The following is a 57,671-nucleotide window of genomic DNA, read 5'->3' on the forward strand; positions in this document are numbered from 1 at the left end:
GCGCCCCGCGGGCGCGGCCCCTCCCCCCCCCGCGACCGCCCCACGACCGTCGTCGTGCTCGCCGCCGAACGGAAGGCGCGAGTCCTCAGAACTCCAGTCGTGGCGCGGACCGGCTCAGCATCGCGGTCTTCGGCGCGACCGGCCAGAGGCCGCTCAGCTCGTCCGCGACCGTGGTCGTGAGCTCCTGGACGTCCGTGGCCGCCGACTCGTGCAACGCCTCCGCGACGATCAGGACCGCGGCCGTGCTGTCTCGGACGGCCGAGAGGCCGCTCTGCCGGTTCGTCCACCGCCGGGCGTGCGCCCGGCCCTCGGCGTCGGCGAAGATCACCTCGTGCGGTTCGGGGTTCTCCGTCTCGCCGGAGAAGGTCAGATAGGTCTCCTGCCCGCTCGCGTACCGGACCTCCAGACCCTCGGAGACCCTGGCGACGTCGAACACGGCCACCGGGGTCGCGAACGCGAGCGAGATCGCGTTGCAGAGGTCGATCAGGGGATGCAGCCGGGGGAGGGCTCGCTCCTTCTTGAAGCGCCGCAGCAGTGCCTCCGAGGCGCACCGGTACTGGGTCGGCTTGAGTCCCATCTTGGAGAAGGTGCGCCGCCAGGCCTGGATCTCGGGGAACTCGGCCTCCGAACTCGTCGCAAGCCGGGCCTCGGCGATGGCGCCGAACCTGGCGATCTGGTCGTCGACGGACACCTCCCGGGTGATTCCCGTGGCGAGGACCACCCCGGCGGCGAGATCGGGATAGTCGGACCAGATGTCGCTCGAGTGCTGGAAGTACATGAGGCGGGCCCCTGTCGCGAACTGGATCGGATCTACCGGGTAATCAAGGTCTACCAGTGATGAAGGTCCACTGGGCGCTGAAGGCGAGTCTCGCACTGCGCCAAGGCGTGCTTCCCGAACCAGTCAGTGATCGTCGTTCAGGTCGTAGGCCAACCCCGGTGGGACTGTTTTTCGGCTCGGGCGCGCCGGTGTCCGATGGAGGCCGCGCGCCGACCGGTGCTCGCCTCAGTGCTCGCGAAACTGCAGGACACGGCACTGCACGTCACCGCCGGGCACCATGACAAACTCGGCCTCACCGTCCCGCGCGAGAAGATCCCCGCTCTGATCACGCTCTACGGGGGGACGCTGTTCACCCTGGTCAGCGCGCCGCCGGGAAGTGTCGACAGGGACGTCGTCCGGAACGTGGTTCAGGTCATCGTGTACGGCTGCGCCGGACACATCCAGCGGCGGCTCTGACCCTGCCGCAATCCCGGAGGCTGTTGAGCGCCGCCTCTAACTGCCCGAACTTCCCTGGCGCGGATTCCGGCCGCGACCAGCCGGCGTTTTCAGCTCGTACACACATCGAAGCCCTACCGGTACGAGCCCGCCGTCACGGAGATCTCGGTGGCCCGCCGGCTGTCGCTGCCGCGCTATCCCGACATGACCACACAGGAGGTGGAGCAAGTCGTCGTCGCAGTGCACGCCGACCGCTACACAGTGTGCGGCAGGGGCTGCTCTTGGTGGTCGTTTGAGTGGGCGGTGACCAAAGCGGCGCTACGGTGAGTCCGCAAGACGACGAATGCATGGCGTTGGAAAGAACAAAAAGTGACAAGGTTGCCTTGCTTGGCCTCCAGCAGGTGGCACCGCCAGGCGCTGAGCACTTCGTGTTGAGGGAGACGCGATGACCGGCTCGAAGGCCACGATCGACGTGGTGGTCCTCACCATGAACGACCGGCCCGCCGCCTTCCCGCAAGCTGTCGCCTCCCTCCTCGCCCAGCAGGACGTCGACCTGCGGGTGGTCATCGTCGGTAACGGTGTCGAGCCCGACCACGTGCCCCCGGGGGTGCGCGCCGTCACCCTGCCCGCCAATGTCGGTATCCCCGAGGGGCGCAATGTCGGCGCCGACACCCTGGCAGGGCCGCACAGCGGGGAGTTCGTCTTCTTCTTCGACAACGACGCCGTGCTGCCCGCCCCCGACACGCTCGCCCGGCTCGTCGCCGAAGCCCGCCGTCACCCCGAGGCCGCCTACATCCAGCCCCGCATCGCCGATCCCGACACCGGCGCCACCCTGCGCCGCTGGGTCCCTCGGCTGCGCGCCGACCGTGCCACCCGGCCCGGAACCGTCACCGTCATGGCCGAAGGCGTCGTCCTCATCCGCCGCGCCGACTACGAGAAAGCCGGAGGCTGGCCCGGTGACTTCTTCCTCTTCCACGAAGGCATCGACCTGTCATGGCGGCTGTGGGACCTCGGACGTACGGGCTGGTACGCGCCCGGCATCGTCATCCACCACCCCGCAACCAACCCCGCCCGGCACGCCGCCTTCCACCGTCTCGTCGCCCGCAACCGCGTCTGGATCGCCTACCGCCGTCTGCCTGCCCTTCTGATCCCCATCTACCTGGCGGTCTGGACGCTGCTCAGCGTCATCCGGATCCGATCCCGCGCCAACCTCGCCATCTGGGCACGCGGCCTACGAGAGGGCCTTCAGGGAGGACACGGAAAGCGCCGGCCGATGTCCTGGGGCACCGTGCTGCGGCTGACTCTCGCCGGTCGCCCCCCGATCGTTTGAGCTCTACGGAGCTGCTGTACCTGTGCTGGTGCCGCGTCAGGCGACGTTTGCCCGGCGAGGTCTGCGTGATATCTTCGGCAGCGCCGTGCAGTGGTGCGACGACTGGAGGAGGTGAGACCGATCAACGCTGTGATGACAGGTCGGGGCTCCCTCCCGTGCATGGTCTAGGGAGCGCCCGCACAAGGCACCCCCGAAAGGCTTTGAAACGCTATGCGCTTCAGCTTGACCTCTCAGACGTCGGCCGACGGCGTCACCGAACAGTCCTTCGCCCTCGGCGAGATCACCGGTGTGCTGTTCACGCCGCAAGGCGCCACCGGCCCCCGCCCGCTGATCCTGATAGGACACGGCGGCGGCCAGCACAAGAAGGCCCCCGGCGTCCTGGCCGGCGCGCACCGGTTCGCCGCCGAGGGGGGTTTCGCCGTCGCCGCGATTGATGCCCCTAACCACGGCGACCGGCCGAAAGATGAACAGTTCATCCAGCTCGCGGGCGACATGCGGGCCCGTATGGCCGCAGGAGAGGATCCGGCCGGGCTGGTCACGGCCATGCACGACCTGCTGGCCGGGCGGGCCGTCGCCGACTGGCAGGCCGTTCTGACCGCGGTCCAGGAGCTCGACCACGTGGGCGTCGGCCCGGTCGGCTATTGGGGCGTGTCGATGGGCTGCGGGCTCGGTGTGCCGCTGCTCGCCGCCGAACCCCGGATCCGCGCCGCGGTGCTGGGCCTGCTCGGCGTGCACGGGCTGGCCGCACCCGCCGCCCAGGTCAGCGTGCCGGTGCAGTTCCTGCTCCAATGGGACGATACGCGGGTGCCCAGGGACCAGGCCCTGGCGCTGTTCGACGCCCTGGGCTCGACCGAAAAGACGTTGCATGCCAACCCCGGCGACCACGGGGGAATCCCCGCGTTCGAGACCGACAATGCGCTGCAGTTCTTCGCCCGGCACCTCGGATAAGGCCGCTGCCCTGTAGCGCGTGACGCGCCGGCCGGGGTCCGTTTCCGGCCGGCGCATCACGAACCAGACCGTTTAGCACGGAACCACGGGATGGGTGGGCATCAGGTGCCCCCCGCAGCGCGAACCAATCCAGCGCGAACCAGTCGTCATGCACGCGATGGCGTCCCCGTGCCGTCCCAGCCACGGGCCGCGTGATCCATTTCCCGTCCCCATCCGGTCGGCAGGTTTCGATCGACGGTTCCGAACCTAGAACCTTGACTTGAGGTCAAGCGGGTGGGGTGCAGGAAGGGGACACGCCTGCCCGACGGCGATCACTCCGCGGTTGACGGCTCCCGGGTGAGGCCGGGGTTGAACACGTGGTTGAACTCCTCGTCGGGGAGCATGAACACGTGCGCGGCGATCCGGTTCACGTGCTCGCGGGCGAGACGCTCGGCCGAGGTGGCGTCGCCGGCGAGGATGGCCCAGGCGATCTTCGCGTGCTCCTCGATGGAGACGCGGAAGTCCTCGCCCCGGTACCGCTGGAAGTAGTTGAGCCGTTGGACCGGCAGGTGCAGGCTGTCCCAGATCCGGATCAAGAGCCGGTTCTCGCCGGATGAGACGACCAGCCGGTGGAACTCCTGGCTGTGCCGGGCGTACTCCTCGGCCGAGCAGTGATGGCCTTCCTCCATCCAGTGACGTAGCACGCCTGCCTGGCCGCTCAGCCCCTCGAGCGGCCCGTCACACCTGGGGTCGCCGGTCGTGGCGGCGGCCGCGGCCGCGGCGGACGCGGCAGCGCCACCGCCTTCGAGCAGGGCGCGGACCCGGAAGAATTCGGTGATGTCCCGCCGGGTGATCACCCGGATCACCGCGCCACGGTGCCGCTGAAGCTCGATGATGCCGTCCCGCTCGAGGCGTTGCAGCGCCTCGCGGACCGGCACCCTGCTGATGCCCAGGTCGCCGGTGAGGCGGGCCTCGGTGAGGCGTTCCCCGGCACGGTAGGAGCCGGTCAGCGCGTTGTGGAGGATCGAGGAGTAGGCGCGGTCGGTGACCGACTCCTCTACCGGCGTGTCTTCCACCGTTTTCGTGTGCCCGACGCCCTGGCGCTCGTTCACCTCTGCTCCCATCCGTAGGCCGCCCGGCGGTTGGCCGTCCGTGCGTTAAGGATTGTAGTACAGCTTTCCCCTCCGGTGTTCGCCGAGGGGAGGAGAGGGGCGGTCCGGTGTTCGCCAGGGGGAGGAGAGTGCTCGTCCACGGGGGAGACACCGGTTTCGGAGGGCCGGAAACCTGTCCGTAACTTGTGCGTCTTCCTGTATTGACAGAACTGGCCAGCGTGAATGAGTGTTGTCTAACGATTTACGGCACAGCAAACCGCCGATGCAGTCCTGGACTGCCAGGTGGGAGAGGGAAGGGCTGCACATGGGTCTCAGGAGCGGCAAAGAGTACGTCGAGAGCCTGCGAGACGGACGGAAGTTGTTCATCAATGGCTCGATAGTGTCCGATATTGCGAGCTATGCCCCTTTTCAGGGGGCCGTGCAGACCCTCGCCGGGTTGTATGACACTCAGGCCGACCCTCAGTACATCGACACCCTGACCCGGGTGGGCGAGAACGGCGAGCGCTTCAGCACCACGCTGCTGGAGGCCAGGACCCTGGAGGACATGGAGGCGCGGCTGCGCTGCGAGTACGTCCGCACCGACCTGACGTACGGCCTGATGGGACGGCTGCCCGACTTCATGGCGGCCTTCGTCCTGGACACCGCCGCCTCGCTGCGGCACATGGGCAAGACCGAGGCCGCGGACCGGGCCGACGCCTACCTCGCGCACCTGCGCGCCAACGACCTCGCGGTCACCCACACGCTGATCGACCCGCAGAGCGACCGGTCCAAGGCGGGCGCGCCGAACGAGGCCGTGCGTATCGTCGCCGAGAACGAGGAGGGCATCACGGTCCGCGGCGCCCGGCTGCTGTCCACGCTGGCCCCGCTCGCCAACGAGATCTTCGTCGGCCCCTACGTCCCGCGCCGCCCCGGCGAGGAGGACTTCGCGCTCATCTTCTCGACCCCGGCCGCGACCGAGGGACTGAAGATCGTCTGCCGCGAGCCGTACGACCTCGGGCGCGCGGAGTTCGACCGGCCGCTCTCGGGGCGGTTCGACGAGGGCGACGCGATCCTGATCTTCGACGACGTCTTCGTGCCGTGGGACCGGGTGATCGTCGCCAGGGACCTTGAGGCGTACAACGGGGTGATCCCCAACTTCCCCGGCTACGCCGGAATCCAGGGCGCCGCCCGCAGCACCGCCAAGCTCCGGTTCCTGACCGGGCTCGCCGGTCTGCTCGCCAGGACCAACGGCAGGGCCAAGGCCCCCCGCTACCAGGAGGAGATCGGCGAGCTGGTCGGCCTCCTCAACGTCGCGGAGGGACTGCTCAAGGGCGCCGTCGTCGACACCTTCCAGCGGGTGAACGCCCGTGGCCAGGGACTGGACGCCCACCGGCCGTCCGGACCCGGCGAGCCGCGGGAGCAGTCCTACGTCGGCCTGGCGAGCATCATGTTCTTCTTCCCCGGAGTGCTGGCCAAGGCCATCGAGACCGTCAGGATCGTGGCCGGCAGCGGCGCCATCGCGATGACCAAGGCGGACTTCGACCACCCCGAGCTGCACGACCTGGTCGAGAAGTTCCTGCACGGCCCGGACACCCCGGCCGAGAAGCGGCTGCAGATCATGAAGCTCGCCTGGGACATCACCGGCGACCAGTTCGGCGGGCGGCAGGCGCTCTACGAGCGGTACTACACCGGCGACCCGATCACCAACCGGCTCATCTTCTTCGGCATGCCCAAGCGGGCGGAGGCCGAAGACCTCGTCAGCCGCCTGCTGGGCTGGTGAGACGGGGATGAGTATGACGGACGAGGAGAGGACCTCCACCGTGAACGGCGCGTTCACCGCTCTGCCCGCCGTACGGCATGTGGAGACCCTTGGGTACCGCACGGCCTTCTATGAGGCGGGCGCGGGTGAGACCGTGATCCTGCTGCACGGCGGTGGGGCGGGCGCCGACAGCCGGTCCAACTGGGAGGGATGCTTCGACCTCTTCGCCGCCAGGGCACGGACCTTCGCGGTCGACCTGGTCGGGTTCGGCGAGACCGACAAGCCAGACCCCGAGCGGTTCGCCTACACCCAGGACGCCCGCAACGCGCAGCTCGTCGCGTTCATCGAGGCACTGGGCCTGGAGCGGGTCACCATCATCGGCAACTCGATGGGTGGCGCGACCGCCCTCGGTGTCGCCATGACCCGCCCAGACCTGGTCGCGAACCTGGTCCTGATGGGCAGCGGCGGCCTGACGACCCATATCTCGCACGAGCTCGGGGCCGTGGTCGACTACGACTTCACCGAGGCCGGCATGCGCAGGCTGATCGGCGTGCTCTCCAATCCGGGCTTCGTGCCGACCTCCGGTCAGGTCAGCTACCGCTACGAGCTGTCGGTACGGCCGGACGTCCGGGCCGCCTACCGCGCGACCATGGGCTGGGTGAAGGCCAACGGCCTCGCCTACACCGAGGACCAGTTGCGCGAGGTCAAGGCCAGGACGCTGGTGGTCAACGGCAAGGACGACGTCATCGTCCCGGTGGAGACGGCTTACCGGTTCCTGGAGCTGCTGGAGAACTCCACCGGTTACATCCTGCCGCACTGCAGGCACTGGGCGATGATCGAGTATCCCCGGCTGTTCGCCGAGGTCTGCCTGGACTTCATCGAGGGCCGGGGCGTGCCGAACGGCGGGGGCCCGGGTGGGCCCGCCGGGCAGGGCGAGGACTGACCATGGCCGAGGCGAGCGCGAGGCGTTCAGACATGGCCGAGGCGAGGGCTCCGCGTTCCGGAACGGCTGGAACGGGCGCGTCACTCCAGCCCGCGGCGCCGGATCCGGCGGTGTTCCGCAGGGTTCTGTCCAACTTCTGCTCCGGCGTCGTGATCGTCACGACGATCGACGATGAAGGACCGACCGGGATGACCTGCCAGTCGTTCTCCTCGCTCTCGCTGGACCCGCCGTTGGTGCTGCTCTGTCCCGGTAAGGGCTCGACGACCTGGCCGAGGATCGCCGCGACCGGCACCTTCTGCGTCAACATCCTCGCCGAGCACCAGCAGGCCGACTGCTGGCGCTTCGCGTCCAAGGGGGCCGACAAGTTCGAGGGCACGTCGTGGCACCCCACGTCCGGTGGCTCGCCGGTGCTCGACGGCGTGATCGGATACGTCGACTGCCGCATCGAGGCGGTCCACGACGGCGGCGACCACCACATCGTGGTCGGCCGGGTTCTGGACCTCGCCGTCACGAGCACCGCCCGGCCCCTGCTCTACTTCCGCAACTCCCACCCCCGTGTCGAGGACCCGCACGCCGGTCACATCCCGTTCCTCGGCGCCCCCGACTGGTGACCTCCGGCCGGTGACCCCAGACCGGTGACCCCGCACCGCGGAGTCCCGCCGTCTCCCCCCCACGTTCCTGGACAGAACGGATCATCATGCAGATCGAACAGCTCGGCTACCTCGGCATCAACTCCACCTCTCCGCAGGCCTTCTCCGACTACGCGACCGGGATCCTGGGCCTGCAGGCCGTACGGGGGGAGAGGGGGCGCTCCTACTTCCGGATGGACGACTTCGAGCAGCGAATCATCATCGAGCACGCGGAGACCGACGGCGGGGCCTACTACGGCTGGCAACTCGCCGACCAGGCGGCCGTCGGAGCGCTGGCCGACCGCGTCGAGCGCAGCGGCGTCGCGGTCCACGAGGCCACCCCCGAGGAACTGGCGGTGCGCAAGGTCGGCCACATGGTCCACTTCGCCGACCCGTCCGGGCACCGGGTCGAGCTCTACTGCGATCCGGCGCGCACCGTCGCCTCCTTCGACTCGCCGCGCGGGCTGCCGGGCTTCGTCGCCGGTGAGCTGGGGCTGGGACACGTCGTGCTGCTCAGCGACAAACTGGAGGAGAGCCAGCGGTTCTACACCGACGTCCTCGGGTTCCGGCTCAGCGACTACATGAACGACAAGCCCTTCAGCGCGTCCTTCATGCGGACCAACCCCCGCCACCACAGCCTGGCGATCGCCGACGCGACGTTCTTCGGCGCGCCGAACGCGCTGCACCACTTCATGCTGGAGGTCCACGACCCCGACGAGGTCGGCCGGTCCTGGGACATGGTGCTGGAGAAGAACGTCCCGGTGACGATGTCGATCGGCAAGCACACCAACGACCAGATGTTCTCCTTCTACGTCCAGTCCCCGGCGGGGGTGCACACCGAGTTCGGGGCGGGCGGCGTCCTGGTGAACGAGGACACCTGGCAGGTCTGCGAGATGCCGGGCCCGGACGTCTGGGGCCACCTGCACTGACCGGAGGCGCGAGCGGGCCGTGGAGCCCGGCTCGTGCCACCGGCGTCCATCAGCCCGTCAACGCACGGATCGGCGGCCCGCGCAGGGCCCGCCCATATCCGGATGAGGTGAGAGACCCGATGACCCTCAGGATCGCAGTCGTCGGAGGCGGGCCAGGCGGCCTGTTCTTCGCGAGCCTGGTCAAACAGGCGGACCCGTCGGCCGAGGTCACCGTCTTCGAACGGAACCGTCCCGACGACACCTTCGGCTTCGGCGTGGTCTTCTCCGACGCCACGCTCGCCGGCATTCACGAAGCCGACCCCGTGCTGCTGGCGGGCCTGCGCGAGTACGGCAGGCACTGGGAGCACATCGAGGTCAGGTCGAAGGGACGGCGGATCCGCTGCGCGGGCAACGGAATGGCCGCCATCACCCGCAGGACACTGCTGCTGCTCCTGCGGCGGCGGGCCGCCGAGGTCGGCGTCGACGTACGGTTCCAGAGCGAGATCCGCGACCTGGCCGAACTGGACGGCCACGACGTGGTCGTCGCGGCGGACGGCGCCAACTCCGCGATCCGCGCCCGGCTCGCGGCCGAGCTGGAGCCGTGGGCCGAGACCGCCGCCGCCAGGTTCATCTGGTTCGGCACCACGCACATGTTCGACGGCCTGACCTTCGTGCACGAGCGCGGGCCGCACGGTGTCTTCGCCGCGCACGCCTATCCGATCAGCGACGACGCCAGCACGTTCATCGTGGAGACCGACGAGGAGTCGTGGCGCGCGGCCGGGCTCGACGGGTTCGACGCCGGACGACCTCCCGGGCCCAGCGACGAGAACTCCAGGCTGTACCTGGAGCGGCTCTTCGCCGAGCAGATCGGCGGGGAGCGGCTGCTCGCCAACAACTCCCGCTGGGCGAGCTTCCGGACCCGCCGCACCCGGCGATGGTGGTCGGGGAACGTGGTGCTGCTCGGCGACGCCGCGCACACCGCGCACTTCTCCGTCGGCTCCGGCACCAAGATGGCCATGGAGGACGCCGTGGCGCTCGCCGCCGCGGTGACCGGGAAGCCCGGCGATCCGCAGGCCGCGTTCGCGGACTACGAGGCGGCCCGGCGCCCGCGGGTCGAGCGCATCCAGAACTCCGCCCGTCCCAGCCTGTCCTGGTGGGAGCGGTTCGGCACCTACCACGACGCCTTCGAACCGCTGCCGTTCGCCTTCCACTTCCTGTCGCGGAGCATCGGGCTCGGCAAGCTGGCCCTGCGCGACCCGGCCTTCACCGGTGAGGTCGAACGGGACTGGCGCGCGACGCACGGCACCGAGCCGCTGGCCACACCGCTGCGCCTGGACGGCCACACCTTCTCCGGGAGGCTGGTGGCCGTACGGGAGATCGGGGGGCGGCGGATCGCCCAGGCGGCCGGAGACGTGGCCGGGCTCCCGCTGTACGACACGCCGCCGCCTGCGTCCGCCGGTGCGACGCCGTACGGCGCACCGCACGGGGCCGGTTCCCCACATCTCTCAGACACGGAAGGTACGGCGGCCGCTCCCTGGGGACGATGGCTGGCCGCGCCCGGCGACGAGGGCGGGCTGCCCACGGCGCGGGAGGAACTCGCGGCGGCCGTCGCGTCCGGTGCGGCGCTGGTCGCCGTGCACGGCGGCACGCCGCTGACCCGCGTCCTGCTGGCCGAGGACTCGCGCCTGGTCCACGGTGTCCCGGCGCTGGTCGTCGAGAACGGCGCGAACGAGAACGGCTCCGGAGAGAGCCGGGCGGGCGAGGACCGTGCGAGGGAAAGTCACGCGGGCGAGGAGCGTGCGAAGGAAAGGCGCGCGGACGAGGATCGCGCCGCGACTCTCGTGCTGTCCGGCCGCGCGGACCTGGTCGCCACGGCTCCCGCGGACGCGCCGCCGACGCCGGCCTTTCTCGGTGCCTCTGGCGGCCCGGAGACTCTGCGACCGCTGTTCATGCCTCGCGGGGTCGCCGTGGTCGGCGCGTCCAGGGAGGGCGCCAAGCTCGGGGCCATGATGGCCCGGTCGCTGGCCGGGTACGCCGGGGGACCGGTGCTGGTCAACACCCGCAACCCCGATCCCGCGGCGGGCGTCTACGGCTCGGTCGGCGAGGCCGTCGCGGCGAGGGGAGAGCCGGTCGACCTGGCGGTGCTCTGCGTCCCGGCGGCCGTGTGCGCCGCCGCGCTCGCCGAGGCGGCGGAGGCGGGCGTGCGGGCCGCGCTGGTGTGCGCGGGCGGTTTCGCCGAGGCAGGTGAGGAAGGGGCCCGCCTCCAGCGGGACCTGGCCCGGGTGGCCGCCGAGACCGGCGTCCGGTTGCTCGGGCCGAACACCTCCGGTTTCTTCGTGCCCTCAACGGGGCTGACCGCCAGCTTCGTCCCCGCCGCGGCGCGGGTGCCGTCCGGCGGGGTCGCGGTGGTCGCGGCCAGCGGCGGGGTGAACCACGCGCTCGCGTTCGAGCTGGCCAACGCGGGCACCGGGATCAGCCTCGCCGTTGGCATCGGCGCGGGCCTCGACGTGACGGCCGCCGACGTCCTGGACCATCTGGCGGCCGACCCGCTGACCACGGCGGTCGCACTGCACGTGGAGACCGTGCCCGAAGGGCCGCGCCTGGTCGAGGCGGTGCGGAGGCTGTCCGCGGTGAAACCGGTCGTCGCCCTGGTCGTCGGGCGCAGCGACGTCGGTGACTTCGCGCGCTCGCACACCGGGGCGCTGGCCACCTCCTGGCGCGTCACGCGGGCCGCACTGCGGCAGGCGGGCGCGGTGCTCGCCGACGACGAGCGTGAGGCGGTCGACGCACTCACCGCCCTGTCACGGCTGCGGCTCGCCCCCGCCGCCGATCCCGGGCTGGGAATCGTCACCGCCCAGGCGGGCCCCGGCCTGCTGCTGGTCGACCGGATACGGGCCGACGGGGCCCGCGTGCCGGACCTCACCGAGGAGACCGGGGAGCGGATCGGCGCGCTGCTGCCCCCGCTGACCTACCAGCGCAACCCCGTGGACACCGGCAGGCCCGCCGAGACCTTCCCGCAGGTGCTGCGCGCCGTCGCGGACGACCCCGGAGTCGACCTCCTCGCCGTTTACGCGCTCACCGAGCCCGGCAGCGTGGACCTGGCCGACGCGGTCGAGGCCGCGGGGCTCTCCGCCGCAGTGGCCGCGGTCGGCGGGTTCGAGACCGAGGCGCGCGAGATCCGCGCCCGCCTGCACGAGGCGGGAATCCCCGCGTTCGGCACCGCCGCGGCGGTGGCGAACGCGGTCCGCGCGCTGGTCGCCGACGCCCGCGCCCGCCACACCGTGACCGGCTCCGCCGTGACGTCCCCGGTCACGGTGGCCGGGACGGGGCCGATGGACGAGGCGGAGGCCAAGGACCTCCTGGACCGCCTGGGCGTGCGCACCCCCGAACGCCGGGTCTGCGCAGGCCACGCCGAGGCGCGCGAGGCACTGCGCGAGCTGGGCGGGCCGGTGGCGGTCAAGCTCCTCGACGCGGAGGTGACGCACAAGACCGAGGTCGGCGGGGTGCGCCTCGGCGTACGCGACGCCGGGGAACTCGACGAGGCCCTGGCCGCCCTGGACGCGGCGGGCGCCCGCCGCTATCTGGTCGAGCGGATGGCCCCGGCCGGTCCCGAGCTGGTCGTCGGCGCCCGGCGGGATCCGGTGTTCGGGCCGGTCGTGCTGCTGGGCCTCGGCGGGACCGCGGCCGAGGCCATCTCCGACGTGGCCGTCAGGCTCGCACCGCTGTCCGAGGCGCAGGCGGCCCGGATGCCGGATGACCTCGCGGGCCGTCGACTGCTCGACGGGTGGCGTGGCGGGCCGGTCCTCGACGAGTACCGGCTCGGCGCTCTGATCGCGACGCTCGGCGGCCTCCTGGCGGCCAGCCCCCTCCTGGAGGAGATCGAGATCAACCCGCTCCGGCTGACCGGGCAGGGCCTGATCGCGCTGGACGCGGTGGTCGTCCGGGCCAAGACGGAGGCCGGGGAGACGCGCGGCGCGGGAACCGGGGAGATGCGCGACGTGAGGACCGAGAAGACGCGCGACGCCGGGATCAGGGAGACACGTGATGTCGAATAGGAATGCGATGCCCGACAAGCCGGATACGCGGGTACGGCCGAGCCGTACCGGGACCGTCGGCTGGCCCCGTGACGTCGCCGAGCGATATGTCGCCCGCGGCTACTGGGCGGGCCGTTCCCTCGGCGAGCTCCTGCTCGCCAGGGCCGATCTCGTCCCCGATGCCGTCGCGCTGGTCGACGGCGAGCTGCGGCTGACCTACCGGGAACTGGCCGGGTGGGTGGACGGCGCCGCGCTGCGGCTGCGCGACCTGGGGCTGCGCCCCGACGACCGCGTCGTGGTGCAGTTGCCCAACCGCTGGGAGTTCGTCGTCCTCGTCCTGGCCTGCCTGCGGCTGGGCGTGATCCCGGTGATGGCCCTGCCCGCCCACCGCAGGGCGGAGATGTCCTATCTGGTCGAGTACGCCGAGGCCAGGGCGATCGCGGTGCCCGGCACGCTCAAGGGCTTCGACCATCAGGCGATGGCCAGGGAGATCGCCGACCGCGACGGCGGGGTGGACGTCATCCTGGTGGCGGGGAACGAGACCGGGCTGCTTCCCGGCGGCACGGACCTGACCGCACTCTGCACGGGCCCCGCGCCCGACTCCGTGGCGGCACGCGCCGAGCTGGACCGCGCCGCGCCGGACAGCCGCGCCGTTGCGGTCTTCCTGCTGTCCGGCGGCACGACCGGCCTGCCCAAGCTGATCGCCCGCACCCACGACGACTACGCCTACAACGCCCTGCGCAGCGGTGAGGTCAGCGGCCTTGGACCGGAAACCGTCTATCTCGGGGTCCTCCCGCTCGGCCACAACTTTCCGCTGGCCTGCCCCGGCGTCCTCGGCACGCTGCTGGTCGGCGGGACGGTGGTCGTGCTCGGCTCGCCCGACCCGGCAAAGGCGTTCGCCGCGATCGAACGCGAGCGGGTGACCGTGACCGCGCTGGTCCCCGCCGTCGCACAGCGCTGGCTGAACCACCGCGAGGCCGACGGGAGCGCCGACCTGAGCTCGCTGCGAGTGCTCCAGGTGGGCGGCGCCAGGCTGGCCGACCACGTCGCCCGCCAGGTCGGGCCGGTGCTGGGATGCGGGTTGCAGCAGGTCTTCGGAATGGCCGAGGGGCTGCTCAACTACACCCGCCTCGACGATCCCAACGAGGTGGTCTGCGAGACGCAGGGCAGGCCGATGTGCCCGGACGACGAGATCCTCGTGGTGGACGAGGCGGGCCTGCCGGTGCCGGACGGCCAGGCGGGCGTCCTGCTCACCCGCGGGCCGTACACGCCGCGTGGTTACTACCGGGCCGAGGAGCAGAACGCGCGGGCGTTCAGCGCCGACGGCTGGTACCGCACCGGCGACATCGTACGGCTCCGCCCCGACGGCAACCTCGTCGTGGACGGCCGGGACAAGGACATGATCAATCGAGGTGGGGAGAAGATCTCCGCCGAGGAGGTCGAGAACTTCGCCTACCAGGTGGAGGGCGTCAGACAGGCGGCGGCGGTGGCGATGCCGGACCCGGACCTCGGTGAGCGGATCTGCCTGTACGTCGTGCCGTTCTCCGGCGCGACCGTGAGCCTCGACGACGTGCGAGCCGTGGTCGAGCGCGCGGGGGCCGCGCGCTTCAAGCTGCCCGAACGGCTCGTCACGGTCGGTTCGCTGCCCAGTACCAAGATCGGAAAGATCGACAAGAAGGCCCTCCGCGCCGACATCACCGCCCGGCTCGCCGCCGAGCGGGACACGGTGGGAGCGGCGATCGAGGGAGAAGCGAGGTGAGCGTCGCCGGGTGGCTCACCGGCCGTTGCGGGGCCGAGCGGTAGCCGGGCTTTCCTACGGGGCCGGGAGGTTTTCCAGCGGGGCGGGAAGATGTGGATACGCTTTCCTGGTGGACATCGACGCCTTTGTCAGTGCGCACCGCCCGGTCTGGGATCGTCTGGAGGAGCTGATCCGGCGTCGCAGGTCGCTGGACGGCGCCGAGATCGACGAACTGGTCGACCTCTACCAGCGGGTCGCCACGCACCTGTCCATCGTGCGTTCGGGGCAGGCGGACCCGATCCTGGTCGGACGCCTCTCCGCGCTGGTCGCCAGGGCCCGCTCCGCGGTGACCGGCGCCCACACCCCGGCCTGGCGGGAGTTCATCCGCTTCTTCACCGTCTCCTTCCCCGTGGTCGCTTACCGCGCCCGCTGGTGGTGGATCGGCACGACCGTGGCCTTCCTGCTGGTCTCCACGGTCATGGCCGTCTGGGTCGCGCGTGACCCCGCTGTCCAGGCGGTGATCGGCACGCCCGACGAGATCAGCAGGCTCGTCGACCACGACTTCGCCGACTACTACTCGGAGCATCCCGGGGCCTCGTTCGCCGGTCAGGTCTGGGTCAACAACGCCTGGGTCTCGATGCAGGTCATCATCATGGCCCTCCTGCTCGGCCTGCCGATCCCCTACATCCTGTGGCAGAACGCGGCCAACGTGGCCGTCTCCGCCGGGCTGATGGCCTCCCACGGCAAGCTGGACATCTTCTTCGGCCTGATCACCCCGCACGGCCTGCTGGAGCTGACCGCGGTCTTCCTCGCCGCGGCCGTCGGCATGCGCCTGGGCTGGACGGTCGTCAACCCCGGCCCCCGCAGGCGCGGTGAGGCCCTCGCGGAGCAGGGCAGGGCCGTCATGAGCGTGGCGCTCGGCCTGGTCGTCGTGCTGTTCGTCTCCGGGCTCATCGAGGGCCTGGTCACCCCCTCCAGCCTGCCGACCTGGGCGCGGATCGGCATCGGGGTGGTCGCGGAGGCGGCGTTCCTGACCTATGTGATCTTCTTCGGCCGCCGCGCCCTGGCCGCCAGGGAGACCGGCGACCTGGAGCGGGCGCCGGACCTCGCCCCGAGCGCCGGATAGCCCCCGCGCCTTCGTTCTTCGGCGGGCGGGCTGGAAGGGTGCGTCATGCCCGCCGTGCTCTTAACGAACGGTCCTCGGAGGTCGTTGAGGCAGCGAGGTTGTCGAAGGAGTTTTTGAAGGGTTTCCGGGGCCCGTGAACGCCTCCCTGGAAGATCGCCAAAAACGAAGGTTTTGAACCGTAATGGGCTGGCCATTTTTCTCTGCACGGGTGAAGCGCCGACGCAACCTTCCCACCAGCTCACACAATGTCCAGTAGTGGCCACCATGAGGGGATTGTTGCGATCACCAGGCGGGCGGAAACTCACTTGTGACAGGGCAGCGTCACGACCACATCACCGTTAGCGACGACCGGGCAGTCAACACCACCTTGCGCCACCGGCCCGGCAGAGACATCACCGGCAGCGGCTCAATCTCCTCCCCCTCTCACGATAGACCGCCTCAGTGATCAGGCGCCGCGCAGTCGTCACATCGTGTTGTCGCTGACCGGCGGTCGCTGACCCCGCCCGTTTCTGTGCGTGTCTCACACGGCCGGCCGGTTCTCCGGGGCCGCCCGCCCAGCCGTGCCAGTCCTGAGCCCGGCCCCCACCCCTCAATGAGGTGTGCCATGCTTCGATTCTCCTTCATCCGACCTTCCACCCGTTTTCCTGCCCGGCCGCCTGCCCCGCGACCTGCCCGAAGGCCGCGCCGGCGCGCCGGACACCGCCCGGCCTGGCTGCTGGGCCTGCTCGCGGCCTGGCTGACCGTGGCCGTCTGCATCCCTTCGGCGGCGCACGCGGCCAGCCCCGCCGCTGGCCACGCCTACACCGCCAACGAGGGCGGCGGCACCGTGACGGTGCTCGACACCGCCACCCACGCCGTCATCACCACGATCACCACCGCGGGCGACTCCCAGGACGTGGCGATCAACCCGGCCGGCACCCGCGTCTACACCGCCAACCAGTCCGGCTCCTACTCGGTGATCGACACCACCACCAACACCGTCATCGCCACCATCACCGCGGCCAACGGCCCCACCGGGGTGGCCGTCTCCCCGGACGGGACGAAGCTGTACGGATCCCGCTTCGACGGCCTGGACGTCATCGACACCGCCACCAACACCATCACCACCACGATCCCGCTGACCAGCTTCCCCAACGACTTCCCCTACGCCGTGCAACTGTCACCCGACGGCGGCACCGCCTACCTGCCGCAGCTGTACGGCGGCCAGGTCACGGTGATCGACACCGCCACCAACACCGTCACTACCAACATCGGCGTCGGCTCCTACCCTGAAGACCTCGTGCTCAGCCCGGACGGCTCACACCTCTACGTCGCCAACGGCGGCTCCGACACCGTCTCGGTCCTCGACACCGCCACCAACACCGTCACCGCGACCATCAGCGTCGCCGGCAGCCCACGCGGCGTGGGCATCACCCCCGACGGCTCGCGCGTCTACGCCGCCAGCTACGGCGGTGACACCGTTTCGGTGATCGACACCGCGACCAACACCGTGGTCGCCACCGTCAGCACCGGCAGCGGCAGCCTTCCCCACGATGTGGACGTCGACTCCACCGGCACCTTCGCCTACATCGCCAACGCCGGCGGCTCGGTCGCCGTGCTGAACGTGGCCACCAACACCATCACCACGACCACCAGCGTCCCCGACGGACCCGCCCGGGTGGTCATCGGCCCGCCCCCGCCCACCGCCGATCTCGACGTCGACCTGGCCGCCTCGCCGCACCTGGGCATCCTGGTGCCCTACCTCGGCTACACCCTCACCGCGCACAACACCGGCCCGGACGCGGTCACCTCGGCCACCCTGACCGCCACCCTGCCCGCGGGGAAGACGGCCACCAACCTCTCAGCCGGCTGCACCTCCAGCCCCGGAACGGTGAGTTGCACCTACGGCGGCATCGCCAGCGGCGCCAGCGCCACCTCCACTTTCCGGCTGCCGCTGAGCCTGCTCAGCCTCGGCCACGTCACCGTGTCCGCCACCCGTAGCGCCTCGGCCCCGGCCGATCCGAACACCGCCAACAACAGTGCCTCGGCGCGGTGCACCGTCATCTCCATCATCCTGGCCACCTGCCCCTGACCCCGTTCCTGCCTCGGCGTATCCCCTGAACTGCGGGCAGGCGGTCCGCGAGCCTCTCGTGTTCCGGCTTTCCGGGTCCGGCCTTTCGGCGGGACCCGGTCTCCGGCCGGGATCAGAGGCGGCCCGCCGCCTTCAGCGCCAGGTAGGCGTCGGCCAGGGCGGGGGCGATCTGCTCGGGGGCGGCGTCGACGACCTCGACACCGTGGTGCCGCAGCCGGGCGGTGATCCTGCGCCGGTCGGCGTTCTGGCGCTCGGCCGCGGCGGCGTTGTAGACCAGTTCCGAGGTGCCGCGACCGGCCTCCATCGCCGCCACCTGGGGGTCGGAGACGGCGGCCAGGAGCACCAGGTGCCGGGACGAGAGCTGGGGGAGCACCGGCAGCAGGCCCTCCTCGAGTGACGCCGAGTTCAGGTCGGTGAGCACGACGACAAGGCATCGCCGTTTCGCCCTGGCCAGGACGGCCGCGACCATGTCCGCGGAGTCGGCCTCGATCAGCTCGGCCTCGATGGGGGCCATGGTGTTGACCAGCGTCGACAGCAGGTCCGTACGGCTGGCGCCGGAAACCCAGGCCCGCACCGTGCGGTCGTGGGCCAGGAAGTCGACCCGGTCACCCGCCCTGGCGGCCAGCGCGGCCAGCAGCAGGGCCGCGTCCATCGACCAGTCCAGGCGGGGCCAGCCGGGCGCGACCTCCGCCGGGCCGTGCGCGTCGCGGGTCCTGGGGCTCTCGCCCGCGAGCGGGATCGGGGCGGTGCCGACCCGTCCCGCCGAGGTGCGTCCCGTGTCCAGGACGATCAGCACCCGGCGGTCGCGCTCGGGACGCCAGGTGCGGACCACGACGTCGTTGCGGCGGGCGGTCGCCCGCCAGTCGATCGATCGGACGTCGTCGCCGACCACGTACTCGCGCAGCGAGTCGAACTCGGTGCCCTGCCCTCTGATCATCGAGGGGTGCCTGCCCTCCAGCTCCCTGAGCCTGGACAGTTTGGCGGGCAGGTGCTTGCGGCTGAGGAAGGGCGGGAGCACCCTGACCGACCACGGCACGTTGTGGGAGCCCTGGCGGGCCGCTATGCCAAGTGGGCCCAGCGTTCGTACGGTGACCGTGACCGCCTCCCGGTCACCCCTGCGCGTCGGGGTGAGTGTCGTGACGAGGCGGCGGCGTTCCCCCGGGGGAACGTCCAGCGTCAGGTGCCGCGGCGCCGCCCCCGCGGAGGGGGGCCAGGCGTCCCTGAGCACCCCCCTGGCCCTGCGGGAGCCGGGGTTCTCCACGATCAGTTCGACCGTCGCGGTCTCGCCGAGCCGTACCAGCCGGTCGCCTGCGCGGCTGAAGCGCAGCGGTCGCACGCCCGCGGCCAGCGCGAGGTCCACCGTGATCAGCGCCGCGAGCAGCAGCACCGTCCCGGCGACCGCGAGCTCGGGTCTGGGAGCGAACAGCACGACCAGCGTGCCCAGCAGGGCCAGCAGCGCGGCCCGTCCTGTCAGAGCCATGTCAGCACCGTCTCAACACCGTTTCAACACCGTCTCAACGCCGTCCCCGTGCCGTCTCACGTCGGCCGTCCCATGCCTTTCCCCTGCCGTCTCACGCGGGCCGCGTCCGCGTCGTCTCCGCCTGCCGTCTCCGCGTCACCGTCAGCGGGGGACGGGGACGGAGGCGAGGATGGCGTCGATCAGGCCGTCCGCGGTCGCGCCTTCAAGCTCGGCCTCGGGGCGAAGCTGGATCCGGTGCCTCATCGAGGGCCTGGCCAGCGCCTTGACGTCGTCGGGGGTCACGTAGGAGCGCCCTGACAGCCAGGCCCAGGCACGGGCCCCGGCCAGCAGCGCGGTCGCGCCGCGCGGCGAGACACCGAGCTGGAGCGACGGCGACTGGCGGGTGGCCCTGGCGATGTCCACGATGTAGCCGAGCACCTCGGGACCCGTGTGTACCTGGCTGACCGCCGCGCGTCCCGCGTCCAAGTCCTCGACGGTGGCCACGGCCTTGATGTGGGACAGGTCGCGCGGGTCGAACCCCAGCGCGTGCCGTTCTAGCACCGCGATCTCCTGGTCGCGGGCGGGCAGCGGCACGGTCAGTTTGAGCAGGAACCGGTCGAGCTGCGCCTCGGGGAGCTGGTAGGTGCCTTCGTACTCGACCGGGTTCTGGGTCGCGGCCACGATGAACGGCTCGGGCAGCCTGCGGGCCTTGCCCTCGACGCTGACCTGCCGTTCCTCCATCGCCTCAAGCAGCGCCGCCTGGGTCTTCGGCGGCGTGCGGTTGATCTCGTCGGCGAGCAGCAGGTTGGTGAAGACCGGACCCTCCTTGAACTCGAACTCCGACGTCTTCGCGTCGTAGACCAGGGAGCCGGTGACATCGCCCGGCATCAGGTCCGGGGTGAACTGCACCCGTTTGAAGTCGAGGGAAAGCGCGGCGGACAACGTCCTGACGAGCAGGGTCTTCGCGACGCCCGGCACGCCTTCGAGCAGCACGTGTCCCCGGCAGAGCAGGGCGATCACCAGCCCGGTGACCACCGCGTCCTGGCCGACGACGGCCTTGGCGACCTCTGCGCGCAGTGCCCCGAGCGCCTCCCGAGCGCCGTTCGCCCCCTGCGGGGCCACGGCGAACGCCCCGCCGCCCTGGCCGCCGGGCGCGGGGGCGCCGCCCTGGCCACCACCGGGGGCGGGGGCGGGGGCGCCGCCCTGGCCGCCGGTCTCCGGTGGCGTGCCCGCGGGGTTCCAGCCGGTCCCTGGACCGGGGTGCCCGACGGTCGGCTCGCTACGCTCGCTCACGACTCTCTGACCTGCCTTTCCAACATGTCAAGGTATGCGGCCATGGCTATCAGCCCGGCCTCGTCGGCCGGTGGCGGCCCGTACAGCGCGGAGCCGACGTGGTCGCCCGCCTGTCCTGTCCGCTCGGCGATCGCGCTGATTCTGGCGTCGGGCCCCGCCGCGGAGGGCAGTCCGAGCCTGGGGGTGACCCGGTCGATGAAACCGGCGCGCAGGGCGGCCGCGGCCCGGTCGCGGGCCCGCCTGGCCCGGTAGAGCCTGGCCCGCCCCTCGACGGTCTCCGCGGCCCTGACCACGACGGGCAGCCGCTCGGTCACCACGGGGCCGAGCCTACGGCCCTGCCAGAGCGCGAGCAGCAGGACCACGAGGGCGAGCTGCACCACGGCCCATCTGACCCCGGGAGGGATGAGGTCGTACAGGCTTCCCGCCGTGGCGGCGCCCTCGGGGAGGGTTTCAGGGGCCACGAGCCAGACGACCGTCGGCCTGGCCCCGGCCAGGTTCATCGCCAGCGCGGCGTTGCCGTCTTCGGCGAGCCGCAGGTTGCTCATGAACTGACCGTCGCCGACGACCGTGATCGTCCGGCCCCCGTCCACGTAGCTGACCAGGGTCGGCGCGTCGCCGGAGAGGTAGCAGCGAGCCGCCCCCGAGGGGGCGTCGAAGACCGCGCCGCCCATGTAGGCGCTGCCTGCCCTGGTCGCGGCGGGTAGCGAGCACTGGGGTTCGCGCGAGCGCGCCCGCGCCGTGTCCGTCGAGGTCACCCCGGGGGCGAGGCGGTCCAGGTGCAGCTGCTTGCCGATGACGAGCCGGTCGGCGGGGATGGCGACGAGCTGGTCGGCCTCGTCGTCGTCGAGGAAGGAGGTGTCGCTGAGCAGCAGTGTGCTGTCGCCGGGCCCGGAAGCCGCGGCCTGCGCCTCGGCGACGGACGTGACACGGGTGACCCGCACGCCGTTGGCCCGCAGTAGCTGTGCCAGCCCCCTGCCGCCGGACAGCGAGGTGCTCGCGGGGTCGAGCGGCTTGCCCACGCCCGGGCTGCCGACGAGCAGCACGCCGCCGACGGCCACGAGGACCACGATGAGCGCGATCAGGAGGATGCCCCTGCCGCCACGCCACAGGCTCTTCGCGGTCGGAGACGTCGACGTCGATCCGGCCGTGCCGGGTGCTCCCGTGGGTGCCGCCGGTGCCAGGCCCGTTCCTTGCGCGGTTCCGAGGCTCATGACGAGGCCGCCTGCGCGGCGAGGGCGGGGCGGGCCGCGCGCAGGTGTTCGTCGAGGTCGCGCATGACCCCGTAGGAGTCCGGGGTGCCAGGCACCTCACCGTAGGTCACGTCGTCGAAGACCCGGGCCGCCGTGGCCAGCTCCGCGGCGAATCCGGGCAGCGCGCGCCCGGCCTCCGCGGCCAGTTCTCCGGCGGTACGGCCGGGCGTCGAGTCGACGATGACACGGTCCTCCAGGTCCCTGGCGATGGCTCTGAGCCGCTCGCGGATCGCCTCGGCCCACCGCTCCTGCGCGGCCAGCCGCTCGGCGGCGTCCCGGTGCTCGGCCGCGGTGCGGCGGCCGTCGCCGAAGACGCCTTCCCGCCTCGCGGTGCCGCGTCTGGCGGTCCTGCGCGCGATCATGACCACCGCGAGGATCGCGGCGGCCACGATCGCGGCGAGGACGATCCGCGCGGCCACGCTGCCGACGACGCCGACGGACTCCTGATCGAGCAGGTCGCCGATGAACTGGTTCACGCCGCGCATGACACGGTCGATCAGGTTCTCCTTGGCGTACTCGGGTTTGAGTAGCTCCTGGAGAGCCTGGTTCGCCGCCTCCCCGCGGTCGATGTCGATCGGGACCGTGGGGAACACCGCGGAGAACAGGGCCGTGCCCGCCGTCAGTGACCGGTCCACGGAGCTCCCTGGCCCGGCTGGCCTGGATGGCCTGGCTGGCCGCCCGGTGTTGCGGGCGGGCCCCACAGGTCGTCGGCGGACGAGTGCACCCAGCCCTGTCGCTGCTGCTCGATCGCCGCGGTCTGCAGCACCAGGTCGAAGGCCTCGGCGCGCATCCGGCGGTCGGCGTAGAGCAGGCCGGAGACCCCTGCCTGGAACGGGTAGGTGATCATCGCCCCGACGGTGCCGCCGATCGCGAAGAGGATCGCCGCGGCGATCTGTGATCCCGTGCCTCCCTGCCCGAGGACGCCCGCGATGGTTCCCGCGAAGGTGAAGGGGATGGCGATCACCATGCCCACCAGGCCCGCGATGATCCCGGTGAGGAGCAGGATGCCGAACATCCGCCAGAAGCTGCCGCGCGTCAGGCTCCATGACCTGCGCAGGGAGGCGAAGACGCCGCTGCGCTCCAGCACCGCGGCGGGTGCCGCGAGCACCAGCCGGGTGGTGAGGAACGCGGCGTAGACGATGTAGGCCACTATCGCCAGCCCGAACAGCAGGAGGGCGCTCCCGGTGTCCGTCCCGGCGGCGGCCAGCCCGAGGGTCAGGCCGACTATCAGGACCATCGGCAGCAACAGGATCAGCGCGTCTATGCCGACCAGCCCGAACAGCGTGGGCACCCGCCCCCTGGTCAGCCGCCACGCCTCACCGGCCGTGATCTTGCCGCCGAAGACGGCGCGGCCGAGGATCCGGGTCAGCACGCCGCTGAGCAGGGTGACCGCGACGAACTGCACGGCGTAGGAGACGAGGGAGCCACCGTACTGGACGAGGAAGTCGGTCTGCGACGGGCTGCTCTCCAGCGAGGACGGGTCGTTTTCCAGGCTCTCCAGGGCCGCGCCGATCCTGCCCAGGGAGAGCGCCTGGCCGATCGCCACAGGGATGGCGCCGAGCACCGCGGCGATCGCCGACAGGCCGAGGACGGCCTTCGGGTTCGAGCGGATGAGCTTGATCGCGCCGTCGATGATGTCGCCGAGTCCGAGCGGGCGCAGCGGGATGATCCCGGGCCGCAGCGCGGCGGGGGGCGGCTGGCGGTAGCCGTAGGGGGGCGGCTGCTGGCCGTACGGGGGCTGGCCAGGGGGCTGCTGGCCGTAGGGCTGCTGTCCCTGGGAGGCGTGCGGATGCTCCTGGTACGGCGGCGCGCCCGGCGAGCCGTACGGGGACTGCGGAGGAGGCGGCGGCTGGTACGGTGACGGCGCCCCCGGGCCTGAGCCTGGCGTGGCCCACGGAGATCCTGGGCCGTCGCCATACGGCGGAGGTTGGTTGGGCGCCCAGCCGGGTGGCGTGTCGGGAGTGGAGCCGTGACCGTCTGACATATCCCAATCCTGACATGTGGACCCACCGCGTGTGCTGATCGGGAGATCACGTCGCGGTTTCACCGCAAAGAGATCGGCGGAGACGCGGGAGGGATGGCCGAGACACCGTCGTTTACCTCAGACTGGGAAGGTGACCATCTTCGCTTGGCGTTCGCAGTCGCCGAGGCCGGAGATGGCCGTGCGGGGGTGCTACTACTCGCTTCACGTCATGTGCGCCTAAAATTCGGCACTCGGACGGCTGGCGGTCGGGTTGTGTCATCCGGTGGTTCGACGGGGGTAATCTTCGACAGCCGTGCCGTTTACCCCAAAAACTCCCAAACTGCGTAAAACGAATGAGGGGCCATGAAAGGACGCGTGCTGGTCGTCGACGACGACGCCGCTCTCGCCGAGATGCTCGGCATCGTGCTACGCGGGGAGGGCTTCGAGCCTTCCTTCGTCTCCGACGGGGACAAGGCACTCGACGCGTTCCGTGACACCCGCCCGGACCTGGTGCTGCTCGACCTGATGCTGCCCGGCGCCGACGGCATCGACGTGTGCCGCCGCATCCGCGCGGAGTCCGGGGTGCCGATCGTCATGCTGACGGCGAAGAGCGACACCATCGACGTCGTGCTCGGCCTGGAGTCGGGGGCCGACGACTACATCGTCAAGCCGTTCAAGCCCAAGGAACTGGTGGCCCGCGTCCGGGCGCGGCTGCGCCGCACCGACGAGCCGACGCCGGAGATCCTGCAGATCGGCGACATCACCATCGACGTCGCGGGGCACTCGGTCAAGCGCGAGGAGGAGACCATCAATCTCACCCCGCTCGAGTTCGACCTGCTGGTCGCCCTCGCCCGTAAGCCGCGCCAGGTCTTCACCCGTGAGGTGCTGCTCGAGCAGGTCTGGGGGTACCGCCACGCGGCCGACACCCGTCTGGTCAACGTGCACGTCCAGCGGCTCCGCGCCAAGATCGAGAAGGACCCCGAGCACCCCGAGATCGTGGTGACGGTGCGCGGCGTCGGTTACAAGGCCGGTCCGGCCTAAGCCTGCGCGGCTCCCCCGGGACCTCGACATGCCTACTCAGAAGAAGCGCCGCCGCACCCTCCCGCAGCTGGTCAGAGGTGTCCGGCGGCGGGCCAGGCGCGCCGCAGGCGGGGGGCGCAGGGTCTGGCGGAGCTCTCTTCAGCTGCGCGTGGTCACCAGCACGATGGTCATCTCCATCGCGGTCGTCGCCGTGCTCGGCGTCTTCCTCATGCAGTCGATCAGCACGACCATCCTCGGGGCCAGGGACCGCGCGGCGAGGAGTGAGGCGCAGGCCGACCGTAAGGCGGTGCTCGTCTACCTGACCCAGCAGAACGGCGACGCCGCCAAGCCCCCGACCGACCCGGGGCAGGGGCCCCAGCCCGCCGCGGACAGCATGCTCGGCCAGGCGCTCGCGGCGCTCGCGGGACGGGCGGGACCCGCGGTCAGATACTCGGTGATCATCCGAAACGAGAACCTGCCGTGGGAGTTCTACGGCACCACGAACATCGACCCGAGCAGCGTCCCACCGAAGCTGCGCGAGGAGGTGCTCAGGAAGCCGGCGGACGAGGACAGCACCCAGTACTGGGGGCTGCGGTACATGGACAGGCCGGGGACGGTGCCCGGCCTGGTGATCGGCACCCGTCTCGACACCTACGGGACCGGGCTGGGCGACGGATACGAGATCTACCACCTGATCCCGCTTGAGGAGGAGGAGAAGAACCTCACCTCGGTCAGGCAGATGCTCATCCTCGTCGGCGCCGCCCTCGTGCTGCTGCTGGCCGCCATCTCCTCGCTGGTCACCCGTCAGGTGGTCACCCCGGTACGGCTGGCCCGCCAGGCCGCGGAACGGTTGGCCGCAGGCCATCTGGACGAGCGCCTCAAGGTCAGGGGGGAGGACGACCTGGCCCGCCTGGCCGCCTCCTTCAACGAGATGGCCGCGACCCTGGCACTGAAGATCCACCAGCTGGAGGAGCTGTCCCACGTCCAGCGGCAGTTCGTCTCCGACGTCTCGCACGAGCTGCGCACCCCGCTGACCACCGTGCGGATGGCCGCCGACCTGCTCTACGACGCCCGGGAGGACTTCGACCCGATGGCGGCGCGCTCGGCCGAGCTGATGCAGAACCAGCTGAACCGGTTCGAGTCGATGCTCGCCGACCTGCTGGAGATCAGCCGCTACGACGCGGGCGCGGCGGAGCTGGACGTCGAGCCGGTCGACGTCAGGGACGTGGTGCTGCGCGCGGTCGCCGACTCCGAGGCGTTGGCCGAGCGTCACTCGACCCGCTTTGACCTGCGCCTTCCCGGCGAGGCCTGTATGGCGGAGATGGACAGCCGCCGGGTCGAGCGCATCCTGCGCAACCTGCTGTTCAACGCGATCGAGCACGGCGAGGGCCGCGACATCGTCGTCTCCGTCGGGGCGGACCGCGACGCGGTCGCGGTGGCCGTACGGGACCACGGGGTCGGCCTGAAGCCGGGGGAGGAGAACATGGTCTTCGACCGCTTCTGGCGGGCAGACCCCTCCCGCGCGCGGACGATCGGCGGTACGGGCCTCGGCCTGGCGATCTCTCGTGAGGACGCCATGCTGCACGGCGGCTGGCTGCAGGCGTGGGGGGCGCACGGGGAGGGTTCGCAGTTCAGGCTCTCGCTGCCCAGGGTCGCCGGGGCGCCGCTGCGGGGGTCGCCGTTGCCGCTCGTTCCGCCGGAGGTCGAGATGCGGCGGACGTGGCGAGGGCAGATGACGCCGGTCCTCTCACCGGCCGCCGCCGACGGGGGACGTGATGCTGACTAGGGCGGGAAGGCGCGTGGGCACGACGGCCCTGCTGGTCGCGCTGGCCTGCGGGACGGCGTCCTGCTCCGTCATCCCCATCGGGGGCAGGTCCATCGTCGGGGAGAGCGGGAGCAAGGGCAACCCGCTCGGCGACCCGTACGCGCGAGTGATCGCCGTGCCGCCCAACCCGACCTGGTCGGCCGACCAGGTCGTCAGCGGGTTCATGGCCGCGATGGCGAGCATCGACGACCCCAGGCGCGACGTGGCGCGTCAGTACCTCACGGAGGACTTCGCCAGGACCTGGGACCCGCAGAGCGGGGTGACGGTCTACAAACAGGGCGATCCCCGTTCCGTGCAGGTGGGAGAGAAGGACACCCGGGTCATCCTGAAGGGCACCGTCACGGCGCTCATCGACCAGGACGGCCGTTACCGGCCGAGCGGCGGTCCGCTGAACGAGCCCTTCATCCTCGTCAAGGGCCCCAACGGATGGCGTATCGACAGTGCGCCCCCCGGGCTGCTGCTGTCGGAGGCGGACGCCGAGCGCGCCTACCTCAAGGTGGACCTGTACTTCCTCGACGACGAACGCAAGGGCCTGGTGGTCGACCAGGTCAGGGTGCCGATCGACCCCACCTCGAACTTCGCGAAGACGACGGTCGAGCGGCTGCTCAGAGGGCCGAGCAGCTCGCTCAAGGGCGCGGTGCGCTCCGCCTTCGACGGCACCCGGCTCATCGACGTCACCACGGAGGACAACCGGGTCGTCGTCGATCTGTCCAACAAGGTCGCCTCCGACCTCGTCGGGCCGATGACGGCCCAGCTCGCCGGGACGCTGGCCGGGCTCACCAAGGGAGGGTGGGGCTTCGAGGTCAGGGTCGGGGGCGAGCCGTACTACACCGACAGCCCGCTCACGGTCGACGCCCAGGAGCAGACGAGGTTCGACCCGTGGATGGCCCCCGGTGAGATCTACCCGTACTACCTGGCCGACGACTCGCTGTGGCTGCTGGGCAACGAGAAGACCGGCCAGCCCGTGCTCGGCAGGGCCGGGCAGAAGGACAGCACGAGGACCCGTCCGGCGATCAGCGCCCACGCGCAGGTGGCCACGCTCTCCGCGAACGGCAGGGGCATCTCCGTCGCGCCGCTCGCCACGGGCGGCGAGTGGCAGCAGTGGGTCACCGGTGAGTCCCTCGCTCCTCCGTGCTGGGACCGCTACCAGACGTTGTGGACGGTCGACCGGCCCGACGACCACACCTCGAAGGTCATACGGATCCGCGACGGGCAGCGGTACCCGGTCTCCGCCCCCGACCTGGACACCGTCTACGTCAAGTCGTTCAAGGTCGCGCGGGACGGCGTGCACGTCGCGGTGGTCGTGAAGGACGGCGCGGGCGAGCAGGTCAAGATCGGCACCGTGATCGGCAGGGGGAACGCGACCCGCATCGCCAACCTGCAGGTCGTCGTGCCGATCGAGGGCAAGCAGACGATCGAGGACATCGCGTGGAAGGACGGCAAGACCCTGTACGTCCTGACCGGCAAGTCCAACCTGCTTGAGGCCTCGCTCATCGACGAGCCCAAGACCCTGGCCTCGGACCCGCGCATCCAGAGCATCACCGCGCTGGACGGATCCCTGCTCGCCGGGGCCAGGGAGGACGACGGCAAACAGCAGATCCTCTACTGGACCTATGCCAAGTGGGAACCCCTGGTCAAGAACGAGAACGGAACGACGGACTTCGCCGACCACGGTCCTTCGGTTCCCGCCTACCCCCTGGGCTGACGGTGAGGGCGGTTCGGCGGGGCCGTGGTCGTGGGTGGTTCTGTGGTTCGGAGGGGCCGTCGTGGTGGGCGGTCCCGTGGTTTGTCAGTGGCGCCTGGCACGGTGAATCCGTGCCGACCGCTCTGCTCGACCTGGTCCTGCCGCCCCGCTGCGCCGGATGTGACGCACCCGGCGCCCTCTTCTGCTCCCGCTGCGCCGCGGAGCTGTACGGGGAGCCGGGGCGCAGGATGCCCGACCCGTCCCCGCCGGGCCTGCCCGAGTGCTGGTCGGCGACCGTCTACACCGGCGCGGTGCGACGGGCCGTCGTCGCCTACAAGGAGCGCGGCCGTACGGCCCTCGCCCGCCCGCTGGCCGGAGCGCTGGCGCTCACGGTCGCGACCGCGGCGGGAAAGCGTCCCGTCGTCCTCGTCCCCGTGCCGAGTTCCCGCTCCGCGGGAAGGCGTCGCGGGCACGACCCGGTGAACCGGCTCGCCGGGCTGGCCGCCGCCTACCTCCAGGCGGCCGGATGGCCCGCGACGGTCGAGAGGATGCTCGTCCAGCGCCGCCGTGTCGCCGACCAGGCGGGGCTGAGCTCGCTCCAGAGGGCCGAGAATCTCTCTCGGGCATTCAGGGTTACGGTTAACCGGAACGGCTCTGTGCCGGGATTCTGGGGCGACTCAGGGGTGGTTGTGCTGGTCGACGACATCGTCACGACCGGGGCAACGCTCGCCGAGGCGGCCAGGGCCCTGCGGGCGGCGGGGATCGCCGTCCCGCTCGCCGCCACGGTCGCCGCGACACGCCGAAGAGAGCGGATTTCCGGCGGTCACCGACGGTGAGGGAGTGGTGCGGCGAGCCATCACCTCGGAGTCACACCTTCCTGTCCTGGTCGGGAGTTTGCCGCTGATGGGTGGATATGAGAAGCGTTCATATATAGGGATATCGCCCCGCCGTAGAAGCGCTCCCCGACCCCTGACAGCTCCTGTGAGGATCACGCAAAGTGATCCTTCGAGGGCTTCCCAGGCTGACATTCGGCCGGGATGCGGATAGCGTCTGAGCCATGGCACCCGCTCGGGTCCGTGGTTGCGCCGGACCGACCCCCACAAGGGGGCCGGCCTGGCTAGCCGATGCCAGCCGCAGGCTAAACGGTCCACGTAAGACGACTTTTCGTCGATCGATCACGGTGCGGCTTAGAGGTAAGTCCTGCCTTCCCGAGGAGCCAGATGTTCCTCGCCAGAAGAGAAGGGCATGTAGTGGCAAAGAGCTGCGAAACCCTCAGCAGGCGGATGTGGGGACGAAGACCAGGTCGGCCGAGCGGGTGCCGCTGTACCACCGCCGAAGTTCGAAGGGGGGCTGTGCATGGAAATCATCGTCAAGGGTCGGCACACCGGAGTGAGTGACCGATTCCGAGACCACGTGACTACCAAGCTGGCCAGGATCGAGCGTCTGGACCACAAACTCATCAGTGTCGATGTGGAGGTGACCAGAGAGACCAACGGGCGCATCAACGGACCGCGTGAGCGGGTCGAGCTCACCATCCACTCGCGAGGCCCGGCCGTGCGCGCCGAGGCCGCCGCCGACGACCGCTTCTCCGCACTCGACATAGCGCTCGGGAAGCTGGAAGGAAGACTCCGGCGCCTCGCCGACCGACGCAAGATCCACCACGGCAACCACTGTCCCCCTTCCGTCGCCGAGCTCACCGCCACCGCGCTGGCCGAGTCCTTCGAGGCCGACGCCATGCAGGTCCACCTCGAACCCGTCAGGCAGACGGCGGCCGGGCGTGGGGACGACGTCGATCACTCCGAGGACAAGACCATCGTCCCGATCCAGATGGACGGTGACGGCCCGCTGGTGGTCCGTGAGAAGTATCACGAGGCCGACCCGATGACCATCGACCAGGCACTCCTGGAGATGGAGCTGGTCGGGCACGACTTCTACCTGTTCCGCGACAAGGAGAGCGGGCAGCCGAGCGTCGTGTACCTCCGGCAAGGCTACAACTACGGCGTGTTGCGGCTCGTCGAATCCTGACGGGCACCTTCGAAGATCCTCTCCGACCAACCCGAGGACCCGGAACCCATGTAATCATGGCGGTCCAACGGCTCTGGCCCCCCCGAGGAGGAGGCGTGACGGAACCCGACGAAGCGACCCGCCCTGCCAGGCGAGGCGACCCGATCCGCGTGCTGATCGTCGACGATCACGCGCTGATCCGCCGAAGCCTGGAGATGGCGCTGACCGCGGAGACGGACATCGAGGTGGTCGGTGAGGCGAGCGATGGGCAGGAGGCGATCGAACTCGCCGACCGCCTCACCCCGGACGTCATGCTCATGGACGTCCGGATGCCACGCAGGAGCGGCATCGAGGCCGCTCGTGAGATCAAGGCCTCGGTGCCGAGCACGCGGATCATAATGCTCACGGTGAGCGATGAGGAGGAGGATCTCTTCGAGGCGATCAAGGCGGGGGCGACCGGCTACCTGCTGAAGAACGTGCAGCTCGACGAGGTTCCCGAGGCCGTGCGCGGTGTCCACGAAGGACAGTCGCTGATCAACCCGGCGATGGCCGCCAAGTTGATCACCGAGTTCGCCAACATGAGCCGCAAGGAGGCCGAGCGGCCCCCTCAGCTCCCGGTCCCGCGTCTGACGGACCGGGAGATGGAGGTGCTTCGCCTGGTCGCGAAGGGCATGAACAACCGCGAGATCGCCAAGCAGTTGTTCATCTCGGAGAACACCGTGAAGAACCACGTCCGCAACATCCTGGACAAGCTGCAGCTCCACTCCAGGATGGAGGCGGTGGTCTACGCGGTCCGCGAGCGGATGCTCGAGATCACCTGACGGTCCTGGTGAGGTGATTCCTCCGCAGGACCGGCAGGGGTGATCCACCCCGAAGGCCCGGGTGTGGCGACCGGAGTTCCGGTCACCACACCCGGGCCTTCGCCTTGCGGCCGACCGGCTCCCGGTTCCCGGGAGGCTCGGCGAGGAGGGGCCGGGATCAGCGGATCAGGGCCTCAAGCAGCGGGGCGGCGAGCCGAGGGTCGACGCGGTCGACGCGCACGTCGTCGCAGCCGACCCATCCCGCGGCCTCCCACAGGGCATCGGCCATCCCCTCCGCGGCCTTGCGTGGGTTGACGCCGGCCTCAACGCCGACCTGGCGCGCGACCAGGGTCGCCCCCTCGCGGGCCGGGTCGATCCGGCCTATCAGCCGCCCTCCGGCCAGCACCGGCATGGTGAAGTAGCCGTGGACGCGCTTGTCCTTCGGGACGTATGCCTCCAGGCGGTGGTTGAAACCGAAAACACGGGCGGTGCGCGCCCGGTCCCAGACGAGGGAGTCGAAGGGCGAGAGTGGCGTCGTGCGGTGCCGTCCCTTTGGCTCAGAGTCGAGGGCGGCGGGGTCGGCCCAGGCGCTCGCCGCGCGCTCGGGCCAGTCCGGGACGCGCACGGGAACGAGGCCCGCCGTGCCGTCGAGGAGCGCGCTGTCGAGGAGGGCGGCCTCCGGGGCCCTGAGGCGGAGGAAGTCGACCAGGTCGGCGCGTGTGGCCACACCGAGGGCGCGGCCCGCGATCCTGGCGAGGCGGGTGATGCACTCGGCATCGGAGAGGTCCTCGGCCAGCAGATGGGCCGGGACCGCCCGCTCCGTCAGCTCATAGACGCGGCGCCAGCCGGTGCGGCGGGTGCACACGACGTCGCCCGCGTTCAGCAGCCACTCGACGGCGATTTTCGTGTCCGACCTGTCCCACCACCCGCCCCCCTTCCTGCTGCCGCCGATGTCGGCGGTGGTGACCGGGCCGATCTCGCGGACCTGCTCCAGCACCCTGTCCATGGCGGCGGGGATGTCGGCACCGCGGTGCTTCCAGGCGCGCATGTGCCTTCTGCGGAAGGCGTAGAGGGGCCAGTCCTCGATCGGCAGGATGCAGGCGGCGTGGCACCAGTATTCGAAGGCGCGGGCCGGATCGTCCCAGTAGGCCTGCTCGATTTTCCGTTTGTCGACGGCGCCGAGACGGGCGTAGGCGATGAGCTCGTGGGAGCGGGCCAGGACGGAGATCGTGTCGAGCTGGACCGCTCCGAGGCGGCGCAGGGTGGCCGTCGCGCCACCGTGTCGGGCGTCGGCCCCCAGGAAGCCCTGGGCGCGCAGGATGACTCGGCGGGCCTCGTCGGCGGAGAGGGTGAGCGTCATGACCGGGCCGGGGAGAGGGAACACGTCAGCATGCCCCAGAGGCTAACGTTCCACACCGACAAAATTGCTATGACGGTGTTGTGAGGGCGTTGGGGCGGCCCGTGCCCTCCATGCCCTCAGTGTTCCTCGCGTGACGCGTACGGCGCCCGCGGACTGTCGAGGACGACGTCACGGAAGACCCGGAAGGTGAGTAGCAGAATCCCGCCCATGCCGCAGATGGCCGCCCCCACCCAGAACACGAACCAGTCGGGACCCGCGCACAGACCGATGCCGCCGATGGCGAAACCGAGCACGAGGACGGTCACGGCCAGCCACGACGAGGCGCTGCCCCCGTGGTTTCCAGAGTCTTCCTGGCTCCTGGAGTCCGCTCGGATCTCCGGGGTGCCACGATCCGCGGGAAAGCCGGGAGCTGCGGAGAAGCTGGGCGTGAGGGATCCTACGGGGGAGCCGGAGCTGGGGGAGCCGGAGCCCGCGGAGGAGCCGGAACTCATGGGGAAGCCGGGGCTCGTGAGAGGGCTGTCCTCCGTCCGGGGCCCGTCATCGGTCATGGCGGCGGCTCCTCCCAGGTCGCGACGCGCCGGGCGGTCTTACTCGCCGTCATACACGTCCGCAAACCGACATACCCTTTAAGGTGAGCACTAGTCTCTATGAAAAGGGTGCTGGGAACTCCGCGGACACGAAGAGCGTCTTTCAGGGTGGCTGTGTCCGGTGGTAGAACCGCCTACGATGGCAGCGGAGAACCATGTCTCGTCCTCATCCGGAGCCGCCCGGCCACGGAAGACCTGCGAGGAGCCTTACCTAAAGTGCCAGCCTTTCTCGATAAGATTCTTCGCGCAGGCGAAGGCAAGCTTCTGCGTAAGCTCAAGCGGATCGCCGACCAGGTCAACTCCATTGAGGACGACTTCACGAGCCTGACCGACGCCGAGCTGCGCGCGCTCACCGCCGAATACAAGCAGCGCCATGCCAACGGCGAGTCGCTCGACGACCTGCTTCCCGAGGCCTTCGCCACCGTTCGCGAGGCCTCCCGGCGCGTGCTGGGCAAGCGTCACTTCGACGTGCAGATCATGGGCGGGGCCAACCTGCACATGGGCAACATCTCCGAGATGCGCACCGGTGAGGGCAAGACCCTGACCTGTACGCTCCCCGCCTACCTCAATGCCATCTCGGGCAAGGGCGTCCACGTCATCACGGTCAACGACTACCTGGCCAAGCGTGACGCGGACGAGATGGGCCGCATCCACCGCTTCCTCGGCCTCGAGGTCGGCGTGATCCTGGCGAACATGCAGCCGGACGAGCGCCGCAAGCAGTACAACGCCGACATCACTTACGGCACGAACAACGAGTTCGGCTTCGACTACCTGCGCGACAACATGGCCTGGTCGCTGGATGAGTGTGTCCAGCGCGGTCACAACTTCGGCATCGTCGACGAGGTGGACTCGATCCTCATCGACGAGGCCAGGACGCCGCTGATCATCTCGGGTCCCGGCGAGCAGTCCGGCAAGTGGTACGCCGAGTTCGCCAAGATCGTGCCCAGGCTCCGCAGGGGCACCGAGGGCAAGGACGGCGAGGAGAACACCGGCGACTACTCCGTCGACGAGAAGAAGCGCACCGTGGGCATCTTCGAGTCGGGCGTCGAGAAGGTCGAGGACTGGCTCGGGATCGACAACCTCTACAAGCCCGAGCACACCCACCTGGTCGGCTTCCTCAACAACGCGCTGAAGGCCAAGGAGCTCTACAAGAAGGACAAGGACTACATCGTCGTCGAGGGTGAGGTCCTGATCGTCGACGAGTTCACCGGTCGAGTCCTGCACGGCCGCCGCTACAACGAGGGCATGCACCAGGCCATCGAGGCGAAGGAAAGCGTGAAGATCAAGGACGAGAACCAGACTCTCGCCACGATCACGCTGCAGAACTACTTCCGCCTCTACAGCACGCTGTCCGGCATGACCGGAACGGCAGCCACCGAGGCCAACGAGTTCCACCAGACCTACAAGCTCGGCGTCGTCCCGATCCCGACGAACCGGCCGATGATCCGTAAGGATCAGGCCGACGTGGTCTACAAGACCGAGGACGCCAAGTTCCTTGCCTGTGTCGAGGACATCAAGGAGCGCTACGAGAACGGCCAGCCGGTCCTCGTCGGCACCACCAGCGTGGCCAAGTCCGAGCGTCTCGCCAAGGAGCTCAAGCGCAAGGGCGTCAAGCACGAGGTCCTCAACGCGAAGAACCACGCTCGTGAGGCGGCGATCATCGCCGAGGCCGGGCGCAAGCACGCCGTCACCGTCGCCACCAACATGGCCGGTCGAGGCACCGACATCATGCTCGGCGGTAACCCCGACTTCCGCGCCGACCTGGAGCTGCGCAGCCGCGGCCTGGACCCCGTCGAGACTCCGGAGGAGTACGACAAGGCCTGGGGCGAGGCGCTTGAGAAGGCCAGGGAGGCCGTGAAGGCCGAGCACGACGAGGTCACCGAGCTGGGCGGCCTCTACGTGCTGGGAACCGAGCGGCACGAGTCGCGGCGCATCGACAACCAGCTCCGCGGCCGTTCCGGCCGTCAGGGCGACCCGGGTGAGTCGCGGTTCTACCTGTCGCTCGAGGACGACCTCATGCGCCTGTTCAACTCGGCCAGAGTCGAGATGATCATGACGCGGCTGAGCATCCCGGACGACGTCCCGATCGAGTCGGGCATCGTCTCCAAGGCGATCGCCTCCGCTCAGCACCAGGTCGAGCAGCAGAACTTCGAGATCCGTAAGAACGTTCTGAAGTACGACGAGGTCATGAACCGGCAGCGCAAGGTGATCTACGCCGAGCGTCACCGGGTGCTTGAGGGCGCCGACCTGCACGAGCAGATCCGCGGCTTCATCAACGACGTGATCGACGAGTACACCGCGGGAGCCACCGCGGAGGGCTTCGCCGAGGAGTGGGACCTCGACAAGCTGTGGAAGGCGCTTGGCCAGCTCTACCCGATCACTCTCGGCATGGACACGCTCATCGAGGAGGCGGGTGGCCGTGAGGAGCTCACCGCTGAGTTCCTCGGCGAGCGGGTGAAGGCCGACGCGATGGCCGCCTACGACCGTCGCGAGGAGGAGCTGGGCGCGGAGACCATGCGGGAGCTGGAGCGCAGGGTCATCCTGTCGGTCCTGGACCGCAAGTGGCGCGAGCACCTCTACGAGATGGACTACCTCCAGGAGGGCATCGGCCTGCGCGCCATGGCGCAGCGCGACCCGCTGATCGAGTACCAGCGCGAGGGCTTCGAGATGTTCTCCCAGATGCTCGAGGGCATCAAGGAGGAGTCGGTCGGCTACCTGTTCAACCTCGAGGTCGAGGTGCAGACCAACCCGATCGTCGAGGAGCAGCAGGCGGAGGAGGACGAGGCGGTCGCCGAGACTCGCTCCATCATCGCCCGCGGCTTGCGCGGCCCGCAGCGTCCCTCCGAGCTGGAGTACACCGCGCCCGGGGAGAGCGGCGAGATCGAGCACACCAGGGTCAGCACCAAGGCCGAGCGCGACGCCTACGGCAACGTCGAGCGCAACGCCCCGTGCCCCTGCGGCTCCGGCAAGAAGTACAAGCGCTGCCACGGCGACCCCAAGAACCTCGAGGGCTGACCGCAGGACCGGGGATCCCCGCCTGAGCCACCCGCCAGGCGGTCCCGGACCGGGATCCTCGCCGGAGACCTCCGGCGAACCACCGGCCCGGCTCCCGGGCCGTACGGCCTCCGGCTGGAGAGCGTCATTGGAGGGCCCGCACGATCGTGCGGGCCCTCCGCCTTTTCCATGCCTTTTCCATGCCTTTTCCATGCCTCTCCCGCGCGCCTTCGGAGCATCCGGGCTGTGTCAGGGAGCCGCCTCGACGTCCGTGCACAGCCACTGCACGCCCTTGCGCTCCAGCCTCAGTGCCAGCACGCGCGACCGGTCGTCGCAGCGCACCAGGACGCACATCTCCACCACCCCGTCGCGTGGCTGGGACACGTGGGGTGTGCCGACCAGCGGGAGCCGCGCACACTTCATGATCTTGCCGCTCCTGGCCAGCTCGGCCTTCGCCCGGTCGGTCATGTGGGAGGAGACACTCGAAGGCGGCCTCATACCCGCCAGGATCTCGGCGACGGCCTGGCAGAGGGCCCGCAGCCGCCGTTCGTCGGGGATCGCCCCCGGCGGCCCCCAGATCAGTGGCCGTCGAGCCTCAGGCTCCCCGGGGTCGAGGGCGAGGGCCAGCGCACCCTGGACGTACGGCGGCGCGGCGGAGGCCTCCGAGAGCGGGCGCTCGTCGTCGTACGGCGGCTCCCCAGCAGGGGGCGGCGTGACACGGGGGAGCGGTACGGGGCGTGGGGGGCGCGACATGATGACTCCGATTCTCCTCTGCGGCCTGACACAGCTAGGAGTTTCCGGCCTTCCGGCCAGATACGACGGCCGCCAGCTTCTTCGTGGTGGACGGTGTTTCACCCGGATAGGCGGAGAAGATCACCTGAAGCTGGAGCGGTGCCCGTCCGTGACCGGTCGGGTTCCGGCGCGGTCCCCGCCCAGCGGCGGACAGCCGAAACCCGGCGCGCGGCCGGGTCCGATGCGCGGCCGGGTCCCAGTGCGCGGCCGGATCCCGGAGTACGGTGGCCCGAGGCCGCGCTCACGGTGCCGGGGGCCCGGTGGCCGTCCCGGCGGACGCGTCGGCCTCGTCCGGCTCGCGGCCCGGGGTTGCCAGATTCAGCTTCCTGATCAGGATGGTGAACAGCAGGTAGTAGACGACGAAGTAGATCAGCCCGAAGACGATGATCAGGCCGAGCCTGTGGGTGTTGGACTTGCCCGCGTTGAGGAGCATGTCGATGGCACCCCCGGAGAAGGTGAAGCCGAGCCTGCCCCCCAGCTCGGACATCAGAGCCATCGAAACCCCGGTGAGAAGCGCGTGCACCACGAACAGCACGGGCGCCACGAAGATGAAGGCGAACTCCAGCGGTTCGGTGATACCGGTCACGAACGAGGTGAGGCCGGCCGAGAGCATGATGCCGCCCACGGTGGCCCGTTTCTCCTTCGGAGCCGCGCGCCACATCGCGATGGCCGCTCCGAGCAGGCCGAACATCATCACCGGGAAGAAACCGGTCATGAAGATCCCGGCTCCCTGCTCGCCCGCGAAGTAGCAGTTCAGGTCGCCCGCGGCGTTCTTGGTCGCGCCGTCCACACCGGCATGGCACTCAGGGAGGGTGAACCAGACGATCGTGTTCAGGAAGTGGTGCAGGCCGATCGGGATGAGCAGGCGGTTGGCCACGCCGTACACCCCGGCGCCCTCCGTGCCGTGCGCGGCCAGCCAGTCGCCGACGCTCGCGAGCCAGTCGCCGACCGGACGCCAGAGCAGGCCGAAGATCACGCCGAGGATCATCGCGGCGACGGCGGTGACGATGGGGACGAACCGGCGACCGCCGAAGAAGGCGAGCCAGGCGGGGAGTTTGATCCGGTAGTACCGCTCCCAGAGCAGGGCGGCGGTGATGCCGATGATGATGCCTCCCAGGACCCCGGTGGGGTTCTGGACGCCGAGGTTGAGCGCGGGCACCGGCCGCCCCTCGGGGCCGACGACGGTCAACGCGATCTTCTTGTACACCTGGGAGGTCGGGACCGCGCTGAAGAACAGCGTCTTGGTGACCCGGTCGAAGACGAGATAGCCGACGAGCGCGGCGAGCGCGGTCGAGCCGTCCGACCTGCGGGCGAACCCGATCGCGACGCCGATCGCGAACAGCAGTGGCAGGTTGTCGAACAGCGCGCCGCCCGCGGCGGCGAAGACGCCCGCGACCTGGTCGAGGAAGCGGTTGTCCGTTCGCCCGAGCAGGTCTTCCTGGCCGAACCTGAACAGGAGCCCGGCGGCGGGCAGCACCGCGATGGGCATCATGAGCGAGCGCCCGACGCGCTGGAGGATCGCCAGAGCCGACGACCATCCCGACGGGCCGTGCTCCACGGCTGCCGTGCTCATTCTCCGCCCCCCTGCGTCTCGCGGCAGGGGGATGGTTGGTATCTACCACCGGGCGCCGCGGATACACAACGGGAGGCCGTCCGGTGGCGGAGAAGGTCAGGCCTGCCTCTCCAGTCCTCCTTGCCCTTCTCGCGCCCCCGATCCGGCCGCTTCTCCCGGTTCCACGGGTTTCTCCGGCTCCGTCGTGGTCGCGGGCTCGCCGGAGGAACTTGATTCGATGTCCGGTTCCGGTTCCCTGCCCGGCGTCATGATGTTCAGCTTCCTGATCAGGAAGCTGAACACGGTGTAGTAGATCACCGCGTAGATCAGGCCCATCCCGATGATGATCGGGACGCCCCTGGCATTGGAGGCGGTGCCGTACAGGCCGAGGTCGATCAGTCCCGAGGAGAAGGTGAAGGCGAGCTTGGCGCCCAGTGCTGAGGCGATCGCAAGAGAGATGCCGGTCAGCACAATGTGCACCACGAACAGGATCGGGGCCACGAAGACGAAGGCGAACTCGATCGGCTCGGTGATGCCGGTCAGGAAGGCGGTGAGCGCCGCGGAGATCATGATCGAGCCGACCGCGGTGCGGCGGTGCGGCGGCGCGGCCCGCCAGATCGCGATCGCCGCGGCGGGCAGGCCGAACATCAGCACCGGGTACAGTCCCGCCTCGAAACCGCCGTAGCCGGGGGCGCCGTTGTTGAAGCAGATCAGGTCTCCGGCGAGCTGTTTGCCGTCGACCACGCAGCTCGGCACCTGGGTCCAGACCACGTTGTTGACGATGTGGTGCAGCCCCAGCGGGAGCAGTGCGCGGTTGAGCATGCCGTAGATCCCGGCGCCCACGATGCTGTGGGCGCCGAGCCAGTTGCCGAACAGGCCCACCAGGTTGCCGATGAGCGGCCAGACGAACCCGAAGCACACCCCGATGACCATGCCCGCGAAGGCGGTGATGATCGGGACCAGGCGGCGTCCGCTGAAGAAGGCCAGCCAGGTCGGCAGCTTGGTCCGGTAGAACCGCTGCCACAGCAGCGCGGAGACCAAGCCCATGACGACGCCGCCGAGCACCCGGGTCGGGTTCTGAGAGCCGAGGTTGATCACCACGTCGGGGACGGTGGGGTGGGCGGGGTTGAAGAGCTCCTTGGAGATCGTCTTCTTCAGTTCCGGATCGAACAGGTCGAAGAACATGGTCATGCTGACCGCGTGGAAGACCAGGTATCCCACGAGCGCGGCGAGCGCGGTCGAGCCGTCGGCCTTGCGGGCGAACCCGATCGCCACCCCGACCGCGAACAGCACCGGCAGGTTGTCGAAGAGGGTGCCGCCCGCGGTGCCCAGGACGTGGGCGACGTCGTCGAGCAGGGCGTTGTCCGTGCGGCCGACGAGGTCGTCGTGCCCGAGCCGCTGCAGCAGGCCCGCGGCGGGCAGGACGGCGATCGGCAGCATGAGGGAACGTCCCAGACGCTGGAGCACGCCCATTACGGCGGACCCGGTCGAGGGTGCGGCGGGAACGGCCGCATCCGTCGAGGGGGAACTCATCGGACTTTCCTCCAGGGGGTGGGGAAGGGAGGAGGTCAGGTACGGCGCGCCGGTGTCTCCAGGATCGTACGGAGCTGGTAGCGGTCGGCCCGGTAGGTGGAGACTCCGAGTTCGGCGCAGATGCCCCCGGCGAACGAGCGGCGCTGGAGCAGCAGCACAGCCCCGCCGCGCGGCAACTTGAGGAGGTCGGCATCGCCGGGGTCGGCGATTCCGCCGTCTATGGTCAGCTCGCCCGCGTCGAGGATCAGCCCGTAGCGGCTCTCGAGCAGGGCGTAGAGGGAACGGCCCGTCAGGTCGTGGGTGTCGAGGTCAGGTGCGAGGGACACCGGGATGTGGGCTCGCTCGATGCACATGGGTTCGTCGGCCGCGGTGCGCAGCCGTTCGATGAAGTGGACCTCGTCTCCCGGCTGGATGCCGAGCTCCCTGGCGAGGTGCGCGCTGGCCCTGACCACCCGGCGGTCCAGATCGCGCGAGCCGGGCTCCATGCCGCGGGCACGCATCTCGTCGCTGAAGGAGGTCAGCCGGAGAGCCATTTCGATCTTGGGGCGGGCCACGAAGGTGCCCTTGCCCGCGACGCGCTGCAGCCTGCCCTCTGAGACCAGGTGGTCGACCGCCTGCCGTACCGTCATGCGGGACAGTTCGAAGCGCTGGCAGAGCTCGCGCTCGGACGGGATCGCCGCGCCGATCGCCAGCTCGTTGCTCTCGATGAGGTCGAGCAGGATCTCCCGAAGCTGAAAATACTTGGGCACGGGACTGTCCGGATCGATCTGGGCCACGGGATCCTCCCCTCTCGATCTGGGATGTACTGATGAGTTATGGTTCGTACTGGTCTAGTCCGGACTAGACCACAGGCCGGAAAAGGGTGTCAATGTACGGACCGGCGACGGATCGATAACGGCCCGATCTCGTCAGTCCGAACGAAGGATGAGCGATGACGACCAAGATGCGCAGCGAGATCGCTGAGCAGCCCGCTGCGTTGCGAGCCACGCTGGACGCCCTCCTCCCCAGGGTCGGGGAGGTGGAACAACTCGCGGGGCAGACTCGCCAGCTGCTGTTCATCGCCCGCGGTACCTCCGACAATGCCGCAGTCTACGGCCGTTATCTCGCTGAGGCACACACGGGCCGTCTGTCCACGCTGGCCGCGCCCTCGATCGCCACCACCTACAAGCGCAAGGTGGACCTCGACGGGGTGCTGGCCGTCGCGCTCTCCCAGTCCGGCAGGACCGAGGAGATCGTCGAGACCCTCTCCTGGGCGAAGGCCTGCGGAGCCAGGACCGTCGCCATCACCAACGGCGGCGAGCAGAGCCCCCTCGCCCAGGCCGCCGACCTGGCCCTGTGCACCCTCGCAGGTGAGGAGAAGGCCGTCCCGGCGACCAAGACCTACACCACCCAGCTCGCCGCGCTCGCCGTGCTTGGCCTGGGCCTCGGCGCCGACGTCAACCCCGCGGACCTGCAGCGGGTGCCGGACGCCGTGGAGAAGTTGATCGCCGAGCCCGGCGACCTCGAGGCGATCGTCGAGGGCCTGGCAGACAAGCCCGGCGTCGTGGTCTCCGGCCGTGGCCTGGCCTTCTCCACCGCGCTTGAGTTGGCGCTCAAGCTCAAGGAGGCCTGCTACCTGCACGCCATGGGCCTGTCGTACGCGGACCTGCTGCACGGCCCGATCGCGGTGGTCGACGAGGACACCCCCGCCATCCTGGTCGCGGCGGGTGAGGGCCCGACTCTGGCCGGGACGATCGCGCTCGCCGAGCGGGTCACCGGCGCGGGCGCCTCCGCCTTCACCGTCGGCGGTGGCACCGCGCTCGCCGCGGCTTCGACCGCCGCGCTCAACGGTCCCGACCTTCCCGAATGGGTCGCCCCGCTCGCCCTCATCGTCCCGGGACAGCTGCTGACCGAGGCCCTCGCGCGCAGGCTCGGCATCGATCCGGACGCCCCCCGAGGTCTCAACAAGGTGACCCAGACCGACTGATCCTCTCGTGTCGTTTAGCCTGGTCAAAGACCGATGACGACTGGAGGACGACATGGCGGCTGACGCCGACGCGATCATCGCGGGACTCGGTGGCGCGGAGAACATCATTGAGATCGAACCGTGCATCACCCGGCTCCGCACCGAGGTGCGTGATGCCTCCAAGGTCGATCAGGCGGCCCTGCGGGCGGCCGGCGCGCACGGAGTGATGGCCGCGGGCAACATCGTCCAGGTGGTCGTGGGGCCCGAAGCGGACACGATCGCCAGCGACATCGAGGACATCATCGGCTGAGGAGCGCCGGGTCGTCCTCGCCCCGCGGGGCGAGGAAGCCGAGGGGGTGTGATGACCACAGTTCTGGCCCCGGTTCCGGGAGCAGCTGTAGGCCTCTGGGCCGTTCCCGACCCGGTGTTCTCCCAGGGCCTCGTCGGGCCGGGACTGGCGATCGAACCGCTGAGGGGGCCGGGCCAGGCGGTCGCGCCCATCGCCGGTAAGATCGTCAAGCTGCACCCGCACGCCTTCGTCGTCGTCGGCGACGACGGCCGGGGGGTCCTGGTCCATCTGGGCATCGACACCGTCCAGCTCAAGGGCGAGGGTTTCGAACTGCTCGCGGTGGAGGGAGACCTGGTGGACGCGGGGCAGCCCGTGGTCGCCTGGAACCCGGCCCAGGTCGAGGCGGGCGGGCGCTGCCCCGTCTGCCCGGTCGTGGCGCTTGACGCGGTCGAAGAAGCCGTCACCAGGATCGCCGAGGGTCCGGTGAACGCGGGAGACGAGCTCTTCCGGTGGACATGAGCCCTTCGCGAGGCATACGGCCCGCGAAGGCGGAGACGATCTTTAGGCGGGGGCGATCATGGACGCTGCGCTGTTCGACCTGGACGGCACGCTCATCAACACCGAGCGCCGAAGCCAGGCCATGTGGGCCATGCTGCTCGACAGGCACGGGGTGAGCCACGACGACGGCGTGCTCCGCGGGTTCATCGGGCGGCGGGGGCGCGACGTCCTGGCCGAGCGGGCCGGTCTCTTTCCCGGCGCGCGGATCGACGACCTCATCGCGGAGCTCCTCTCCTTCCACGATCACCCGGGCCTGCCCGACGTCACGCCGGTGCCGGGCGCCGCGGACCTGGTGCGCAGGGTCGCCGAGTACGGCGCGCGGGTCGCCGTCGTCACCTCCGCCTCCCGGGACGTGGCGGAGAAGCGGCTCGCCGAGGTGGGGGTGAGCGACCTCGTGCTGACCGTCGTGTCAGCCCAGGACGTCACCGTCGGTAAGCCGGATCCCGAGGGTTTCCTGCTGGCCGCGGCGCGGCTGGCGGTCGATCCCTTACGGTGCGTCGCCTTCGAGGATTCGATCGCCGGGATTGCGGCTGCCAAGGCGGCGGGTATGACATGCGTGGGCATAGCGACGACCCACGCGGGCGCGGAGCTGGCCGAGGCGGACCTCGTGGTCACCGACCTGACGACGGTCGACTGGCCTCCATCCACCATACGATGAGCCGGGCGGTCTAGACCGCACGGCCGACTCTTGCAGGAGGAGCACGTGGCCCAGCGCCAAGTCACCGTTGAGTCCGAGGTCGGCCTGCACGCCCGCCCCGCCGCGACGTTCGTGCAGACCGCGGCCAGGGCATCACTGGACGTCACCGTCGCCAAAGGGGGCGGTGAGCCGGTGAACGCCAAGAGCATCCTCGCGGTCCTGTCCCTGGACGTCCGGCAGGGAGACACCGTGATGATCAAAGCGGAGGGCGAGGGGGCCGACGAGCTGCTGGACGAGCTTGCACTCATCGCATCGGCCCCATGAACACGCTCGCGGGGGTCGGCGTGAGTCCGGGCGTCGGGTTCGGGCCCGGATACGTCTTCTCCCGCGACGTCCCCGCGCCGGATCCCGGCGCCCGTCACGGTGGGGACGCCGAGGCGGAGCGGGCCAGGGCCACGTCCGCACTGGAGTGGGTGGCCGCCGACCTGGAGGAACGGGGGGCCAGGGCGGGCGGCCAGGCACAGGAGATCCTCAAGGCCCAGGCGCTGATGGCGCGCGACCCCGGGCTCGCCGTCGGGGTCGCCACGCTGATCGACGCGGGCGCGACCGCCGCCCTCGCGGTCTACGAGGGATTCGGCGGATACCGCGAGATGCTCGTCGGAGCCGGGGGATATCTCGGGGAGCGCGCCGCCGATCTGGACGACGTGCGGGACAGGGTCGTCGTGGTGCTGGAGGGGCTGCCCGCGCCGGGCCTGCCGGAGAAGGGGGCGCAGCCGTACGTCCTCATCGCCCGTGACCTGGCGCCCGCCGACACGGCGGCGCTGTCCAGGGACGTGGTCGCCGCGTTCGTCACCGAGCAGGGCGGCCCGACCAGCCACACCGCGATCCTCGCCCGCGCGATGGGCGTTCCCGCCGTCGTGGCCTGCCAGGGAGCGGCCTCGATCGCCGCGGGGACCCAGGTGCTGGTCGACGGCTTCTCCGGTCTCGTACGGCTCGCGCCCTCCGACGAGGAGGTGACCACGGTGACGAGGGCCGCCGCCGCCAGGCAGTCCGTGCTCGCGGCGGCCACGGGGCCGGGAGCGACCTCGGACGGGCACGTCGTGCCGCTGCTGGCCAACGTCGGCGGGCCGCGCGACGTGGAGGGCGCGCTGCGGAACGGGGCCGAGGGCGTCGGGCTCTACCGCACCGAGTTCCTCTTTCTCGACAGGACGCAGGCGCCCACGGAGGAGGAGCAGGTCGCCGCGTACCTGGCGGTGCTCAACGCCTTTCCCGGCAGCCGGGTGGTCGTGCGGACACTCGACGCGGGAGCGGACAAGCCGCTGGCCTTCCTGCCGCCGCCGGGCGCGGAACCCAACCCCGCGCTCGGACAGCGCGGACTGCGGCTTTTCCAAAAGCATCCAGAGATCATGAACACCCAGCTTCGGGCGCTGGCCAGGGCCGCGTCCCAGTCGTCGGCCAGGCTCCAGGTGATGGCCCCGATGGTGGCCACCAGACAAGAGGCCGCCTGGTACGTGGCGGCCTGCAGGGAGGCCGGGATCCCCTCGGCCGGAGTGATGATCGAGATCCCGTCGGCCGCCCTGCGGGCCTCCGACCTGGCGGCCGAGGCCGACTTCTTCTCGATCGGGACCAACGACCTGGCCCAGTACGCCCTGGCGGCCGACCGGGAGGTCGGCGGGCTCACCACGCTGCACGACCCCTGGCAGCCCGCGCTGCTCGAGCTCGTCCTCATGGCCGCGAACGGCGCCGCCGAGCAGGGCAAGCAGTGCGGGGTCTGCGGGGAGGCGGCCGGGGATCCGGTCCTGGCCTGCGTGCTGGTCGGAATCGGCGTCACCTCGTTGTCGATGGCGCCTGCCGCGCTGCCCGCCGTACGGGCCGCGCTGTCGCTGCACACCCAGGAGCAGTGCATGCTGGCCGCGCAGGCGGCGCTGGCCACCACCTCCCCGAGGGAGGCGCGCGGCGCGGCCCGCGCCCATCTGCCAGGGCTGGCCGGGTTGGCCCTCTGAGAGGCCGGCCCGCGGAGGGGGTCCGGCCCCGCGCGCGGGGAGGTTCGGCTCTCCGGGAGAACGGCGAGGTGGGAGGGGCGCGGCGTGTCGGGTCTTCGGCGCGGATAGCGTGGAGCCCATGGTTCGGTGTATTCGCATGACGGGTCTCGCAGTGATCGCGACGATGGTGGCCGGGTGTGCCGCCACGGGGGCGTCCGCGCCCGTCAGGCCCGCGGGCCAGGCGGGCCTTGCGGACCAGGCGGCGGATGGCGTGGCTCCTTCGACCTCCGCGGCTCCTTCGACCTCCGCAGCTCCCGGCACGCCCGCGGCCCAGGCATCCTCGTCCCCCGCCGCTTCCGGGGTCGAGGCCGTCCTGGCGAAGATGAGCGTTGAGGAGAAGGTCGGGCAGCTCTTCATGCCGGTCCTGTACGGCCCCGCGGCGGACACGCCCTCGGCGGAGAACCGGGCGCGCTACGGCGTCGACACCTCCGCGAAGATGATCGCGAAGTACCGGCCAGGAGGCGTGATCCTGTTTCCTTGGGCGAACAACGTCAAGAGCGTCCGGCAGGTCGTCGCGCTCACCAACGGGCTGCAGGAGGCGTCCCCGAGGGTTCCGCTGCTCATCGGCGCCGACCAGGAGAACGGCCGGGTCTCGCGCCTCGCGCCGCTGGTCACCGACATGCCGGGAGCGTCGGTGATCGGCTCGACCGGCGATCCGTCGCTGGCACGCAGGGCCGCGAAGGTGACGGGGACCGAGCTGAAGGCGCTGGGCGTCAACCTCGACTTCTCCCCGGTCGCCGACGTGAACATCAACCCGAACAACCCGGTGATCGGCCCCCGCGCCTACGGTTCCGACCCCCGCAAGGTCGCGCCGATGGTCGCCGCCGCCGTTCAGGGCTTCCACGACGCGGGCATCGCCTCGACGGCCAAGCACTTCCCCGGTCACGGTGACACCAACGTGGACAGCCACACCGGGCTGCCGGTGATCCAGCACTCCCTGTCCCAGTGGGAGAAGCTGGACGCCCCGCCGTTCGCCGCCGCCATCGGCAAGGACATCGACGCGATCATGAGCGCCCATGTGGTCATGCCCAAGCTCGACCCGTCCGGCGACCCGGCGACCCTGTCCAAGCCGATCCTGACCGGCCTGCTGCGTGAGAAGCTCGGCTTCGACGGGGTCGTCTCGACCGACGCGCTGGACATGGCCGGGGTGCGCAAGAAGTACGGCGACGGCCAGGTCGCGGTCCGGGCCATCCAGGCGGGGGCCGACATGCTGCTGATGCCGCCGAACTACTCCAAGGCGTACGAGGCGCTGCTGGGTGCGGTGCGGTCGGGGAAGATCTCCACCGCGCGGCTCGACCAGTCGGTACGGCGGATGCTGAAGCTGAAGGCCGCGAGGGGTCTGCTGGTGAAGGCGCCGGTCGCCGACCCCGACGAGGCGGAGCGGGTGTTGCGCTCGGCCGAGCACCGCAAGGTCGCCCAGCTCATCAACAGCCGGGCCCGCTGACCGAGAGCGGGCCGTGCCGGGGGCCGAAGACGGTTGTGGGCAGACCACGGGGCAGGCCATGGACAGACCACGGGGCAGGGCTCGGGTGCCGTCGGGTGCCGGGACGCGGCGCGGCGCGGGCGGTGCGCCGGGCGCGGGATTTCAGGCGGGCAGGAGACCACCACGCCGGATCATCGCAAGGGCGAGGGCCTGGACGATGCGCATGACGAGTGCTTCGAGCAGGAGAGCCGCGGCCTTGGCGACGACTGAGGCCAGGAATCCGGACATAAGAACCTCGAATCAATAAATCGCTCTTATGGTGATGATTCCTGACAAAACGACGTAAGGCAATACCTTAAGGTTGCCGTTCAGTGAACAGGTGGTGACGTGTCGCGGCTTCCCCGCTCGACCGCCACCCCGATGAGGGTGGCGGCGACGGCGGTGCCGAGGGCGACACTCCATCCGACGGGCCCGAGCGGGCGGCAGCCGAAGAACCCGCAGACACCGGGAAGGGAGACGCTCGCGCCCAGGACCGCAAGGGAGACCAGTACGGCCAGCGCGATCACCCGGTCCCGGCCTCCCGCGGCCAGGGTCTGGAACAGCTGCGCGGAGACCAGGGCGACCAGGCCGATCGTGTTCGCCCGTCCTCGGGTCCCGGTCATCCGGCCGACCGTCCAGGCGGCGTAGGCGGCCGCCGCCGTCGTGACGGCGCGCACGTAGATGTCGCGGGTCAGCGAGGCGCCGAGGGAGGCCTCAGGCCCCTCGGCGAGCAGCTTCTGCGGACTGGTCGCCGCCGGGGGCCTGGCGGCGACCGTCATCGCGGGCAGCATGTCGGTCAGCAGATTGACCAGCAGCAACTGGCGGGCGTTCAGCACGTTCCTGCCGGTGAGGAGGCTCGAACCGACCGCGAAGACGACCTCGCCGACATTGCCGCCGAGCAGGATGCCCAGGGCGTCGCGGACCGAGCTCCACATGGCCCTGCCCTCGGTGATCGCGTCGACGATCGTCTCGATGCGGTCGTCGGTCACCACGACGTCGGCGGCGGCTCTGGCCGCCGGGGTGGCCCGGGAGCCCAGGGCGATCCCCACGTCCGCGGCGCGGATGGCGGGGGCGTCGTTCGCCCCGTCCCCGGTCACCGCGACGACCTTGCCCGAGCGGCGCAGGCAGCCGACGATCCTGACCTTGTGGGCGGGGGTTGTCCTGGCGAAGACCGCCACATGGGGCAGCGCCTCCGTCAGGGCCTCGTCGTCGAGCTCGTCCAGCTCGGGACCGGTCATGACCCGCCCGTCCTCCAGCACGTCGAGCTCGGCGGCGATCGCCTCCGCGGTGCTCGGATGATCACCAGTGATCATGACGACCCGGACGCCCGCCAGCGCGAGGCGCCGGACGCTCTCGGCCGCCGTCGGCCTGGCGGGGTCGGCCAGGCAGAGGAATCCCAGGAAGGTCAGGCCCTCGACGCGGGACTCGACGAGGTCACGGCGGTCCGACGCGGGACGCTCCGCGACCGCGAGCACTCGGTATCCCTGCAGGGCGAGCCTGTCGACCTCCTTTTCGAGCCCCCTTCTCGCGGACTCGGTGAGCGGGACCGTGTCCCGGTCGCGGAGCAGGCTCACGCAGCCGGTGAGCACGGCCTCGGGAGCGCCCTTGACGCTCAGCAGGTGTCCCGCGGACCCCAGGCCGAGCACGGCGTGGTAGCCGCGGCCCGGCTCGAAGGGAAGCTCGTCGATCCGCTTCCAGACGCCGAGTCCCTCCTCCGGCGTCACCCCGAGCCGCCGGGCCCCCTCGACCACGGCGTGGTCCGTGGGATGGGGAATGGGCCGCCCGCCGTCGTGCCGGGGGCTCGCGCGCAGTCCCGCGGCCACGATCCGCTCCAGCTGGGGAGTCAGCGCCTCGGCGGGGCGTTCCGTGCGCCCGTCGGAGACGCACCGCAGGCTGATGCGCCCCTCGGTCAGCGTCCCCGTCTTGTCGAAGCAGAGCACGTTCACCCGGCCGAGGGCCTCGATCGTCGAGGGGTTGGGCACCAGGGTCTCCCGGGTCGACAACCGCCTGGCGGCGGCCAGCTCGGCGGCCGAGGCGACAAAGGGGAGCCCCTCGGGCACCGAGGCGACGGCGAGGCTCACCGCGGGGGCGAGCGCCTGCGAAAGCGACCTTCCCCGCAGCAGGTCCGCGACCAGCAGGACCAGGCCGGAGCCGATCGCCACCGGCAGGATCCGCCGGCTCAGCGCGCGCAGCCTGAGCTGCACCCCGCTCGGCGGGCGCTCCTCGACGGACAGCCTGGCGGTCCTGGCCGCCTCCGTCTCCTCGCCCGCCGCCACGACAACGGCGAGCCCGTGTCCCGCGGCGACCGTCGTGCCCTGGTAGACCATCGAGCTCCGGTCCGCGACGGCGGAGGCGCCGACCGGCGTCGGCGCCTTCGTGACCAGCAGGGACTCACCGGTCAGCCCCGCCTCGTCGATCTCGAGGCCGACGGCGGTGAGTATCCGGCAGTCGGCGGGCACGGTGTCGCCCGCCCGCAGCTCGATGACGTCGCCAGGGGCGAGTTCGTCCGCGGTGACCGGCTCGCGGGAACCACCGGATGGACCTGGGCGGCGAAGCCGTACGCGGTCCGCGACGGTCTCGGTCAGCTCGTGCAGCGCGCGGTTGGCCGTGAACCGCTGGCCTCCGCCGATGAGCGCGTCGACGACCATGACGGCCGCGATCAGCACCCCGTCGAAGACCGATCCGACCACGGCGGAGACGCCCGCCCCGGCCGCCAGCACCGGGGTCAGCGGGTTGGCCAGCTCCTCGACGGACGCGCGGAGCAGCGAGTCGCTGCCGCCCGGTGTTCCCGGTGGTGGCTGAGGCCTGCGCCGTACGGCCTCGGCTCTGGTGATCCCGTTCAGCGAGGAGTCGAGCCTGGCCAGGACGTCCTCGATCGGCATGGCGTGCCAGGGGGTGGGGTCGGCCCGACCCGTGGGCGTCCCGCGCCCGGCCTCGAGGGCCGTCCACTCGCCGATGGCCATCGCGGCCAGCGCCGTCCCGTCGCTCATCAGATGGGCTCTGCGCACCGAGGAGGCCCTGGGGCCCGTGACCGCCAGCGCGGCTCCCGCCGCGGCTGCCGCGACGCCGAGCCGTACGCACCGCTCGCTCGCCCTCCTTGCGGGCGCCAGGTAGCTCAGCAGCAGGTGGGCCGCGTCGAGGTCACCGAGCACGTCCGCCTCCCACGGCACGCTGTCCGGGCCGCCCAGCACGCCGAAGCCCAGGTCGGCCTGGGCCATCGCGGACGTGGAGCGCCCGGAGACCAGTGCCACCCCGTGGCCGTCCGCCTGGAGCGCGCGGATCCGCGAGGTGAGCCGGTGGCCGCCTGACACGGTTTTCAGCCGGCGGCCCTCGGGCGCGCCCCTGCCCGTGGCGAGCCGCCTGCCCACCCCTCGGGCGTCGCCGGCCAGCATCACGGTGCATGTGCCTGCCGCCGCGGCGACGAGCGCGTCCGCCTGGGGGTGGACCTCCGGTGCCAGACCGGCGAGGGCGATCAGGACGCCCTGTCTCGTCACGCGGACCGGCCGCAGGCCGAGCGTCCTCCACTCGGGTGCCTCCGCCGGGATGAGCCTGGCCAGCTCGGCCGTCCCGGCCTGTGGCTCCGCTGCCCACAGACCGTGCCGCCCGCGCGCGCCGGGGTCGGTGACGTCGATCAGGACGTGGAGCAGCGCGTGTAGTTCGTCGAGGTCCACGCCCTCGGCCAGGGGAACGACCCGGTCGATCGTCCACGAGCCGGTGCCGAGCAGGGCCGCGTCGAGGACAACCGTGTCCACGCCGTCCATGCGGCGCAGCGCCTCGCTGTTGAGGACGACCGTGCCACGCCTGGCCAGTGTGCGTCCGACCGCGCTGGCGAACGTCTCACGGCCGGCCTTCGCGGCCTTGGGCGTCGCCGAGATCATCATGGCGAGCGCTCGCCTGCGGCTGTCGCTGACGACGCGGGTCAGCACGGAGGCCCCGAGCGCGGCCGGGCTCGCGATGCGCTCGAACCGCTCGACAGGACTCCGGGTCAGAGGGGCGGGGCGCGGTCTCCTGGACGTGCGGGTGTGCCGATACGCCCCCTCCCTGGAGGCCAGGTCCTGCGCGTGCAGCTCCCAGGCGCGCCGTGCCTCGTGCGCCTCCACGTAGCGTTCCGCGGCGGCGATCGACTGGACCAGCAGCGCCAGCGGACGCAGCGCGAGCGTGTTGGTGACCACGTTCGCCGCCGTGAACAGGGTGGAGGCGGTCTGGTGACCGAAGCGGCGTTCCAGCTCGGCACGGATCGCCGGGGTCGATTCGGTCAGGTGCAACAGGGCGGGGACGACAGGGGAGAGGGGCGGGACGTGGGCGGCGCGCCCGGCGAACGCCAGACCGGCTCCGAGGAGGCTCACGCCGAGCCGGATACCCGCGCGGGTGTGCTGCTCGACCACCCTGGACATCGACGGCCCCGGTCCCAGCTCCTCGAGCGGCCCGGGTTCCTCGGGCTCGCCCGCCTCCTCCGCCTCCTCTGCCTCCCCGCCGTCGAGCTCCTCGACGATCGACAGCAGCTTCTCCAGGTCGACGACGTCACAGTCGCCTCCGACGAAGATGACACCGAGGGCACCGTTGACCTCGGCCCGTTCGACTCCGTCCAGCACGAGAAGCAGGGCTTCGAGACGTCGTGCCAGCCGTTCGGTGCCGGGGCCGCCGATCGAGCGCAGGTCGACATGGAATCCGCCGGAGGTCGCCCTTATCGCACGAGGGTGCGGCAACGCGTCCCGGACGGCGCCCGGCACGAGGCCCCACAGCGTTTCGGTGGAAAGCGTGAGCACACGCGACAGCAACATCCGGCCCTCCAGCAGACGGGCCGCACGGCCCTGACGGCCGCGACGGCATGTGGCCCGTCTCCTGGCCGCTCAGGCCGTGGCGGCCGGTTCTCAGGTCACGACGGCCCGCCCCCGGGCCGGTCAGATCATGGGTGCGCGTTCCGGCCGGTCGTGTCACTGCGCCGGCCGGGTGACGGGCGTCTGCTCCGGCCGGTCGTGTCATCGCGCGGCCCGGGTCACGCGGCCTTCGCGCGGACGCTCCTCGTCGAGGCGGGTCCTGGGCGACGGTTCCTTCCCCGGGCACGCTGGGCGATCATCGTGCCGACTCCGATGGCGGCGGCGACCGGCCACTCAATTAGCCCCACGACCGCGAGCGCGCCGAGTCCCCCGTAGTAGACCATGCGCTCGGGCGGCGGCAGCAACGACCTGGCCGCGTCGACGGCATGGCCCGCCTCCTGCCGGCTGACGTGCGGCAGATGGAGATGGGGAGCGTGGAGCCGTACGGTCATCATGGGCAGGTTCAGTGTGAGCGAGCGCTCGTCGTGCCCGTCGTGCCCGTGCCGTGCGGGCTGCTGCTCCGGGGCCGTGCGCGTGGTGACCGGAGGCGAGGCGGAGGCCTGCCCGGCGGTCTTCTGCGCGGCGTTCCTCCGCTGCGCGGTGGTCGTCCGCTGTGCCGTGGCCTTCTTCGCCGCGGTGGCCGTCCCCGTGGCCGATTTGGCCCCGGTCCGGGTGGCGGTCGCCCCCGTGGCGGCCTTGGTCCTGGTCCGGGCGGTGGTCGTCCCCGTGGCGGTCTTGGTTCTGCTTCGTGTGGCGGTCGTTCCGGTGGCCGACTTGGCCCTGGTCCGTGCCGTGGCCGGTCCTGTGGCCGCCTTCGTTCTGGTCCGGGTGGCGGTTGTCCCGGTGGCGGCCTTGGTCCTGGCCTGGCCGGTGGTCCCCGTGGCCGCTCCGGTCCGTGTCGTGGTCCGCGTCCTGCCCGTCTGCGTCGCGGCCTTTTCCGTGGTGGTCCGCGCCCTGCTTGTCCGCGGTGTGGCCTTTGTCGTGGCCTTCTCCGCGGCGGTCGTCCCGGTCGTCTTGGTTCTGCTCCGGGCGGCGGTCGTTCCGGTGGCCGACTTGGCCCTGGTCCGTGCCGTGGCCGGTCCCGTGGCCGCCTTGGTTCTGGTCCGGGTGGCGGTCGTCCCCGCGGTCGCTCCGGCACCGGATCGCGTGGCGCCCGTGCCCGAGGTGGTCCCCGCTCTGGCCCGTGCCGTGCTTGTGCCCGCAGGTTTCCGCTCGGCGGGCGTGGCGGGCTTCGAGGTCGTACGGCTGCGCGCTCCGCGAGCCGTCTCGCTTACCGTCATGGCCCCTCCTCACAGGAGTCGAGGAATCGGTTCAAGTGGTGCACGCAAGCGACGAAACCCCTCTCACGTGCGGTTGTCTGGCTTTGGGGCCATTTTTATAGCCTTCCTCCAACCGTCTTGCCGAAACGCACTCCTGTCTACAAATCGGACATAAAGCTAGAAGTGGATGTCTGTGCTCGCGCGGGGTGTCGCCGGAACGGAGCTGTCGGGAGCCACAGGAACGGGGCCGTCAGGAGAGGTAGGGCTTGAGCTCCCGGCGGGCCACGGTGCGGATGTGCACCTCGTCCGGGCCGTCGAAGATGCGCATCGCGCGGGCCTGGGCGTACATGGCGGCGAGCGGGACGTCGTCGGAGACGCCCATGCCGCCGTGGATCTGGATGGCGCGGTCGATCACCTCACAGGCCATCCTGGGGGCGACGACCTTGATGGCGGAGATCTCGGCCGCGGCGGCTCTGGCGCCGACCGTGTCGATCAGCCAGGCGGCCTTCAGGGTGAGCAGCCTGGCCTGCTCGATGGCCAGCCGCGACTCGGCGATCTGCTGCTGCACGACGCCCTGCTGGGCGAGGGTCTGGCCGAAGGCCACGCGGTTGGCGGCGCGGGCGCACATCAGCTCCAGGGCGCGCTCCGCCATGCCGACGGCACGCATGCAGTGGTGGATGCGGCCGGGACCGAGGCGGGCCTGGGCGATGCGGAAGCCGTCGCCCTCCTCACCGATCAGGTTCGCCGCGGGCACCCGGACGTCGGTGAAGACGATCTCGGAGTGACCGTGCTGCTCCTGGTAGCCGAACACCGGCAGGTGGCGGACGACCTCGATGCCGGGGGTGCCCATCGGGACCAGGATCATCGACTGCCGACGGTGTGCGGGCGCCTCGGGATCGGTCTTGCCCATCACGATCATGATCTCGCAGCGCGGGTCCGCCGCGCCGCTGATGAACCACTTGCGACCGTTGATCACGTATTCGGCGCCGTCGCGGGTGATGGAGGTCTCGATGTTCGTCGCGTCACTGGAGGCGACCGCGGGCTCGGTCATCGCGAACGCCGAGCGGATCTCGCCTGCGAGCAGCGGATCGAGCCAGCGGGCCCGCTGCTGCGGCGAGCCGAACATGTGCAGCAGTTCCATGTTCCCCGTGTCCGGGGCGGCGCAGTTCAGCGCCTCGGGGGCGAGGTCGGGGGAGCGGCCGGTGACCTCGGCGAGGCTGGCGTAGTCGAGTACCGACATTCCCGACTCATCAGGCAGGAACAGGTTCCACAGACCGCGTGAGCGGGCCTCGGCCTTGAGGTCCTCGACGACCGGGGGCAGGCCGTGGTCGGCGTGCCCCCTGGCGAGCCGCCAGCCGTGGTAGACCGGCTCGGCCGGGTATACATGCGACACCATGAAATCGGTCAGGTTGGCGAGGTATTCCTCCGCCTTGGTGCTGAGCGCGAAGTCCATGGCCGCCAGTTTCGCACCACCCCCCGCCGGGCTTCCTCACAGGGCACACCTAACCTGGAACGGGTTTCACGAAGGAGGGCGGATGCTCAAGGGCGTGCTGATCGACTGGGCCGGGGTGCTCACCACGGGCATGACCGAGGCGATCGCGGAGTGGATCGTCGCGGACCGTATCGACGGCGTCCATTACCGCGAGGTGATGCGCGAGCTCATCGCGCACGCCTACTCCGGTTCTGAGGATGGGGAGAACGCCATCCACGCGCTGGAACGCGGCGAGATCTCCGGGCTGGACTTCGAACGGGATCTGGCCGCCAGGCTGATCACGCTCGATGGTGTGCCGCCGGTCGCGGAGGGGCTGCTGACCAGGATGTTCGCCGGGTTCCGGCGGGTCGAACCGATGTACGGAATGCTCCGCGAGGCTCGTGCCGCCGGGCTGCGGACCTGTCTGCTGTCCAACTCGTGGGCCAACGAGTATCCCCGTGAGGGCTGGGAGGAGTTCTTCGACGCGGTGGTGATCTCGGGGGAGGTCGGCATGCGCAAGCCGGAGTCGAGGATCTTCGAGCACGCGCTCGGCAGGGTGGGGCTCACGGGACCCGAGTGCGTGTTCGTCGACGACATCGAGGCCAACATCACGGCCGCCCGCGCCCTGGGCATCGTCGGCATCCACCACCGGGATCCCGAGCCGACCATCACCGAGCTGGAGAGGCTTTTCGGCACGCCGCTGCGCTGACGTCCGCGTCGTGTTGCGATCGGGCCGTGCCGTACCTCGCGACCGGGGTGCCCGGGCTGGCACACTCGATGGGTGATCGGCGCCGAACCGGCGCCGATGTCGGAGAGATAGATCGAGGCATCGATGCGCGTCTACCTGCCGTGCACGCTTCCGGCGCTGGCCCGCGTGGCCACCGTGGGGGAGCTCGGCCCGGCCCCGCTGACCGGCTACGCGGTGACCCCCGCGTTGATCGAGTGGTACGTCTCGGGTGACACCGAGGAACTGGAGTACGTCGCCCTGACCGAGGCGGCGAGAGCCTCCCTGAGGATGCTGGCCGAGGACAGGGCCGACGGCATCGAGGCGCCCCCGCGCCGGGTGGTGATCGCCGCCGATGTGCCGGACGACGAGGTGAACGGCGGAGCCGACCTGGAGGAGCGGGCCCGGGTACGGCTGGCCGTCCCGGTCCCGCTCAGCAAGATCGCCGCGGTCCACGTGGACGACGAGTCCGCGACCGCCGACGTGGAGGCCGCCCTCGCCGCGCTGCCCGCCGCCGACCGGGGTGACGACGACGCCCGCTTCACCGTGGACGGAGCCGAGGCCAACGACCTGCTGTGGTACGCCACCCAGGAGATCCCCGACCTGGTCACCTGATGGGGGAAATGTCCGTTTCGATGGGGTGAACGGTCGGTTCGGTGGATTGAACAGTCAGAGAAGCCTGAGGCCGGAGCCCTCTCAGGCGCTCACACCGTGAGAGGGCTGGCTACGCTTGAGGGCGATATGAAGCACATTGTTTGGGACTGGAACGGCACGCTCTTCCACGACATCGACGCAGTGGTCGGCGCCACGAACCGCGTCTTCGAGCCGCACGGGCTCGCCGCCTACGACGCGGACGGCTTCCGCGCGGTCTACACCCGCCCCATCTGGACGTTCTACGAGCGCATCCTCGGCAGGGCTCTCGACGACGGCGAGTGGGAGCGGCTGGACATCGCCTACCACGATCACTACCACCGGCTGATGACGGACTGCGGCCTCGCGGCCGACGCCCTGTCGACGCTGCGAGCCTGGGACGCCACGGGCGGCAGGCAGTCGCTGCTGTCCATGTGGGCGCACGACCGCCTCGTGCCCACGATCGCCGAGTTCGGCATCGACCATCACTTCGTCAGGGTCGACGGCCTGCGCAGCGCCGCGGGAGGACACAAGGCCGAATCGATGGTGTCCCACATCATGGCGCTGGGCGTGGACCCCGCCGACGTGCTCGTGATCGGCGACAGCCTCGACGACGCGCACGCCGCCCAGCACGTCGGGGCGCGAGCGGTCCTCTACACCGGGGGCATGACCGGCAGGGCCGACCTGCATGCCTTCGGCGTCCCGGTCGTCGACACCCTCGCCGACGCCATCGACCACGCCTAGTGGCGGCTACCGGCTCTGCTGTTCGGGCAGACTCGGTGCCTGGTAGCCGCTGGCGAGTGAGCACTCTCGTCGCCAGGACCTTGAGTCCTAGGGGCAGATCGTGCCCTCACCGGTTGGCCAGGGGTCTTGATCGCTGATGGGATGTCGTGTCCGCCGATCGCGCGGCTCCGCTGCTCGCCGTACCGGCGCTCCTGGACTCCCTCGATCCGTGCCGGGGGAGTCCGGCGCATGGCGTTCATGCGGTTAAGGATGGTTTCGCTATTGGTGACCATCAGCGGTCGGCGATGGCCGTAACCTAGGCGTCTACCCCCATCTCGGAGGCCACGATTAGCCGTCTCGTTCTCTGGAACGTCGATCTCACGCTGGTCGACGTGTCCATCGTCACCCGGGAGGCGTACGCCGACGCCTTCCGGCAGGTCACCGGACGGCCCCTGGTCAAGCTGACCCAGCACAACGGCCGCCCCGACTCCGAGATCGTCTTCGAGACCCTCGCCATCAACGGCATCGTCGCAGAGGACGCCCACCTGCCCCTCTTCCTCGACGCCTTGGCCGAGGCCTTCGCGTCCCGCCGTAAGCGCCTGGCCAAGGAAGGGCGGATGATGCCGGGTGCGGCCGAGGCGCTCAAGGCCGTGGGCAAGCTCGGCGGCACGGTCCAGTCGGTGCTCACCGGCACGATCAGGAGCAACGCCGTGCACAAGCTGGAGGCCTTCAAGCTGGACCGGTACGTCGACTTCGAGGTCGGCGGCTACGGCGAGGAGGTCTACCCCAAGGCCACCCTGCTCCAGGTCTCCCAGGGCAGGGCCAGGCAGAAGTACGGCACGGCCTTCGACGGCACCAACACCGTCCTGATCGGCGACTCGGCCAGGGACGTCCAGGCCGCCAAGATCGCCGGAGCCTCGATGATCGCCATCGCCTCGGGCCGCTCCCTCCCCGCCGAACTCCACGAGGCGGGCGCCGACGTCGTTCTCCCTGACCTGTCCAACCCGTCAGAGGTCGTCGCCGCCGTCGCCCGCTTCACCACCCCGGCCGGCGTCTCACCGGTCTGAGTCCTGCGGATTCGCCTGCGTCACGGCTTTGAGAATCCCCACAGGAGCCATTCCTGTGGGGATTCCGACAGCGAAGGCAGATGTGCTACGTCGACACGACGAACTTGTCGCCACCGGCTCTGCGGAGTTGATCCGAGGCGACTAGCTCATCCAACAGATCCT

The 57,671-nt window shown here is 70.6% G+C and carries 47 protein-coding genes (1 of these 47 running past the window's edge); 29 read left to right on the forward strand and 18 right to left on the reverse strand.

Features of this window, described 5'->3' with window-relative positions; translation table 11 throughout:
• Positions 1 to 85 precede the first annotated feature (85 nt).
• Complete coding sequence (locus tag AB0395_RS31985; protein ID WP_366287538.1) at positions 86 to 778, reverse strand: phenylalanine--tRNA ligase beta subunit-related protein; 693 nt, start codon at positions 776 to 778, stop codon at positions 86 to 88.
• 195 nt (positions 779 to 973) lie between these two features.
• On the opposite strand from AB0395_RS31985, the gene AB0395_RS31990 reads away from it, so the two are divergent.
• The 3 genes from AB0395_RS31990 to AB0395_RS32000 all read left to right on the forward strand — a co-directional run bounded on the left by AB0395_RS31990 (position 974) and on the right by AB0395_RS32000 (position 3,491).
• Positions 974 to 1,234 (forward strand): hypothetical protein, encoded by a 261-nt coding sequence (locus AB0395_RS31990; RefSeq protein WP_366287540.1) that lies wholly within the window; start codon positions 974 to 976, stop codon positions 1,232 to 1,234.
• 424 nt (positions 1,235 to 1,658) lie between these two features.
• Positions 1,659 to 2,543 (forward strand): glycosyltransferase family 2 protein, encoded by an 885-nt coding sequence (locus AB0395_RS31995; RefSeq protein WP_366287541.1) that lies wholly within the window; start codon positions 1,659 to 1,661, stop codon positions 2,541 to 2,543.
• A 222-nt stretch (positions 2,544 to 2,765) separates the two neighbouring features.
• Entirely contained in the window at positions 2,766 to 3,491 is a 726-nt protein-coding gene (locus tag AB0395_RS32000) for an alpha/beta hydrolase (protein WP_366287543.1), read from the forward strand.
• A 311-nt stretch (positions 3,492 to 3,802) separates the two neighbouring features.
• On the opposite strand, the gene AB0395_RS32005 is transcribed toward AB0395_RS32000, so the two are convergent.
• A complete protein-coding gene (locus tag AB0395_RS32005) occupies positions 3,803 to 4,582 on the reverse strand; it encodes a GntR family transcriptional regulator (protein ID WP_366287544.1) in 780 nt (259 codons plus the stop codon).
• 304 nt (positions 4,583 to 4,886) lie between these two features.
• Here AB0395_RS32005 and AB0395_RS32010 point away from each other — a divergent pair, with 304 nt between their 5' ends.
• The 8 genes from AB0395_RS32010 to AB0395_RS32045 all read left to right on the forward strand — a co-directional run bounded on the left by AB0395_RS32010 (position 4,887) and on the right by AB0395_RS32045 (position 17,769).
• Positions 4,887 to 6,341 carry a 4-hydroxyphenylacetate 3-hydroxylase N-terminal domain-containing protein gene (locus tag AB0395_RS32010; RefSeq protein WP_366287619.1) on the forward strand — a complete coding sequence of 485 codons (1,455 nt, stop codon included), beginning with the start codon at positions 4,887 to 4,889 and terminating at the stop codon, positions 6,339 to 6,341.
• Between the two features lie 13 nt (positions 6,342 to 6,354).
• Complete coding sequence (locus AB0395_RS32015) at positions 6,355 to 7,263, forward strand: alpha/beta hydrolase (RefSeq protein WP_366287545.1); 909 nt, start codon at positions 6,355 to 6,357, stop codon at positions 7,261 to 7,263.
• Positions 7,264 to 7,295: 32 nt separating this feature from the next.
• Positions 7,296 to 7,874 (forward strand): flavin reductase family protein, encoded by a 579-nt coding sequence (locus tag AB0395_RS32020; RefSeq protein WP_366287547.1) that lies wholly within the window; start codon positions 7,296 to 7,298, stop codon positions 7,872 to 7,874.
• Between the two features lie 86 nt (positions 7,875 to 7,960).
• Entirely contained in the window at positions 7,961 to 8,821 is an 861-nt protein-coding gene (locus tag AB0395_RS32025; protein ID WP_366287549.1) for a VOC family protein, read from the forward strand.
• A 119-nt stretch (positions 8,822 to 8,940) separates the two neighbouring features.
• On the forward strand, positions 8,941 to 12,855 hold the full coding sequence (locus AB0395_RS32030; RefSeq protein WP_366287551.1) for an acetate--CoA ligase family protein: 3,915 nt from the start codon (positions 8,941 to 8,943) through the stop codon (positions 12,853 to 12,855).
• Positions 12,845 to 14,593 carry a (2,3-dihydroxybenzoyl)adenylate synthase gene (locus AB0395_RS32035; protein WP_366287553.1) on the forward strand — a complete coding sequence of 583 codons (1,749 nt, stop codon included), beginning with the start codon at positions 12,845 to 12,847 and terminating at the stop codon, positions 14,591 to 14,593. The genes AB0395_RS32030 and AB0395_RS32035 overlap by 11 nt, the downstream gene beginning before the upstream one ends.
• A 109-nt stretch (positions 14,594 to 14,702) precedes the next feature.
• On the forward strand, positions 14,703 to 15,698 hold the full coding sequence (locus AB0395_RS32040) for a stage II sporulation protein M (protein WP_366287555.1): 996 nt from the start codon (positions 14,703 to 14,705) through the stop codon (positions 15,696 to 15,698).
• A gap of 604 nt (positions 15,699 to 16,302) precedes the next feature.
• Positions 16,303 to 17,769 carry a beta-propeller fold lactonase family protein gene (locus AB0395_RS32045; protein WP_366287557.1) on the forward strand — a complete coding sequence of 489 codons (1,467 nt, stop codon included), beginning with the start codon at positions 16,303 to 16,305 and terminating at the stop codon, positions 17,767 to 17,769.
• Between the two features lie 112 nt (positions 17,770 to 17,881).
• Here the strand turns inward: AB0395_RS32045 and AB0395_RS32050 are convergent, their stop codons facing one another.
• The 5 genes from AB0395_RS32050 to AB0395_RS32070 all read right to left on the reverse strand — a co-directional run bounded on the left by AB0395_RS32050 (position 17,882) and on the right by AB0395_RS32070 (position 23,755).
• Positions 17,882 to 19,249: a DUF58 domain-containing protein gene (locus AB0395_RS32050; protein WP_366287559.1), complete on the reverse strand. Its 1,368-nt coding sequence runs from the start codon at positions 19,247 to 19,249 to the stop codon at positions 17,882 to 17,884.
• Positions 19,250 to 19,390: 141 nt separating this feature from the next.
• A complete protein-coding gene (locus tag AB0395_RS32055; protein ID WP_366287621.1) occupies positions 19,391 to 20,350 on the reverse strand; it encodes a MoxR family ATPase in 960 nt (319 codons plus the stop codon).
• A 167-nt stretch (positions 20,351 to 20,517) separates the two neighbouring features.
• Positions 20,518 to 21,732: a DUF4350 domain-containing protein gene (locus AB0395_RS32060; RefSeq protein WP_366287561.1), complete on the reverse strand. Its 1,215-nt coding sequence runs from the start codon at positions 21,730 to 21,732 to the stop codon at positions 20,518 to 20,520.
• Positions 21,729 to 22,406 (reverse strand): DUF4129 domain-containing protein, encoded by a 678-nt coding sequence (locus AB0395_RS32065; protein WP_366287562.1) that lies wholly within the window; start codon positions 22,404 to 22,406, stop codon positions 21,729 to 21,731. Before AB0395_RS32065 ends, AB0395_RS32060 begins: the two co-directional genes overlap by 4 nt.
• The gene (locus AB0395_RS32070; RefSeq protein WP_366287563.1) at positions 22,391 to 23,755 is read right to left on the reverse strand and encodes a glycerophosphoryl diester phosphodiesterase membrane domain-containing protein; all 1,365 of its coding nucleotides are present in this window, start codon (positions 23,753 to 23,755) and stop codon (positions 22,391 to 22,393) included. Before AB0395_RS32070 ends, AB0395_RS32065 begins: the two co-directional genes overlap by 16 nt.
• Before the next feature lie 342 nt (positions 23,756 to 24,097).
• Between AB0395_RS32070 and mtrA the strand changes: the two genes are divergently transcribed.
• The 6 genes from mtrA to AB0395_RS32100 all read left to right on the forward strand — a co-directional run bounded on the left by mtrA (position 24,098) and on the right by AB0395_RS32100 (position 31,088).
• A complete protein-coding gene (gene mtrA, locus AB0395_RS32075) occupies positions 24,098 to 24,775 on the forward strand; it encodes an MtrAB system response regulator MtrA (protein WP_030907316.1) in 678 nt (225 codons plus the stop codon).
• Positions 24,776 to 24,803: 28 nt separating this feature from the next.
• Positions 24,804 to 26,540: an MtrAB system histidine kinase MtrB gene (mtrB, locus tag AB0395_RS32080; RefSeq protein ID WP_366287565.1), complete on the forward strand. Its 1,737-nt coding sequence runs from the start codon at positions 24,804 to 24,806 to the stop codon at positions 26,538 to 26,540.
• A gap of 13 nt (positions 26,541 to 26,553) precedes the next feature.
• Complete coding sequence (locus AB0395_RS32085) at positions 26,554 to 28,284, forward strand: LpqB family beta-propeller domain-containing protein (RefSeq protein WP_366287567.1); 1,731 nt, start codon at positions 26,554 to 26,556, stop codon at positions 28,282 to 28,284.
• A gap of 110 nt (positions 28,285 to 28,394) precedes the next feature.
• Positions 28,395 to 29,099, forward strand: coding sequence for a phosphoribosyltransferase family protein (locus AB0395_RS32090; RefSeq protein ID WP_366287569.1), 705 nt, complete (start codon positions 28,395 to 28,397; stop codon positions 29,097 to 29,099).
• Between the two features lie 520 nt (positions 29,100 to 29,619).
• Complete coding sequence (gene raiA, locus AB0395_RS32095; RefSeq protein WP_366287571.1) at positions 29,620 to 30,288, forward strand: ribosome-associated translation inhibitor RaiA; 669 nt, start codon at positions 29,620 to 29,622, stop codon at positions 30,286 to 30,288.
• Between the two features lie 95 nt (positions 30,289 to 30,383).
• Positions 30,384 to 31,088 carry a response regulator transcription factor gene (locus AB0395_RS32100; protein ID WP_366287573.1) on the forward strand — a complete coding sequence of 235 codons (705 nt, stop codon included), beginning with the start codon at positions 30,384 to 30,386 and terminating at the stop codon, positions 31,086 to 31,088.
• A gap of 157 nt (positions 31,089 to 31,245) precedes the next feature.
• On the opposite strand, the gene AB0395_RS32105 is transcribed toward AB0395_RS32100, so the two are convergent.
• A complete protein-coding gene (locus AB0395_RS32105; protein ID WP_366287575.1) occupies positions 31,246 to 32,451 on the reverse strand; it encodes a crosslink repair DNA glycosylase YcaQ family protein in 1,206 nt (401 codons plus the stop codon).
• A 92-nt stretch (positions 32,452 to 32,543) separates the two neighbouring features.
• Positions 32,544 to 32,975: an HGxxPAAW family protein gene (locus AB0395_RS32110; protein ID WP_366287577.1), complete on the reverse strand. Its 432-nt coding sequence runs from the start codon at positions 32,973 to 32,975 to the stop codon at positions 32,544 to 32,546.
• A gap of 255 nt (positions 32,976 to 33,230) precedes the next feature.
• On the opposite strand from AB0395_RS32110, the gene secA reads away from it, so the two are divergent.
• Positions 33,231 to 36,029: a preprotein translocase subunit SecA gene (gene secA, locus AB0395_RS32115; protein WP_366287579.1), complete on the forward strand. Its 2,799-nt coding sequence runs from the start codon at positions 33,231 to 33,233 to the stop codon at positions 36,027 to 36,029.
• Positions 36,030 to 36,257: 228 nt separating this feature from the next.
• Here the strand turns inward: secA and AB0395_RS32120 are convergent, their stop codons facing one another.
• The 4 genes from AB0395_RS32120 to AB0395_RS32135 all read right to left on the reverse strand — a co-directional run bounded on the left by AB0395_RS32120 (position 36,258) and on the right by AB0395_RS32135 (position 40,661).
• A complete protein-coding gene (locus AB0395_RS32120; RefSeq protein WP_366287581.1) occupies positions 36,258 to 36,761 on the reverse strand; it encodes an Rv3235 family protein in 504 nt (167 codons plus the stop codon).
• Between the two features lie 280 nt (positions 36,762 to 37,041).
• Entirely contained in the window at positions 37,042 to 38,373 is a 1,332-nt protein-coding gene (locus tag AB0395_RS32125) for a PTS transporter subunit EIIC (RefSeq protein ID WP_366287583.1), read from the reverse strand.
• Positions 38,374 to 38,469: 96 nt separating this feature from the next.
• The gene (locus AB0395_RS32130; RefSeq protein WP_366287585.1) at positions 38,470 to 39,885 is read right to left on the reverse strand and encodes a PTS transporter subunit EIIC; all 1,416 of its coding nucleotides are present in this window, start codon (positions 39,883 to 39,885) and stop codon (positions 38,470 to 38,472) included.
• Between the two features lie 35 nt (positions 39,886 to 39,920).
• Entirely contained in the window at positions 39,921 to 40,661 is a 741-nt protein-coding gene (locus AB0395_RS32135) for a GntR family transcriptional regulator (protein WP_366287587.1), read from the reverse strand.
• Between the two features lie 155 nt (positions 40,662 to 40,816).
• On the opposite strand from AB0395_RS32135, the gene AB0395_RS32140 reads away from it, so the two are divergent.
• From AB0395_RS32140 to nagZ, 7 genes are all read left to right on the forward strand, one after another.
• Positions 40,817 to 41,851 carry an SIS domain-containing protein gene (locus tag AB0395_RS32140; protein ID WP_366287589.1) on the forward strand — a complete coding sequence of 345 codons (1,035 nt, stop codon included), beginning with the start codon at positions 40,817 to 40,819 and terminating at the stop codon, positions 41,849 to 41,851.
• Between the two features lie 52 nt (positions 41,852 to 41,903).
• The gene (locus tag AB0395_RS32145) at positions 41,904 to 42,140 is read left to right on the forward strand and encodes a PTS glucose/sucrose transporter subunit IIB (RefSeq protein WP_366287591.1); all 237 of its coding nucleotides are present in this window, start codon (positions 41,904 to 41,906) and stop codon (positions 42,138 to 42,140) included.
• Positions 42,141 to 42,191: 51 nt separating this feature from the next.
• Positions 42,192 to 42,638: a PTS glucose transporter subunit IIA gene (locus AB0395_RS32150; RefSeq protein WP_366287593.1), complete on the forward strand. Its 447-nt coding sequence runs from the start codon at positions 42,192 to 42,194 to the stop codon at positions 42,636 to 42,638.
• Between the two features lie 58 nt (positions 42,639 to 42,696).
• Positions 42,697 to 43,335 carry an HAD family phosphatase gene (locus AB0395_RS32155; protein WP_366287595.1) on the forward strand — a complete coding sequence of 213 codons (639 nt, stop codon included), beginning with the start codon at positions 42,697 to 42,699 and terminating at the stop codon, positions 43,333 to 43,335.
• A gap of 45 nt (positions 43,336 to 43,380) precedes the next feature.
• Positions 43,381 to 43,638: an HPr family phosphocarrier protein gene (locus tag AB0395_RS32160; protein WP_366287597.1), complete on the forward strand. Its 258-nt coding sequence runs from the start codon at positions 43,381 to 43,383 to the stop codon at positions 43,636 to 43,638.
• On the forward strand, positions 43,635 to 45,317 hold the full coding sequence (gene ptsP, locus AB0395_RS32165; RefSeq protein ID WP_366287599.1) for a phosphoenolpyruvate--protein phosphotransferase: 1,683 nt from the start codon (positions 43,635 to 43,637) through the stop codon (positions 45,315 to 45,317). Before AB0395_RS32160 ends, ptsP begins: the two co-directional genes overlap by 4 nt.
• Before the next feature lie 136 nt (positions 45,318 to 45,453).
• Positions 45,454 to 46,800, forward strand: coding sequence for a beta-N-acetylhexosaminidase (gene nagZ / locus AB0395_RS32170; protein WP_366287601.1), 1,347 nt, complete (start codon positions 45,454 to 45,456; stop codon positions 46,798 to 46,800).
• 141 nt (positions 46,801 to 46,941) lie between these two features.
• On the opposite strand, the gene AB0395_RS32175 is transcribed toward nagZ, so the two are convergent.
• From AB0395_RS32175 to AB0395_RS32190, 4 genes are all read right to left on the reverse strand, one after another.
• Complete coding sequence (locus AB0395_RS32175) at positions 46,942 to 47,067, reverse strand: hypothetical protein (RefSeq protein WP_366287603.1); 126 nt, start codon at positions 47,065 to 47,067, stop codon at positions 46,942 to 46,944.
• An 80-nt stretch (positions 47,068 to 47,147) separates the two neighbouring features.
• Entirely contained in the window at positions 47,148 to 51,599 is a 4,452-nt protein-coding gene (locus AB0395_RS32180) for an HAD-IC family P-type ATPase (RefSeq protein ID WP_366287605.1), read from the reverse strand.
• Between the two features lie 215 nt (positions 51,600 to 51,814).
• Positions 51,815 to 52,915, reverse strand: a complete 1,101-nt coding sequence (locus AB0395_RS32185) for a hypothetical protein (RefSeq protein WP_366287607.1) — start codon at positions 52,913 to 52,915, stop codon at positions 51,815 to 51,817.
• Positions 52,916 to 53,144: 229 nt separating this feature from the next.
• Complete coding sequence (locus AB0395_RS32190; RefSeq protein WP_366287609.1) at positions 53,145 to 54,347, reverse strand: acyl-CoA dehydrogenase family protein; 1,203 nt, start codon at positions 54,345 to 54,347, stop codon at positions 53,145 to 53,147.
• A gap of 82 nt (positions 54,348 to 54,429) precedes the next feature.
• Here AB0395_RS32190 and AB0395_RS32195 point away from each other — a divergent pair, with 82 nt between their 5' ends.
• The 4 genes from AB0395_RS32195 (at position 54,430) to AB0395_RS32210 (ending at position 57,509) form a co-directional block, all read left to right on the forward strand.
• On the forward strand, positions 54,430 to 55,074 hold the full coding sequence (locus tag AB0395_RS32195) for an HAD family phosphatase (protein ID WP_366287611.1): 645 nt from the start codon (positions 54,430 to 54,432) through the stop codon (positions 55,072 to 55,074).
• Positions 55,075 to 55,197: 123 nt separating this feature from the next.
• A complete protein-coding gene (locus AB0395_RS32200) occupies positions 55,198 to 55,704 on the forward strand; it encodes a hypothetical protein (RefSeq protein ID WP_366287613.1) in 507 nt (168 codons plus the stop codon).
• A 126-nt stretch (positions 55,705 to 55,830) separates the two neighbouring features.
• On the forward strand, positions 55,831 to 56,463 hold the full coding sequence (locus AB0395_RS32205) for an HAD hydrolase-like protein (protein WP_366287615.1): 633 nt from the start codon (positions 55,831 to 55,833) through the stop codon (positions 56,461 to 56,463).
• 326 nt (positions 56,464 to 56,789) lie between these two features.
• Positions 56,790 to 57,509, forward strand: a complete 720-nt coding sequence (locus AB0395_RS32210) for a haloacid dehalogenase-like hydrolase (RefSeq protein ID WP_366287623.1) — start codon at positions 56,790 to 56,792, stop codon at positions 57,507 to 57,509.
• A gap of 85 nt (positions 57,510 to 57,594) precedes the next feature.
• On the opposite strand, the gene AB0395_RS32215 is transcribed toward AB0395_RS32210, so the two are convergent.
• Positions 57,595 to 57,671, reverse strand: partial view of a hypothetical protein gene (locus AB0395_RS32215; protein ID WP_366287617.1) — the 3' end only. 322 nt of this gene lie beyond the right edge of the window; the window shows 77 of its 399 coding nt (coding positions 323–399); the start codon falls outside the window, past its right edge; it ends in the stop codon at positions 57,595 to 57,597.

It is taken from the genome of Streptosporangium sp. NPDC051023, assembly GCF_040689595.1.
Taxonomy (GTDB): Bacteria; Actinomycetota; Actinomycetes; order Streptosporangiales; family Streptosporangiaceae; genus Streptosporangium.

Coding starts and splice junctions, on each gene's coding strand:
- mtrA (WP_030907316.1), top strand. CDS start 24,098: ATGAAAGGACGCGTGCTGGTCGTCGACGACGACGCCGCTCTCGCCGAG.
- mtrB (WP_366287565.1), top strand. CDS start 24,804: ATGCCTACTCAGAAGAAGCGCCGCCGCACCCTCCCGCAGCTGGTCAGA.
- AB0395_RS32010 (WP_366287619.1), top strand. CDS start 4,887: ATGGGTCTCAGGAGCGGCAAAGAGTACGTCGAGAGCCTGCGAGACGGA.
- AB0395_RS32050 (WP_366287559.1), bottom strand. CDS start 19,249: ATGGCTCTGACAGGACGGGCCGCGCTGCTGGCCCTGCTGGGCACGCTG.
- AB0395_RS32045 (WP_366287557.1), top strand. CDS start 16,303: ATGCTTCGATTCTCCTTCATCCGACCTTCCACCCGTTTTCCTGCCCGG.
- AB0395_RS32140 (WP_366287589.1), top strand. CDS start 40,817: ATGACGACCAAGATGCGCAGCGAGATCGCTGAGCAGCCCGCTGCGTTG.
- AB0395_RS32185 (WP_366287607.1), bottom strand. CDS start 52,915: ATGACGGTAAGCGAGACGGCTCGCGGAGCGCGCAGCCGTACGACCTCG.
- AB0395_RS32190 (WP_366287609.1), bottom strand. CDS start 54,347: ATGGACTTCGCGCTCAGCACCAAGGCGGAGGAATACCTCGCCAACCTG.
- AB0395_RS32175 (WP_366287603.1), bottom strand. CDS start 47,067: ATGTCCGGATTCCTGGCCTCAGTCGTCGCCAAGGCCGCGGCTCTCCTG.
- AB0395_RS32150 (WP_366287593.1), top strand. CDS start 42,192: ATGACCACAGTTCTGGCCCCGGTTCCGGGAGCAGCTGTAGGCCTCTGG.
- AB0395_RS32125 (WP_366287583.1), bottom strand. CDS start 38,373: ATGAGCACGGCAGCCGTGGAGCACGGCCCGTCGGGATGGTCGTCGGCT.
- AB0395_RS31990 (WP_366287540.1), top strand. CDS start 974: ATGGAGGCCGCGCGCCGACCGGTGCTCGCCTCAGTGCTCGCGAAACTG.
- AB0395_RS32020 (WP_366287547.1), top strand. CDS start 7,296: ATGGCCGAGGCGAGGGCTCCGCGTTCCGGAACGGCTGGAACGGGCGCG.
- AB0395_RS32195 (WP_366287611.1), top strand. CDS start 54,430: ATGCTCAAGGGCGTGCTGATCGACTGGGCCGGGGTGCTCACCACGGGC.
- raiA (WP_366287571.1), top strand. CDS start 29,620: ATGGAAATCATCGTCAAGGGTCGGCACACCGGAGTGAGTGACCGATTC.
- AB0395_RS32145 (WP_366287591.1), top strand. CDS start 41,904: ATGGCGGCTGACGCCGACGCGATCATCGCGGGACTCGGTGGCGCGGAG.
- ptsP (WP_366287599.1), top strand. CDS start 43,635: ATGAACACGCTCGCGGGGGTCGGCGTGAGTCCGGGCGTCGGGTTCGGG.
- AB0395_RS32120 (WP_366287581.1), bottom strand. CDS start 36,761: ATGTCGCGCCCCCCACGCCCCGTACCGCTCCCCCGTGTCACGCCGCCC.
- AB0395_RS32110 (WP_366287577.1), bottom strand. CDS start 32,975: ATGACCGATGACGGGCCCCGGACGGAGGACAGCCCTCTCACGAGCCCC.
- AB0395_RS32130 (WP_366287585.1), bottom strand. CDS start 39,885: ATGAGTTCCCCCTCGACGGATGCGGCCGTTCCCGCCGCACCCTCGACC.
- AB0395_RS32025 (WP_366287549.1), top strand. CDS start 7,961: ATGCAGATCGAACAGCTCGGCTACCTCGGCATCAACTCCACCTCTCCG.
- AB0395_RS32180 (WP_366287605.1), bottom strand. CDS start 51,599: ATGTTGCTGTCGCGTGTGCTCACGCTTTCCACCGAAACGCTGTGGGGC.
- AB0395_RS32035 (WP_366287553.1), top strand. CDS start 12,845: ATGTCGAATAGGAATGCGATGCCCGACAAGCCGGATACGCGGGTACGG.
- nagZ (WP_366287601.1), top strand. CDS start 45,454: ATGACGGGTCTCGCAGTGATCGCGACGATGGTGGCCGGGTGTGCCGCC.
- AB0395_RS31995 (WP_366287541.1), top strand. CDS start 1,659: ATGACCGGCTCGAAGGCCACGATCGACGTGGTGGTCCTCACCATGAAC.
- AB0395_RS32205 (WP_366287615.1), top strand. CDS start 55,831: ATGAAGCACATTGTTTGGGACTGGAACGGCACGCTCTTCCACGACATC.
- AB0395_RS32015 (WP_366287545.1), top strand. CDS start 6,355: ATGACGGACGAGGAGAGGACCTCCACCGTGAACGGCGCGTTCACCGCT.
- AB0395_RS32030 (WP_366287551.1), top strand. CDS start 8,941: ATGACCCTCAGGATCGCAGTCGTCGGAGGCGGGCCAGGCGGCCTGTTC.
- AB0395_RS32200 (WP_366287613.1), top strand. CDS start 55,198: ATGCGCGTCTACCTGCCGTGCACGCTTCCGGCGCTGGCCCGCGTGGCC.
- AB0395_RS32070 (WP_366287563.1), bottom strand. CDS start 23,755: ATGTCAGACGGTCACGGCTCCACTCCCGACACGCCACCCGGCTGGGCG.
- AB0395_RS32060 (WP_366287561.1), bottom strand. CDS start 21,732: ATGAGCCTCGGAACCGCGCAAGGAACGGGCCTGGCACCGGCGGCACCC.
- AB0395_RS31985 (WP_366287538.1), bottom strand. CDS start 778: ATGTACTTCCAGCACTCGAGCGACATCTGGTCCGACTATCCCGATCTC.
- AB0395_RS32155 (WP_366287595.1), top strand. CDS start 42,697: ATGGACGCTGCGCTGTTCGACCTGGACGGCACGCTCATCAACACCGAG.